Source organism: Lepagella muris (assembly GCF_004793975.1).
Classification (GTDB): Bacteria; Bacteroidota; Bacteroidia; order Bacteroidales; family Muribaculaceae; genus Lepagella; species Lepagella muris.
The window spans coordinates 1-57,671 of record NZ_SRYB01000029.1 but is presented as its reverse complement, the minus strand read 5'-3'; the positions used below and the strand labels follow the sequence as shown (position 1 = coordinate 57,671).

36 protein-coding genes and 1 tRNA gene (1 of these 37 running past the window's edge) are annotated in these 57,671 nt (G+C 48.3%); 15 read left to right on the top strand and 22 right to left on the bottom strand.

The window, feature by feature from the left end; translation table 11 throughout:
• Together E5331_RS15855 and E5331_RS15850 are read right to left on the bottom strand one after the other, a co-directional pair.
• Window positions 1-50 carry the beginning of a hypothetical protein gene (locus tag E5331_RS15855; protein WP_123484357.1) on the bottom strand. It extends 421 nt beyond the left edge of the window, so the window shows 50 of its 471 coding nt (coding positions 1-50); it begins with the start codon at window positions 48-50; its stop codon lies off the left edge, out of view.
• 35 nt (window positions 51-85) lie between these two features.
• A complete protein-coding gene (locus E5331_RS15850) occupies window positions 86-394 on the bottom strand; it encodes a hypothetical protein (RefSeq protein WP_123484358.1) in 309 nt (102 codons plus the stop codon).
• Window positions 395-838: 444 nt separating this feature from the next.
• On the opposite strand from E5331_RS15850, the gene E5331_RS15845 reads away from it, so the two are divergent.
• From E5331_RS15845 to E5331_RS15805, 9 genes are all read left to right on the top strand, one after another.
• Complete coding sequence (locus E5331_RS15845; RefSeq protein ID WP_123484359.1) at window positions 839-1,345, top strand: RNA polymerase sigma factor; 507 nt, start codon at window positions 839-841, stop codon at window positions 1,343-1,345.
• A 325-nt stretch (window positions 1,346-1,670) separates the two neighbouring features.
• A complete protein-coding gene (locus tag E5331_RS15840; protein WP_135985892.1) occupies window positions 1,671-2,969 on the top strand; it encodes a 3-deoxy-D-manno-octulosonic acid transferase in 1,299 nt (432 codons plus the stop codon).
• Window positions 2,966-3,868, top strand: a complete 903-nt coding sequence (locus E5331_RS15835) for a lysophospholipid acyltransferase family protein (protein WP_123484361.1) — start codon at window positions 2,966-2,968, stop codon at window positions 3,866-3,868. Before E5331_RS15840 ends, E5331_RS15835 begins: the two co-directional genes overlap by 4 nt.
• A 35-nt stretch (window positions 3,869-3,903) precedes the next feature.
• Window positions 3,904-4,632, top strand: a complete 729-nt coding sequence (locus E5331_RS15830; RefSeq protein WP_123484362.1) for a 3-deoxy-manno-octulosonate cytidylyltransferase — start codon at window positions 3,904-3,906, stop codon at window positions 4,630-4,632.
• Window positions 4,633-4,645: 13 nt separating this feature from the next.
• Window positions 4,646-5,674 carry a glycosyltransferase family 9 protein gene (locus tag E5331_RS15825; RefSeq protein WP_123484363.1) on the top strand — a complete coding sequence of 343 codons (1,029 nt, stop codon included), beginning with the start codon at window positions 4,646-4,648 and terminating at the stop codon, window positions 5,672-5,674.
• Window positions 5,671-7,515 (top strand): LTA synthase family protein, encoded by a 1,845-nt coding sequence (locus E5331_RS15820; protein ID WP_135985894.1) that lies wholly within the window; start codon window positions 5,671-5,673, stop codon window positions 7,513-7,515. The genes E5331_RS15825 and E5331_RS15820 overlap by 4 nt, the downstream gene beginning before the upstream one ends.
• A 7-nt stretch (window positions 7,516-7,522) precedes the next feature.
• The gene (locus E5331_RS15815; RefSeq protein WP_168355270.1) at window positions 7,523-9,493 is read left to right on the top strand and encodes an LTA synthase family protein; all 1,971 of its coding nucleotides are present in this window, start codon (window positions 7,523-7,525) and stop codon (window positions 9,491-9,493) included.
• A 3-nt stretch (window positions 9,494-9,496) separates the two neighbouring features.
• Window positions 9,497-10,678 carry a glycosyltransferase family 4 protein gene (locus tag E5331_RS15810; protein ID WP_123484366.1) on the top strand — a complete coding sequence of 394 codons (1,182 nt, stop codon included), beginning with the start codon at window positions 9,497-9,499 and terminating at the stop codon, window positions 10,676-10,678.
• 29 nt (window positions 10,679-10,707) lie between these two features.
• Complete coding sequence (locus E5331_RS15805; protein ID WP_135985898.1) at window positions 10,708-11,610, top strand: glycosyltransferase family 2 protein; 903 nt, start codon at window positions 10,708-10,710, stop codon at window positions 11,608-11,610.
• A 48-nt stretch (window positions 11,611-11,658) separates the two neighbouring features.
• On the opposite strand, the gene E5331_RS15800 is transcribed toward E5331_RS15805, so the two are convergent.
• Genes E5331_RS15800 through trmD form a run of 3 tightly spaced genes read right to left on the bottom strand, consistent with a single transcriptional unit; the run spans window position 11,659 to window position 14,511 of the window.
• Window positions 11,659-12,759 carry a glycosyltransferase family 4 protein gene (locus E5331_RS15800; RefSeq protein ID WP_123484368.1) on the bottom strand — a complete coding sequence of 367 codons (1,101 nt, stop codon included), beginning with the start codon at window positions 12,757-12,759 and terminating at the stop codon, window positions 11,659-11,661.
• Window positions 12,756-13,805, bottom strand: coding sequence for a glycosyltransferase (locus E5331_RS15795; RefSeq protein ID WP_123484369.1), 1,050 nt, complete (start codon window positions 13,803-13,805; stop codon window positions 12,756-12,758). The genes E5331_RS15800 and E5331_RS15795 overlap by 4 nt, the downstream gene beginning before the upstream one ends.
• Before the next feature lie 28 nt (window positions 13,806-13,833).
• On the bottom strand, window positions 13,834-14,511 hold the full coding sequence (gene trmD, locus E5331_RS15790) for a tRNA (guanosine(37)-N1)-methyltransferase TrmD (protein WP_123484370.1): 678 nt from the start codon (window positions 14,509-14,511) through the stop codon (window positions 13,834-13,836).
• Between the two features lie 1,017 nt (window positions 14,512-15,528).
• Here trmD and E5331_RS15785 point away from each other — a divergent pair.
• The 3 genes from E5331_RS15785 (at window position 15,529) to E5331_RS15775 (ending at window position 20,811) form a co-directional block, all read left to right on the top strand.
• Window positions 15,529-17,298, top strand: a complete 1,770-nt coding sequence (locus E5331_RS15785) for an alpha-L-arabinofuranosidase C-terminal domain-containing protein (protein ID WP_275441264.1) — start codon at window positions 15,529-15,531, stop codon at window positions 17,296-17,298.
• 2 nt (window positions 17,299-17,300) lie between these two features.
• On the top strand, window positions 17,301-19,766 hold the full coding sequence (locus E5331_RS15780) for a family 43 glycosylhydrolase (RefSeq protein WP_123484372.1): 2,466 nt from the start codon (window positions 17,301-17,303) through the stop codon (window positions 19,764-19,766).
• 163 nt (window positions 19,767-19,929) lie between these two features.
• Window positions 19,930-20,811: an Rpn family recombination-promoting nuclease/putative transposase gene (locus tag E5331_RS15775; protein ID WP_123484373.1), complete on the top strand. Its 882-nt coding sequence runs from the start codon at window positions 19,930-19,932 to the stop codon at window positions 20,809-20,811.
• A gap of 152 nt (window positions 20,812-20,963) precedes the next feature.
• On the opposite strand, the gene E5331_RS15770 is transcribed toward E5331_RS15775, so the two are convergent.
• From E5331_RS15770 to E5331_RS15725, 10 genes are all read right to left on the bottom strand, one after another.
• Complete coding sequence (locus E5331_RS15770; RefSeq protein WP_123484374.1) at window positions 20,964-22,292, bottom strand: inositol-3-phosphate synthase; 1,329 nt, start codon at window positions 22,290-22,292, stop codon at window positions 20,964-20,966.
• Window positions 22,293-22,706: 414 nt separating this feature from the next.
• On the bottom strand, window positions 22,707-23,432 hold the full coding sequence (locus E5331_RS15765; protein ID WP_275441263.1) for an HAD family hydrolase: 726 nt from the start codon (window positions 23,430-23,432) through the stop codon (window positions 22,707-22,709).
• 31 nt (window positions 23,433-23,463) lie between these two features.
• On the bottom strand, window positions 23,464-24,417 hold the full coding sequence (locus tag E5331_RS15760) for a CDP-alcohol phosphatidyltransferase family protein (protein WP_135985900.1): 954 nt from the start codon (window positions 24,415-24,417) through the stop codon (window positions 23,464-23,466).
• Window positions 24,414-25,283 (bottom strand): hypothetical protein, encoded by an 870-nt coding sequence (locus E5331_RS15755; RefSeq protein ID WP_123484376.1) that lies wholly within the window; start codon window positions 25,281-25,283, stop codon window positions 24,414-24,416. Before E5331_RS15755 ends, E5331_RS15760 begins: the two co-directional genes overlap by 4 nt.
• A gap of 11 nt (window positions 25,284-25,294) precedes the next feature.
• Entirely contained in the window at window positions 25,295-26,008 is a 714-nt protein-coding gene (locus tag E5331_RS15750) for an NTP transferase domain-containing protein (protein ID WP_135985902.1), read from the bottom strand.
• Window positions 26,005-27,171, bottom strand: a complete 1,167-nt coding sequence (gene pdxA, locus E5331_RS15745) for a 4-hydroxythreonine-4-phosphate dehydrogenase PdxA (RefSeq protein ID WP_135985904.1) — start codon at window positions 27,169-27,171, stop codon at window positions 26,005-26,007. Before pdxA ends, E5331_RS15750 begins: the two co-directional genes overlap by 4 nt.
• Window positions 27,172-27,177: 6 nt before the next feature.
• A complete protein-coding gene (rlmN, locus tag E5331_RS15740; protein WP_169477690.1) occupies window positions 27,178-28,230 on the bottom strand; it encodes a dual-specificity RNA methyltransferase RlmN in 1,053 nt (350 codons plus the stop codon).
• Between the two features lie 106 nt (window positions 28,231-28,336).
• The gene (locus tag E5331_RS15735) at window positions 28,337-30,466 is read right to left on the bottom strand and encodes a SurA N-terminal domain-containing protein (protein ID WP_135985905.1); all 2,130 of its coding nucleotides are present in this window, start codon (window positions 30,464-30,466) and stop codon (window positions 28,337-28,339) included.
• A 222-nt stretch (window positions 30,467-30,688) separates the two neighbouring features.
• Window positions 30,689-32,011, bottom strand: coding sequence for a methionine adenosyltransferase (gene metK / locus E5331_RS15730; RefSeq protein ID WP_135985906.1), 1,323 nt, complete (start codon window positions 32,009-32,011; stop codon window positions 30,689-30,691).
• 352 nt (window positions 32,012-32,363) lie between these two features.
• Window positions 32,364-32,437, bottom strand: a tRNA-Pro gene (locus E5331_RS15725).
• 269 nt (window positions 32,438-32,706) lie between these two features.
• Here E5331_RS15725 and E5331_RS15720 point away from each other — a divergent pair.
• Window positions 32,707-33,402: an Abi family protein gene (locus E5331_RS15720; protein WP_135985907.1), complete on the top strand. Its 696-nt coding sequence runs from the start codon at window positions 32,707-32,709 to the stop codon at window positions 33,400-33,402.
• 339 nt (window positions 33,403-33,741) lie between these two features.
• Here the strand turns inward: E5331_RS15720 and E5331_RS15715 are convergent, their stop codons facing one another.
• The 5 genes from E5331_RS15715 to E5331_RS15695 form a co-directional block, all read right to left on the bottom strand.
• Window positions 33,742-34,800 carry a DUF4973 domain-containing protein gene (locus tag E5331_RS15715; RefSeq protein WP_275441262.1) on the bottom strand — a complete coding sequence of 353 codons (1,059 nt, stop codon included), beginning with the start codon at window positions 34,798-34,800 and terminating at the stop codon, window positions 33,742-33,744.
• A 91-nt stretch (window positions 34,801-34,891) separates the two neighbouring features.
• Complete coding sequence (locus tag E5331_RS15710; RefSeq protein WP_123484382.1) at window positions 34,892-37,060, bottom strand: RagB/SusD family nutrient uptake outer membrane protein; 2,169 nt, start codon at window positions 37,058-37,060, stop codon at window positions 34,892-34,894.
• Window positions 37,061-37,071: 11 nt separating this feature from the next.
• Window positions 37,072-40,206 carry a SusC/RagA family TonB-linked outer membrane protein gene (locus E5331_RS15705; RefSeq protein ID WP_135985909.1) on the bottom strand — a complete coding sequence of 1,045 codons (3,135 nt, stop codon included), beginning with the start codon at window positions 40,204-40,206 and terminating at the stop codon, window positions 37,072-37,074.
• Window positions 40,207-40,239: 33 nt separating this feature from the next.
• Entirely contained in the window at window positions 40,240-41,811 is a 1,572-nt protein-coding gene (locus tag E5331_RS15700; RefSeq protein ID WP_275441261.1) for an IPT/TIG domain-containing protein, read from the bottom strand.
• Between the two features lie 94 nt (window positions 41,812-41,905).
• Window positions 41,906-44,422 (bottom strand): glutaminase family protein, encoded by a 2,517-nt coding sequence (locus tag E5331_RS15695; protein ID WP_123484385.1) that lies wholly within the window; start codon window positions 44,420-44,422, stop codon window positions 41,906-41,908.
• A gap of 272 nt (window positions 44,423-44,694) precedes the next feature.
• Here E5331_RS15695 and E5331_RS15690 point away from each other — a divergent pair, with 272 nt between their 5' ends.
• Window positions 44,695-45,711: a glycoside hydrolase family 43 protein gene (locus E5331_RS15690; RefSeq protein ID WP_123484386.1), complete on the top strand. Its 1,017-nt coding sequence runs from the start codon at window positions 44,695-44,697 to the stop codon at window positions 45,709-45,711.
• A gap of 118 nt (window positions 45,712-45,829) precedes the next feature.
• On the opposite strand, the gene E5331_RS15685 is transcribed toward E5331_RS15690, so the two are convergent.
• Window positions 45,830-49,768, bottom strand: a complete 3,939-nt coding sequence (locus E5331_RS15685; RefSeq protein WP_123484387.1) for a hybrid sensor histidine kinase/response regulator transcription factor — start codon at window positions 49,766-49,768, stop codon at window positions 45,830-45,832.
• Window positions 49,769-50,079: 311 nt separating this feature from the next.
• Window positions 50,080-52,779 (bottom strand): hypothetical protein, encoded by a 2,700-nt coding sequence (locus E5331_RS15680; RefSeq protein ID WP_135986351.1) that lies wholly within the window; start codon window positions 52,777-52,779, stop codon window positions 50,080-50,082.
• A 258-nt stretch (window positions 52,780-53,037) separates the two neighbouring features.
• On the opposite strand from E5331_RS15680, the gene E5331_RS20790 reads away from it, so the two are divergent.
• Window positions 53,038-57,543 (top strand): glutaminase domain-containing protein, encoded by a 4,506-nt coding sequence (locus E5331_RS20790; RefSeq protein WP_275441260.1) that lies wholly within the window; start codon window positions 53,038-53,040, stop codon window positions 57,541-57,543.
• The last annotated feature ends 128 nt before the right edge of the window (window positions 57,544-57,671 follow it).

Below are 57,671 nucleotides of genomic sequence, written 5' to 3'. Positions count from 1 at the left end.
GAATCCCGTCTTCCGGGATTTTCTTTACCGGAATTTTGTCTTAATGTCATTTCTTAAGTCTTTTTATAAAAGTGTATCGACCGTATCACTTCAGGATAAACACGTCTTCCGTTGGACGCTGCATGTGGAATTTCTCCCGGGCGATGTGCTCAAGCTTATCGGCACCCCTTATCAATGCCTCACGTTGCATACGATAGTAGGCAGCTGAATCACGACAACTCTCAATCTCTGCCGTAAGGGCATTTATCTCTCGGTCATACTCCATATTAAGAGTAAGCGACGTGTCGTCATTCAAAAGCAACATCATCACGATCAACGTGCATATCACCGCCAATGGGATATGCGAACGACGGCGAAACCAAAAATTTGCTCTTTTTATTTTCTTTTTCACCATTTATGAAGTTTTCGGGTTGAATCACTTTTTCATCAAACTCCGCAAAATTAATGATAATATATCATTCATGCACAATCATAGCCACTATTTTTATAATTTTAACGTCTTTTTCTCCCTCTTTAATCATGATAGATTTCACATTTGCCATAAAAAAGGCATTATTTTCCATAGCAAGAATGTTAAAATAGAATTTTCAAAAAAACGATACAAAATCCACATACTTCCATCCTTCAACGCACTCAGATCAACTCATCCAATAGCAATCTACCACATATTTCAAGGCTCTTGTAAAAATACGCAAAAGCGCAACCACATTTTTAACAAAATCCGCAAAAAAATTTAACACTTTTATCTTATCCTTTTTTTCATTTCCCGTGTTATACTATCAAAATCATAAAACAATAGCGCCTCACGGCGCTGACCACCACTTAAAACTATACGACGATGGCAGATTCAGGATCATTCAAAGAAAGGCTTCTCGGATTGCAAGGCAATCTTCTTAATTTCGCCTACCAGCTGACAACCAGCAGAGAAACAGCTCAGGACCTCGTGCAGGACACAACTCTCAAGGTTCTTGACAACGAATCTAAATATGTTGACAACGTAAACTTCAAGGGATGGGTTTTCACCATCATGCGCAACATATTCATCAACAATTACCGCCGCCAGGTAAGAAGCGCGACAGTGGTCGACACTACTGAAGACCTTTATCATCTCAACCTCTCCCAGGAGTCAGGTCTTTCCACTCCGGAAGGAAGTTTCGCAGCCAAGGAGATTTCCGAAGCCATAAAGAACTTCACGGATGAGTATCGCGTACCGTTCTCAATGTATATCGCCGGCTATAAATATAATGAGATAGCCGACAAGATGGGACTCCCTCTCGGCACTGTAAAAAGCCGTATCTTCTTTGCACGCAAACGTCTGCAAGCTCTTCTTAAAGACTACAGATAATAACGGGAGAACCACGTGCCGGTATCTTGCAAAGGATTAGGTTTTGTACTGCCATCAAGACACCCCAAAAACATCACCGGCATGATATAAAATCTGCTAAGAAATACTCAAACAACCCAAGATTCAGTATACAATCGCCGCCGGAATAATAACCGGCGGCTTCTTTTTTCAGGCAATTCCCTGCCCTATCTCCTCTTTTGTTGCAGAAATGGATTAATTTGGTTAACTTTGCATGTGGATATGCTCCTGCTGAACTTGTCTGAACATCTCAACCCGCAGACTTAATTTTTCAAACGGAGCGTGGAACATAACATCACAACATTCGATGCAGTTAGCATACACCATATACAGTTGGTCGGTAAAGGGAATTTTCAATACAATAAGACATTGTCGTGCAATTGTAAAGAAAATATCAGCGCAGCAACATTCTCAGACAAAACTTGATCGTTTTATCCGGCTTCAGTCGACGTGGCAATCAAAACTTGCCTCGTCAAAATGCGCGTTACCCTCGCAGAAGACAATCTGGTTTCATGCCAGTTCGCTCGGTGAATACCAGATTGCACGCCCGATCATCGCCCGTCTGAAGCTGGAGGGGACATACCATATCGTATTCACCTTCTTCTCCGCCACAGCAATCGATGCGCTGAAAGGGAGAGAAGGCACACCGTCAACCCCCGACGTGATCCTCCCACTCCCACTCGACACCCGTAAGAATGCCGACAGCTTCATAGAGAAAGTAAGACCTGACATCGCAATATTCATGGTGTCGGAATTCTGGCCCAACTTTCTGGAGTCGCTACGTAGGCACAACATACCCACCCTTCTCTATTCCGGACTGTTCCGTCCGAAATACCATGGATTCATCCGCTCGAAATTCAGGGATTCCATGGTGAAGAAGTTCAACCAGATCACGGTGCATGATGAGACATCACTGAAATATCTGCAATCCACCGGACATTCAAATGCGGACCTCGTGCCCGACCCCCTTTTCGATAATGCCATCTCAAAGCGTGAAGAACCCTACGACAAGACCACACTCAATGCCTTCTGCCGGAATGCGGCACGTGTGCTCGTGGCAGGAAGCCTGCATCTTGACAAGGATCTCGACCTGATCGCATCAATCGCAGAGAAATATCCCGACACGAAAATAATCATCGTGCCTCACGAGATCTCCCCAAAAGGGATGCACCGAATCATCGGGACAATGCCACGCAAGACGGTGCTATACTCCGAAAGCAAGCAAATAAAGAATTGGGACAATATACAATGTCTGGTAGTAGACTTCATCGGGGCTCTCGCCAAAATCTACCGCTATGGCAATGCCGCCTACGTAGGCGGCGGGTTCACTCCCCTGCTGCACAGCGTCATAGAGCCGCTTGTCTACGGCATACCGGTAGCATTCGGACCAAAGACCGGAAGGAAATACATCACGTCGGTCATGCAGACGCGCGGGATAGGCACAATCGTGGATGATTCCTCATCCATCTGCGCATGGTGGGATAGGATCATCTCCGGAAACGTAGATATGAAAAAGATAAAAAGGGAATCGGAAGACCTCTGCTCACATAATCAGGGGGGAGCCGATCACGCTCTGAATATAATAACCAAAATGATAGAAAAGTGAGTTCACTCTCTTTCAAATATAAACTTGCCGACAAGGGGCTGTCGCTATTGGCATCACTGCCGTTGCCGGCATTATATGCCCTCGTGGCTCCGGTCAGATTTGTGATGCACCGCATAGTCGGATACCGCAAGAAGGTGATACGCCAGAATCTCATCAACTCGTTCCCGGAGAAAAATGAGGAGGAGATACGGCAGATCACTGACCGGTTCTATCATCATCTCTGCGACAACATCGTGGAGACAATCAAGCTGCGCCATATCTCCGACAAGGAGCTTGCCCGGCGTATGCGTATCGAGAATCCGGAAGTGGTAAACGATATTCTCTCGTCAGGCACTCCCGTAGTGCTCCTGTTAGGGCATATCGGGAATTGGGAATGGGTGCCGCAGCTCACGATGTCGGTGAGTGTCCGCACGCCATTCGGAGAGATCTACCGCCCTATGCACGACAAGCAATGGGGCGAAATAATCCATAACCTCCGCGACCGTTGGGACAACGTGACCCAGATTCCGCAGGATGATGCCATCAAGACCATTTTCCGTTGGAACCGCGAAGGGGCATGGATCGTAGGCTTTCTCGCCGACCAACGACCCAACAACCGCAATCTAAACCATTGGGCGACGTTCCTGCATCAGGACACCCCTGTAGTGGTCGGTCCCGAACAGATCGGACGGCACACCAATGCCCGATTCGTATATGCCGACATCTCCAAGACCTCACGAGGACATTATTCCATCCACTATCATGAGATCACATTGCCGGAGAGATCGGATTCCCCCTTCCCAGTCATGAGAGAATATCTCAATCTGCTCGAAATGACCATAAGGCGAGATCCCGCGCTATGGCTATGGTCGCACAAACGATGGAAGTACCCGCGTCCTGAGAAATGTCAGGACATCTGAAATTAATATTACATTCAATAAAACCTATATACGAAATGAATATTATCTGCGTGATTCCGGCGCGTGCCGAATCTACACGGTTCTTTGAGAAACCGCTTGCCAAAATACTTGGCAAACCCATGATCCAGTGGGTTTGGGAACATTGCATGGAGGTGACTGAGTTTTCAGAGGTATATGTCGCCACCGACAGCGATAAAATCAAGGACACAGTGGAGGCTTTCGGTGGGAAAGTCATCATGACCTCCTCCGACCATGACACAGCCACAGAGCGTCTTTGGGAAGTGTCGCACAAAGTGGAGGCAGACCTCTACGTTATGGTGAACGGCGACGAACCGCTTCTCACCCGTGAGGCAATAATACAGTGTATCCCCTCCTCTATAGAAGAGGGTGCGCTCTACGTGTCGAACCTCATGACCGATTTCTCCAATCCGGTGGAGGTGGTCGATGCCACCAACCTGAAGATCGTGACCGACGCCAACGACCGCTGTCTCTTCATCTCCCGCAGCCCGATACCATATCCCAAAGGGAACATGGATTACGTCTACCATAAATTCGTGGGCGTCGGTGCATTCAACCGCAAGGCTCTCGAATTTTATCACAACACCCCACGCGGACCGATCGAGAAGATCGAGGAGAACGACTCATTCCGCTTCATCGAGAACGGAGTGCCCATCTACTACTACAACTGCCATTGCAAGAGTCTCAGCGTAGACAACCGCAAGGACATTGCAGGCGTGGAGAGCTATCTTACGTCAAACAAGTGATACCCTCACCGGGATGAACAAAAACAGACATACAGACCATGCGAAGAAGCGCATCCTTGTGGTGCGCTTCTCGGCATTGGGGGATGTGGCGATGACTCTCCCGGTGGTATATTCCCTCGCCCGGCAATATCCGGACGTGGAGATTGATTTCGTGACCACCCCATTCTTCGCCCGGCTATTTCTCAATCCTCCGGCGAATCTCACGCTGCGCCCTGTCGATCTGAAGAAGGATTACCACGGAGTGAAGGGCACACTACGCCTGCTACGCTATCTGTCGTCGCTAAGACCGGACTATGTCGCCGACCTTCACAACGTGTTCCGCAGTTGGATAATCGACAGATGGTTCCAATTGAAGGGTTTGAAGGTGGTCATGGTCGATAAGATGCGCGGCGAACGCAAGGCGGCAATCTCGCAGAAGGCTCCGCAGCCATCATTCTTCTCACGTTATGCCGACGTGTTCGCGAAATTGGGATTCCCTGTTGACGTCACCTTCACCACCCTCTTCTCCGACGGACTGCCCACCACGACCATTGAGCCGGAACATCCCGCCGTAGGCATCGCTCCCTTCGCAAGATATGCCAACAAGACTTATCCTCTGCATCTTGTGAAGCGTGTGGCGGAAATGCTGACCGCCAACGGCATCCACGTCTATCTTTTCGGCGGACGGGGTAAAGAGGCTGAGGAATTGCAGCGTCTTGCCGACTCCACACCCGGATGCACGTCGCTCGCCGGACGCTTCCCGATAGAGGAGGAGCTTCCCCTTATGGGAAAGATGGACGTGATGGTAAGCATGGACTCCGCCAATCAGCACATGGCGTCGCTATGCGCCACACCGGTGGTGAGCATCTGGGGTAGCACAACGCCGGAATGTGGATTCATGCCCTACCGACAGGATCCAGACAATGCGCTCTGTCTGCGCCTCGATTGCCAACCATGCTCAATAGCCGGCAAACCGGAATGTCCGCTCGCCACTCTCGCTTGCATGAACAATCTGCTCCCCGAAACAGTGGCAAATAAAATATTATCATTAATCAAGCAATGAACATCCTGAATTATCTCATCCTCATACTGGCGATGTGGAGTTGGTGTGTGCTTTTTTTCTGGCTCATACAGAAACCGGTGTTCGGATTTCTAAATAAAAAGTCATGCACTGCGACAATCACTCCGCAAGCTATCTCCCGCGTGTATCTGAAAGGGGCGGTCAGCGATTTCATAATAGCATCCTATCTTACCGCCATACCCATATTGACAGGACTTGTCCATACCCTATACCCCTCATTTGATCTCCGTTGGGTGCTCACTCCCTACTCCATAATTATCGGCATAGCCGTAGGACTGATCTGCATCGGCGATACCGGACTCTATGCCTTCTGGCAATCGAAAATCGACGCATCCGTATTCTCTTATCTGCGTCATCCGAAAGGGGCATTCGCCAGCGTGTCATATTCATATCTTGCGATAGCCATTCTGTCGGCGTGCATCGTAGCTGCGATATTCGCATGCGGCTGGATTCTTATCATCTCTGAAGCCCAACGCCACACACTCCTCGCTCCTCTACCGACCTGGCAACTTGCCGCAGCACCGATATTATGTATCCTTCTGCTTGGATGCGGCTTCCTCATCATACGGGGATTGAAGATTCGCCCCAACAATCCAAGCGTGGTCTATTTCAGCCCCATACCCTTCTTCAACCATTGGGCACTGAACCCCATCTACAATATGATATACTCTCTCGGTACCCGCAACGAGTTTAAGGGACGCTTCGTGGCATTCGACGACAAGGAATGTTCCGACCTCTTCACCCCACTCTTCCCTACCGACGGCTCTCCGCAGACAAAGCTGCTGAACACCGACCGTCCCAACATACTGACAATAGTATGGGAGAGCTTCGGAGGTAAATTCTGCGGGGCTATCGGGGGTAAGGCAGACGTCACCCCGGAGTTCAACCGACTGGCGGAGGATGGAATCCTTTTCACCAACTGCCGCGCAAGCTCCTTCCGCACCGACCGCGCCCTGCCGGCTATCTTCTGTGGACTCCCGGCTCAACCCACTACAAGCATAATCCGTTATACCCGTAAACTTGCAAATCTCCCGGCTTTACCCGCCGACTTGCGCGACAAGGGGTATGACACGGTGGCTGTACATGGAGGCGACCTCACCATCATGCACAAATCAGACTTTTACCTCTCTTCCGGACACACCCGTATAGTGGCTCAGAAAGATCTGCCTAAGAATCTTGATGAGGATAAATGGGGCATACATGATGCTCCTGTGGCAGACTGGGTATATGACGAGGTGATGCGTCTGTCGGAGAAGAGGAATCCTTGGCTCCTGTCGCTACAGACATTAAGTTCGCACGAGCCTTTCACCGTGCCCTACAACCGTCTACCTGATCCCGCCGAAAATTCAATGGCATATACCGATTCCGCTGTAGGGTCGCTCATAGACCGACTGAAACAGACCCCGGCATGGAAGAACCTGCTTATTGTAGTGGTGGCAGACCATGGTCTGAATCTCGGAGAGGTGTCGTCCATACGCGACAGTTTCTCCCACATACCGATGCTCTGGACCGGCGGAGCGGTGAAAGAACCGATGAAAATCGACACGATAATGTCGCAGACCGACCTTGCCGCCACACTGCTCGGTCAGTTGGGACTTCCACATTCCCACTACCCTTTCAGTCGCGACATACTCGCCGACACCTACACCGTGCCCTCCTCGTTCCATACGTATCCCAACGGATTCCTATTTACCGACTCATCCGGATTCACCGACTTCGACAACGACTCCGGAATGGCCCTATACGGGTCAGCCGACGCCAATCGCGAAAGACGCGGCAAGGCTATTCTCCAGACTCTTTTCAGGTATCTCGACAAGCTCTGACATGACAATGAAACCTAAAATCACGTTCATCCCTCTCCGGCTACTCATAAATCTGCTGTGGGTCTATCTGACGTATATCATCTGCCAGATAGCCTTCGTGCTTGAAAACCTCAGCACATTCTCCTCCTCACTGACACCGGCATCCTGCCTTGACTTCTTCATAGGTGGACTCCATTTCAGCACCTCGGCAATATGCTATACCAACATACCCTTCATGCTGCTGTTCCTCACGGCGGCATTCCTCCCGAAGCTGAAACCCGTCTATCTCGCAATCGTTAAATGGCTCTTTGTTATAGTCAACGGATTGTGTGCCATCATCAACCTTGCTGACGCCACCTTCTTCTCCTTCCGCCTGCAACGCACCACAGCTGCCTTCTTCTCTGAATTTCAAGGGGAAGGGAATCTGATGAAGATCGGGGGCATGGAAATGGTGTCGCACTGGTATTTCATAATACTTGCCGTCGCGATATTCTATCTTCTCGCCCGATTATACATGCGTCCGGTTCATCCCTACCACCGTTCGCCGGCATACTACATCGCCAACGGTCTGTCGGTGGTCATCATAGGGATGCTGTACGTCTCCGGCATGAGAGGATCAAGCATATTCGCAAAAGCCACACGTCCCATCTCCGTGAACGATGCGTTCCGCTACACCACCTCACCAACAGAAGCCGGGATAGTGCTCAACACCCCCTTCACCATACTGCGCACCATGAGCCGCCGTTCACTCCCCACTCCCGAATATTTCCAATCGGATGAGGAATTAGCTGCCATATATACACCGCTACACACTCCTGCCAGCACTCCCGACTCCGTTGGCACACCGAAAAAGAAGAATGTGGTCATACTGATTATGGAGAGCTTTGCGAAAGAGTTTATGGGCTACTACAACCGAGGACTTGACAGCGGCACCTACAAAGGCTACACACCCTATCTTGATGCCATGGTCGACAGCTGCATGTGGTTTGACGAAACTATCGCCAACACATTCTACAGCATCGACGCACCTCCGGCAGTGCTTGCCTCAATACCACGCGCGGAGTCGCCATTCGTGGTGTCGACACATTCCGTCAACTCAATCAACTCCCTTGCCTCTGAATTGAAGAATATAGGCTACTCTTCTGCCTTCTTCCATGGTGCCCCCGATGGCTCACTGGGTATAGAATCCTTCACCAAACAAGCAGGATTTGACAGCTATTTCGGTCAGGAGCAGTTCTATGAGGATAGCCGTTTCGGTGGTAAGGAGGAGTTTGACGGCACATGGGGTATATGGGACGAACCGTTCCTGCAATATTTCTGCGCCAAGCTTGGGGAGATGAAGCAACCGTTCATCGGGTCGGTCTTCACACTCTCATCCCACCATCCCTTCAAGGTGCCGGAGAAATATAAGGATGTCTTCACTGACGAGGGTGAGTTTGAGCTTCACAAGGCTATCAAATATTCCGACTATGCCCTCCACCGTTTCTTCGAGACGGCACGCAAACAGGCGTGGTTCGGTAATACAATATTCGTAATCTGTGCCGACCATACGAGCAGCAAGCGCACTCATGTCGAGTATAAGAATGAGATGGGTAATTTCCGTATTCCGATCCTTATCTATGACCCCTCCGGAGATCTGCCACGCGGACGTCAACCCGGTATCATGCAGCAGATCGACATAATGCCCACATTGCTCAATCATATAGGTTATGACCGTCCATATATCGCTTTCGGCAAGGATGTACTGCACACCGCCCCTGAGGATACATGGGCTGTCAACTGGAACGACCTCCCGACGTATATCAAAGGGGATTACCTTATGATTCTCGACGGAGATAAGGTGAAAGGGATGTACAACTACAAGACCGACCCCGACAGTAAGCTCAACCTCTACGGCAAAGGTCTACCGGAAGAGAAGGATATGGAGACCCATCTGAAAGCCTTCGTACAATCCTACCTCTCCCGAATGAACACCGATAACGTCACCGTAAAAAAGTAAATCATGGATAATGCCAACCATACACTTTCCGAATTACCGACTCTGAATATCAACTCTATCGGCTTCGACGCTAAACGCGCTGTGCTCAACTATTCCGGATTGGGCAACTATTCCCGTCTGGTGCTGGAACTTATAGCCAACCGTTTTCCGACAGCTGAGATGCGTCTCTTCACACCGAAAGTGAAGGAAAACCGATTGTTACAACCGATTCTCCAACGACCAAACGTATCGATAGAGACTCCCGACACCATATTCGGACGAATGTTTGGCAGCCTTTGGAGGTCGCGCGGCATGACATCGCAGATCAAACGCTTCAATCCTGACCTGTTTCACGGACTCTCCAACCAACTTCCCGTAGGCATTGACAAGACCGGCATCCCAAGTCTCGTCACTATCCATGACGTGATATTCATACCTCATCCTGAGTTTTACCATCGTCCCGATGTGGAGATTTACAAACGACATTTCCATCGTTCGGCAAATCTTGCCACCCGAGTAATGGCTATCAGTGAATGCACAAAACGTGACCTTATCCATTATTTCAATATACCGGAAGAGAAAATCGACATAGTGTATCAGGGGTGCGACAACTCCTTCTATATGCCTGTCACTAAAGAGAGACTTGACGATGTGCGTAAGCGTTATGCCCTTCCGGAACGTTACATCGTCGGGGTCGGCACCATCGAACGACGTAAGAACCAGTTGCTCGCAGTCAAGGCACTCCCCTCCCTCCCATCCGACATATCACTCGTGCTTGTTGGGCGTCCTACCGATTACGTCAAGGAGATTCAGAAGGAGGCAACTCGTCTTGGTGTATCCGATAGACTAAAACTGATACATGGAGCTGATTTCAAGGATTTTCCGGCATTCTATTCCGGTGCAATACTCTCCTCCTATCCATCGCATTATGAAGGGTTTGGCATCCCTGTGATTGAATCTATTGCATCAGGCACTCCCGTTGTGGCAGCTACCGGTTCATGTCTTGAAGAGGCAGGCGGTCCGGGTGCGCTCTACGTCACACCACAATCCACCGATGAATTTATAGATGCAGCCCGTGCGATAATATCCGACACATCGCTGCGCGATTCTCTCGTGGCAAACGGACAGAAATATATCAAACGTTTCTCTGCTGAAAATTTCACGAAAGGGCTGCTCGACTCTTACGCCCGTACCCTCGGCAGCTAAACACACATATATACCCTTAACCCATCATTATGAAAGAAACCGTTCAGACTCCATATTCTATATTCATTCCAACCTGGAATAATCTTGAAATGCTTAAGCTTTGCATCAAAAGCATTGAGCAAAATTCCGCTGCCAAGCACGAAATACTAATCCACGTCAACGACGGCTCCGACGGCACTCTGGAGTGGGTAACGGAAAAAGGCTATAAACATACCCACAGTAAGGAGAATATCGGAGTGTGCTGGGCTATGAACTCCCTCCGTTCGTTAATGACAACCGATTATGTGGTCTATATAAACGACGACATGTATATGTGTCCCGGCTGGGACACTGCTATTGATGAAGAGATACGCAAGCAGCCGAATGATTTCTGGTATCTTACCTCAACCATGATTCAACCCCGTCCTCATTATACAAGAAAATTAAGTGTGCAAGTTGGTGATTACGGAACGTCAGTAACCACTTTTGATGAAAAACGACTGTTGGAAGAGTTTACAAAATATAAAACCATCGATTGGCAAGGAGCAATGCTTCCTCCGACTATCGTACACCGCAAGGTATGGGATCTTGTCGGCGGCTACAGCATTGAATACTATCCCGGGATGGCATCAGATCCTGATTTTAATGCAAAACTTTGGTTGGCAGGAGTGAGGACATTCAAAGGGATTGGCAACAGTCTTTGCTATCATTTCATGAGTGTATCCGTAAACCGGATTACACAAAACCGGGGATACTTGCAATTTCTAAGGAAGTGGGGTGTGACATTAAGAGCATTCTATAAATATTTCCTACATGCCGACTTGCCTTGGGGTGAAGAGACTGAAACTTCTGAATCCGTCATAAGGAGGGAGAAACTAAGATGTAAGTTTAAAAGATTCATCACATCATTCAAAAACTTCAGAGGATTGGATCTTTGGAATAATTTTGGATAAAATCATCTTATAAGTCATCAAATTGATGTTGTCTTAACTTCAGTTAACTCACAACTTAGATTTCTGACTTATTACTGATTGATATATCGCCTGCATCTCCGCAAAGAACTTAGGATAAGAGAATTTTGATTCAAACGTCAACCTGGCATTTCTCCCCATCCTACTTCTCAACTTCTCATCCATCAGCAATTTCCGTATGGCAGCAGCCAACTGCTCCGGGGATGAGGGGGACACAAGCATTCCATCCTCTCCATTTGTGATTATTTCCGGCTGTGCCCCATTGTCAGACGCAACCACCGGTACACCCTGCGACATAAATTCAATTATAGTGAGACCAAAAGCCTCTATGCAAATAGATGGAGCCACCCCGACGTAGGCATCAGCAATCGAGGGGTAGACATCCCTCTTATGCCCTTCCCATACAATCTTATCCGCCACTCCATATCTTTCACTCATCTCGCCAAGATATGACATATAGTCGGCATCACCGGTGCCTACCACATGCAACATGAACGGTATATCCTTAAGCAAAGAAATGCTATTTATCAACACCTCAATCCCCTTATCCTCACAAACCCTACCGGTATAAACAATTTTAGGCAAACATCCATCCTGTACATGCATGTCTGCATCTACCTTTTTCGGAACAATCACACTGTTGTAGACCACGGCAGTCTGCAACATCTTTATCTTTGGTGTCGGTTCAAGGAATATCTTCTTTATTATTTCCGAGACAAATATTATCTTATCAATCCTGCCATAAATAAACGACCAGAATGCCGAGGTGTGGGCTTTCTTACGGAAATGGAGTGTAGTAACCACTTTCACGTTCTTGTTGCGGCACAGGCTCTTGGTTCTGACCGCAGTAATCGCATTCTTGAAATTATGCGCATGTATTATCACGTCATCCTCCGAATGTCTGCCTATATAATTTGCAAGTTTCACAGGACTGATGAAATCCAACACACCATTTAATCTCAATCTTCCCACCTCAAATCCGTTTTGTATAAATGGAGAGTCGGTAAGAGGATGACCTTTCGTGAAAATAGCCACATTTTCTCCAGATTTCCTTTGAGCAATAGCCAAATCAAGAATATAGCGTTCAACGCCTCCCCAAATCTTATTTGATGATAAATGGATTATTTTCATGTCTGTTTCAATAAGTATTGCTCTGCCTGCTGAAGTACATCTTCAAGATAACGGCCATTCTTCAGCCTTTCATTTACCCTCTCTACATTCCCAACCATCTCCCTATATTCATCCGCCGTAATCATCGATAGCCGGGATTCAAGGTTCCTCAAAGAATCCACGCATATACCAAGATGATTATCCTTTATAAATTTAGCTCTTCCACCCTTACTCCAGACCACAACAGGGGAATTGCAACGGAAATATAATGAGATCTTATGCGGGTTGTTATATTCCATATACTCCCCTATCTTGCCGATCCCGAAGTCAAGCGAAGTGCCATACCACGACAATCCGAAATCTCCTTTATGCGACTTCATCAGATCCGTATCTTTCGCAAAACCTTCGAAATGCAGATTCGGCAATTCAGCAAGCAGATCTTCCGATGGTGAGTGTCCATACAGATAAATATCCCTTTGAGGCATAATCCTTGCGAGATCATAGATATATCCATACGTAGCAGGAGAAAGATCACCTACATAGAAAAGTGAATAATTCCGATCAACCACTTCATGAGCCTTACCGGATGCTCCATGTATATAGTCCATTATCTCATAATCAATCATCTTCACCCGGCAACCATGCGATGAGAGCCATTCCCTCATTCTGTGATTATGGGTCAGCAACACGTCACATTGGTTAAGACGACAGATTTCCTCTTCCGGTGTCAATGTCTTCTCTCTGAAAGATGACAGGTCATGAATCAGACAAACTATCTTTGCCCCCTTCTTATGCGACACCCCGCAAATCTCATCAAAACCGATCTTCATTGGATATTGCAATACAATCATATCTCCCGGACGGATTGACCGGAGAGCCTTTCTATAACTGACATAATTCTTTATGCCATGATATATCCCATTATGACAGACGGATTGCGGCAGACCGATATTGACAAAACCCAATCTATCCATGACTGTCTCTATGTCGGTGCGTGCAATACTTCCGCCACAATCCAACTTCTTATAATTTCGCGATATATATACTTTTCTCGTGATTTTAATCATGGATATGGGAATTGAGTTATGGCAATGATTATTCATCAAGGAGGTCGGGACGTAGACGACGTGTGCGTTCCAGACTCTGCTCATGACGCCATTCGGCTATCTTTGCCTCATGTCCTGACAGGAGAATATCAGGCACTTTCCAACCGTTGTAGTCTGCCGGACGTGTATAAATCGGCGGGGCAAGAAGATCATCCTGAAACGAATCGGAGAGTGCGGATTGTTCATCACCTATCGCACCGGGTATCAGACGGACTATGGCATCCGTCATAACGAGTGCAGGGAGTTCACCACCGGTCAACACATAATCGCCGATTGAGATCTCCTTCGTCACGAGATGTTCACGTATCCTGTAGTCCACACCCTTGTAATGACCACAGAGCACTATCAGATTCTCTGCCATCGACAGACCGTTTGCCATCTTCTGATTGAAAGTCTCCCCGTCGGGCGATGTGAATATCACCTCGTCATATTCGCGCTCCCTTTTCAAAGCATTTATGCAAGCCTCCACCGGCTGCACCTTCATCACCATACCGGCTTCACCTCCAAATGGATAATCATCCACCTTACGGTGCTTATCATCGGTATAATCACGAAGATTGTGCACGACAATCTCAGCCAACCCCTTATCCTGAGCCCGCTTAAGTATCGAGCAACCTAACGGAGACTCAAACATCTCCGGAAGCACTGTCAATATATCGATCCGCATTGAATTTATACCATTTTAGAATTTAATTACAAAAATAACACTATTTTTCCATATTACCACCATCCTCACCCCGCATCCCCATTTATTTACACAAAAACAGCAAGCTCACCACTTGAAATATAGATAAGTTTATTGATATTCCACCATGACATACACCATTTCAAAGGTCATTGCAGTCACAACAGGATGCCACTATTCCGTTGACTTCCACAACAACGGAAATCTGTTATCCAAAAATATTTGCACGAAAACATACTTTATCTCTGTATTATTAGTACATAAAGTACGTTTTCACGCAAGATGCCATTTATAGCCAATCAAACGTTTACCTCAAATAAAATTGATATGTGGCTTACTCTGATTTTCCATATTACCACCATCCTCACCTCGCATCCCCATTTATTTACACAAAAACAGCACGCACACCGCTTGAAATCTCTCATCAGTCATAATGAAACCCCATTACTCTATCTTCGGGTTTACATATTTCCTTTAAAATCTTAGCCATTTTATTGTATAGTTTTAATATTGCTGGTTACTTAAGTGAGTGGGACAAGACAATGTTTGCAAAATATTTGAGATAAAATTCAAACTCTTTGGAATATAATGCCCCATACCGGAGACAAATATTAAGTTTTTTATAGTCTCAAAAAATTAGTAAGAACTTAAATATCCCAAAGATATAATAATAATCATCAATCACTTACAAACAAAATCAATGCCATTTAATTAATCTGAATATTTAATTGCTAAAATTTATTTAGAATCATAATGTTAGTTAATAATTTTACGGAGGATCAAAAAAAATTTAACTACAAACCAATAATTAGAAAAAATATCATGGAATTAAGCAATTCACTGACAAAACGGTTGTCTACAATATTGGCAACCATGTCACTTGTTGTTTTCATGTCAGCAGCACAAAAACATCAAGTTGGTAAAAGTATCAGCAAAGATTTATTTGGTATCTTTATTGAAGATTTGAATTATACTGCCGATGGAGGGCTATATGCAGAAATGGTACAGAACCGTTCATTTGAGTATTCACCATCTGATGTAGATTTACATGAGTATCATAAAAAAGGACAATGGCATCCATTCACGGCTTGGGAATTTTTAAAAGTCGGGAATGCAATTGCTACGTTGTCGTTAGAAACAGAGAAACCACTTAATGCCAATAACAGGCATTATGCTTCGGTAGATATATTCACAGTTGGACAGCAAGGCGCCGGATTACGTAATAACGGTTATAATGGTATGGTAGTTCGCATAGGTGAATCGTATGATTTATCCGTTTTCCTACGAGCAAAAAATGATGGCCAAGTTTGTGTCCGTTTGGTAGAACGTGATTCTGTTCTTGCCGAGGATATTATAGATATTGACACCTCCGACTGGCGCAAATATGAAACTACTCTCACTCCAAACAAGAGCAGTGAACAGGCAGCAGTAGAAATCCTATTTTTACAAGAAGGTCGTGTAGACATTGACATGCTTTCTCTATTTCCTCAGAATACGTTCAAAAATAGGAAAAACGGACTTCGTGCCGATATAGCTCAGGTATTGGCAGACCTCAATCCAGCTTTCATGCGTTTTCCCGGAGGATGCCTCACTCATGGAGACGGACTGAATAACATCTATAAATGGAAGCACACCATCGGACCGGTGGAACAGCGAAAGGAGGACTATAATATATGGAACTACCGCCAATCCATGGGACTTGGATTTTATGAATATTTCCAGTTGTGTGAAGATATAGGAGCCAAGCCACTACCTGTATTGGCAGCCGGAGTAAGTTGCCAAAATTCAGCACGGTTACGAGGAACGGGGCAGCAGACCATTCCGATAGAAGATATGGACGAGTATGTACAGGATATGTTGGATTTGATAGAATGGGCTAATGGAGATATAAATACCACATGGGGACGCATGAGAGCAGAAGCAGGACATCCCGAACCTTTTCATCTGGAATACATAGGCATAGGCAATGAGGACCATATAACGCAAGACTTCAAAGAACGATTCTTAATGATTCAGAAGGCCATCAAACTCCACTATCCTGAAATCAAAGTAGTGGGTACAGTTGGGCCCGGTCCCGATGATTGGGATTGGAAAGAGGGTTGGGCATTTGCCCGTGAGACAGCCCCAGATCTCGTAGATGAACACTATTATCGTCAGCCACAATGGTTTCTTGACAACCTACATCGTTATGACAATTATGACCGTACTCAGTCTAAAGTTTATGTAGGCGAATATGCCAGTCAAGGTAACACCATGCTAAATGCTATTGCTGAAGCGGCTTATATGACAGCGTTGGAGCGCAACGGTGATGTGGTGTCTCTTTCATCCTATGCCCCATTGCTGGCGCGAATCGGGAATACTCAATGGAATCCTAATTTGATTTACTTTGATAAGACAAATGTTTATCCTACTGTAAATTATTATGTACAGCAACTTTTTGCCAATCATCGAGGAGATACATATATCAGCAATGTGGTGAAGGGGATTGAAACCGCCTCGTGCGTCCGCGATAGCAATACAAAGAAAGTCATGGTAAAGCTCGTGAATACCACTGACAGCATAGTGGATGTTCAGGTAAATCTCGGTTCTCAAAAAATCCGTTCATATAACGCCGAGGTTGCTGTGTTGTCAGGCAAACGTGACCATAAGAACGGTCAGGGCAAGCATTTGGAAACAGACGTAAGGCCAATCGTAGGTAAAGAGAAGCTATCTCGGAAATTCATGCGTAAATTACCACCTTATTCTTTAACAGTCATAACATTTAAATAATAATGAGAAAATTGTATTCTTTTTTTGTCTTGTTGCTATATCTGTCAACAGCTGTTGCTCAACAATGGCCCAAGTGCATCCTTGCTGGAGATTATCCTGATCCCAGTGTCATGCGCGAAGGTAATGATTTTTATATGACACACTCTCCATTCGTCTATCAGCCGGGATTCCTTATATGGCATTCCAACGACTTGATGAATTGGCGCCCTGTGGGTAGAGCTCTTGAACAATGGGATGGGTCAGCTATGGCTCCTGACTTGTTGAAATATAAAGATAAATACTATATATATTTCCCTTCCAATGGCACTAATTATGTCACATGGGCTAAAGACATACGTGGACCATGGAGTGACCCTATAGATTTAAAGGTCAACGGAATCGACCCCGGACATGTGGCTGACCAACATGGCAACCGCTACCTATTTATAAATAAAGGTGAGATGATTCGACTTGCTCCAGATGGACTGAGCACTATAGGTAAAAAAACAACGGTGTACGATGGATGGGAAATTCCGAAACAATGGGTCACTGAAGGAAAATGGCCCGAAAATTATTTGGAATCGCCTAAAATCATCTATCGGGATGGCTACTACTATCTTACTTGTGCAGAAGGTGGTACTGCCGGACCTGCCACAAGCCACATGGTGGTAAGTGCACGTAGCCGATCTTTGGAAGGAGGTTGGGAAAACTCTCCTTATAATCCCATTATCCATACTTATAGCAGTCAAGATCACTGGTGGTCAAAAGGACACGGAACGTTGATTGATGATGCAGAAGGAAGATGGTGGATGATATATCATGCTTATGGGAAAGACTACCACACTTTGGGACGCCAAACACTAATTGAACCGATAGAGTGGACTTCTGACGGATGGTTCCGGGCATCGGAAGATAAGTCAGTCAATTTTTCTGAAATTTCAGAATTGCCTGATTTGTCTGATAACTTCCGTGAAGATACGTTGGGTTGGCAATGGAGTTTCTGGAAGGAGAACGCACGAAAATTGGTGAAGGTCGGTAACGGACAAGTGAAAATTCCTGGTAAAGGAACCACTCCTACTGATGGGCGTCTTATGCTAATGACTGCTCAACATAAGAATTACGAAATTGGCGTAACGATGAAGGTCTCCAGAAAAGGGAAAGCCGGATTACTACTGTATTACAGCGAAACAGGATATACCGGTGTTGCCTTTGATGGTTCTAAGTTTTATGTTTATGACGCCGGCAAGTTGATTCGTACAGGAAAAAATCCTTGGGGAAGTAATGTGAAAATAAAGATACACAATTGTGCCAACAAGGTGACAATATATGCCGGCAGCGATGAAAAAGACTGGACTATGCTGGCTGAAAATTTAGACGTGACAGACTTAAACCACAACAAGTTGAAAAATTTCTTTGCTCTACGTCCAGCTCTATTCTCTGCTGGAAAAGGTGATGCTGTGTTCAGTGACTTTAATTATCACGATGCAGTGCCACATGAAAAGGATATGGCAGCTTATTTGATGGTGTACCATTTGGATGAAGATCATGGGTTACACATGGCAATCAGCCGAGATGGTTACTCGTTTACTGCATTGAATGATAACAATCCTGTTATCGCTGGAGACACCATTGCCGACCAGTTAGGAATCCGAGATCCACATATTTACCGTGGGCCTGACGGTGCTTTCTATATGAGCATGACCGACTTGCATGTTTTTGCGCAACGCGACGGCAAACGCAATACGGAATGGGAACGTGATGGCAAAGTCTATGGTTGGGGAAATAACCGTGGGTTGGTGTTGATGAAAAGTTTTGACCTTCTCAATTGGAAGCGCACCAATATCCGTTTTGACAAAATGTCGGCTGCTTGGCAAGAGATTGGCTGTGCGTGGGCTCCGGAAACGATTTTTGATGAAACCACAGGGCGTCTGATGATTTATCTGACAATGAGGCACAAAAATGAGCCTAATAAACTATATTATTGCTATGTCAATGATGAGTATGATACAATTGAGACGATGCCTCAGCAATTATTCCAATATGCCGACGAACGCAAGTCTGCCATTGACGGAGATATCACTAAGTTCGGAAATAGATATATCCTTTCGTATGTGGCGCACGATGTAAACGGAGGTATCAAACTGGCTTACGCCGACCGTCCATCTGGTCCATGGCATTTCGATCCTCGTTGGGTTGATTTCGAGCCTCGTGCCTGTGAAGCTCCTCATGTATTCAAGCGCATAGGAGAAGACAAGTGGGTACTAATGTATGACGTGTATAGTATCACTCCTCATAATTTTGGCTTTATTGAGACATCTGATTTCGATAGTTTTACTAATCTCGGACGATTTAATGAGGGCGTAATGCGTACTACAAACTTTACTTCACCCAAGCATGGTGCCGTAGTTCATATTACAGAACAAGAGGCTCGTTCTCTTTGCAAGAAGTGGAGAATAGATTACGATACACTTCCGTTACATTCAAAATAGAAATTGTCTCCTTTTGAATCTACAACTTAAATTCGGCAATAAATTTGATTTATTGCCGAATTTATTTACACAAAAACAGCAAGCTCACCACTTGAAATCCCGTTTTTTATATACCTTTGTGATTGGAATATAAGTGACGTATAAATCATTAAATCATACTACCATGTGTACGGAAAGATACATACATCCGTTTACAGATTTCGGGTTCAAAAAGATATTCGGTTCTCTGGAGAACAAGCATCTTCTCATAAGGATTCTTAATGACCTGCTTGAATGTAATGACCCGATTGAGGATCTGACCTACATAGATCCAAAGGAACTCGGAGTTCCCTCTATCTACTACATGTCTATATATTATATGTGCTGCCAGACAAACTCTGGTGCGCGTATAATCGTCAATATACAGAACATGTATCCAGATTTATTTAAGAACCGAAGTTTCTACTATTCAAATTTCTCAATATTGGAGTCTGTAAATAAGAGTGAGTGGAGTTATAACCCGCCGCCGATTTATACCATAATATTTATGAACCACTATATGCAGCAGTTCTGCGATGACCCGGAACCGAAACATACGGCAAGGATATGTGATGTAAGCAACGGACGGGTACTGTATGACAAACTGACATACGTCTACATCGAGATGCCAAAGGTGGTGAAGCCATTGGAGGAACTGGGAAATCCTGTGGAAAGATGGCTTTGGGCAATAAAGAACATGAACGATCTCGATGAATATCCGGAATCACTGAAGGATGAGATATTCCGTGAACTGTTCAGGGTATCAGAGATATATGCATTCACCAAGGAGGAGCGTATGGCTTATGAGGAGAGTCTCAAGAATATGCGCGACTGGAACAACATACTCAACACCGCCGTCAAGAAAAGTCATGAAGAAGGGAAAGAGAAAGGACGGGAAGAAGGACTACAAGAAGGACGGGAAGAGGAACGGAGAATACTTGCCAAACAGATGATTGCAGCAGGTCTGTCAATAAGCAAGGTTGCTGAAATCACCGGACTCTCTACTGAAACAATCGAGAATCTATAATTTCCACATATAGATTCAAAAGATTTAAAAGATTTTTTCAAATGATATAATGAAGTTGTCTAAACTTCAATCTTTTAAATCTATATGCAAAAAGGGACGGCAGGCTTCGCGCCTGTCGCCCCTGTCTATTTCAGGTAAGCATTATTTTCGGATCAATCGATCTCCTCGTCTGCCTCGTAGCCACCCATCTCACGGATAGCATTCTTAAGCATCACATACTGCTGGAAGAGGTGGTTTACAGGCACCTCACCCTTAGTGTAGTCATGCATCGGGCTCTTGAGGAAGAAGCTGAGGAAACGCTGTGTGCCATAACGGCCAGCACGCATGGCGAGGTCGCTCAGAAGCACGAGGTCAAGACACAACGGAGCTGCGAGGATTGAATCGCGGCAGAGGAAGTTGATCTTGATCTGCATCGGATAGCCCATCCAGCCGAAGATGTCAATGTTGTCCCAACCCTCTTTATTGTCATTGCGCGGAGGATAGTAGTTGATACGCACCTTGTGGTAGTACTGTGTATCCTCGTCATTGCCATGACCATAGAGATCGGGCTGCTCCTCAGGCACGAGAATAGACTCGAGAGTAGAGAGCTTGCTGACCTCTTTTGTGCGGAAGTTAGCCGGCTCGTCAAGCACGAGACCGTCGCGGTTGCCAAGGATGTTGGTTGAGAACCATCCGTTCAGACCGAGGCAGCGAGTGCCGATGATCGGAGCGAAACCGGATTTCACGAGAGTCTGACCGGTCTTGAAGTCCTTGCCGGCGATAGGCATCTTTGTCTTCTCTGCGAGCTCCCACATAGCCGGGATATCTACAGTAGTGTTGGGAGCACCCATGATGAAAGGGCAACCCTCCTGAAGAGCGGCGTATGCATAGCACATTGAAGGAGCAATATTCTCCTTGTCGTCAGCCTTCATTGCAGCCTCAAGAGCCTCAAGAGTGCCATGAACCTCATCGTTAACCGGAACGTACACCTCAGTTGAAGCCGCCCAGAGCACAACCACGCGGTCAACGCCAGTCTCCTTCTTGAAGTTGCGGATATCTTCACGAAGCTGCTCAGCCATATCCCAACGATCCTTGCAATCCTTCACGTTATTGCCGTCAAGACGCTTTGCATAATTCTTATCGAAAGCAGCCTTCATAGGCTTGATAGCCTCCAATTCAGCCTGAAGAGGAAGGATATCCTTAGCCTTCAGCACCTCTGCATTGACAGCAGACTCAAATGCGTTCTCAGGATAAACGTCCCATGCGCCAAACACGATGTCGTTGAGATCTGCGATAGGAACTATGTCTTTATAATGGAGATATTTCTTGTCTTCGCCACGACCGATACGGATCTTGTCGTACTGGGTCATTGAGCCGACAGGCTTTGCAAGCCCTTTACGTGCTGCGAGCACACCTGCCATGAAAGTTGTGGAAACGGCGCCGAGGCCTACTACAAGCACACCAAGTTTTCCTTTAGGTGCTTCAGCTTTTTGTGTTGCCATAATTATCTTTAATTGTGTTTTTGTTCTGATTCAATTTAGGGAATCCTCATTCCATCACGGACCATCCGTGACAGACGATTCTCCAGAGGGCAAAAAAAGATGCTCCGCTTTTAGAGAAGCACCCTCTTCCAAATCGCGCCGTAAAATTACAGGCAATTTTACATTCCACAAAACTATTTATCTAAAAATATACTACCCTAATTCTTAAAGTTTCTAAACAAGTAGTCAATTTATATAATTTGTGTTAATTTTATATCAATTCAAACAAATTTAGTTAAAATAAATCAATTAGGCATAAGGCAATTTCTCACCTAAAAAATCAAAAAAACGGGAATCGGCAAAGACCGACTCCCGTCTATATTTTCGCAAGAAATAGTATGATTTAGATTCCGGCTCATCGGAATCCGGATCATATCAGGCATCCAATAAGACACCGAGTCCCTCATCAAGACTACGGATTATATTCGGATGGAAGGTGTCGTCCTCCTCTTTAGTCCAGCCCTTCCCCTTGATCCACATCACCTGGCAACCTGCCTTCTCAGCAGGGATGATATCCTTGGAATAGCTGTCGCCAAACACGAGCACCTCTTCCGGCTTAAACCCAAGAGCCTCCACACCGAGGGTGAATATCTTCGGGTCAGGCTTCCTGACGCCGACAACGGCACTCTCTATAATCTTCTTGAAATAGCCATCTATGCCGAAATCCTTCAGCACAGTCTCCACATTACCGTAGAAATTGGAGACGAGCACCATCGGATACCTCTTCGCAAGCACATCAAGCACACTCTTCGCACGCTCCACACTCGCCTTAGCCGAGGCATAGCATATCTCCGCCACTCTCTTCGCCGTAGGCTCCACCTGTTCGGGCGGGAACTGACCAAGCTCTGCAAGACGCTGAAGCTCTATCTGCATCTTTATATCCAGAAGGTCGTGGAAATTGTGATGCGGAAGGATATGAAGGGTGCGGGCAAGCTCCCTCTCGGCATACACATACACCTCGCGGAACACCTCTTTATCCACCTTCACTCCCGCCTGCTGCCAGGCTGCCCATATCACCTCACTCCAATGGTCGCCACCGGTGTCGATGGTGCCGCCATAATCAAAGATAATACCCTTAATTTTCTTGACGTCAATATTCATGATACTTTCATGTTGTGTATTTAAGCAGGCATCATTTCTTGGAAAGTTCCGTCACGAAATTCCTGCATATTCTTTCATGACGGCACATCATATATATTAAAACGCCGTTGAGCACCGTGAGTTCGAAAGCGAAGTAAAGCCACGGCATACGGAATATCAGAATAGCTGCAAAAAGGGCGAAACTGCGGGTGTTGAACGACAATATATTCGTGTATTTCATCAGCGGCTTGCTCTTGGCGCGGAACGCATCGCGGAACGACTGAGGCACCTCGTTGCCATACTTCTCCTTTAGCACGGCACGCAATCTCTGCATCCATGGGGTGCGCTTCTCCTGACCCACCGTATAGTTGGTATAGAACGCGAGAGTCAGTTTCTGCCAGAAATCATGCTTCCATGAGAGGGAATGGAATTTCTTCCACAGTTCCGACGCACTGTCAAGTTCGCTACCCTCCTTCCCCTTCAGGAAATAGAGATGGAACTGACGGTAATAGTCAGCCATGGCAGCCTGCGTGGCATGGAAAAGACCGGTCACCACTGCCATTACCCATATTACCCAATGGTGTGCGCTGAAAAACTCGCTCGTCACATTCTCACGAAGGCATATCGCAACGTATATGGCGGCAAACCACAGGTCGCCGCTCACGCCGTCGAGTATACGCCCTATGCGGGAATATTGCTTCGTCATACGTGCCAGCTGACCGTCGGCACTGTCGAACGAGTCCGCCCACACGAGAAGAAGCACGCCGAGAAGGTTTATCCATATATTATTGTAATAGAATGCCACTCCGGCACCCACTCCGAGAAATATGGAGGCTATCGTTATGGCGTTGGGCGTGATGCCAAGTCTCTTAGCCAAGAGAGCCCAGGCATATCCTATAGGACGATAGAATATGAGGTCGAACGTCTCCTCCGTGTCCATCGACTTGAGGGAGTCCTTGAAACTCGGTTTCTTCTGCTCCCCTGCCGCATTATTATTTACGCTCATCTCTTCCTCCACTTTTTAATTGCGTTAAGCACACACTTCGCGATATAAGGCGCAGCCTCCTGACGACAGGGTGCGAAACTGGGCCAGTCATTGAAGTCGATTATCCTTATCGTGCCATCGGGATCAACGATGCAGTCGCCGCCATATATCTTTACGTCGAGGATATCCGATGCACGCTGGCACATCATCTTCAGCTCTTCCTCATCAAATTTCAATCCGCGGCTCTTGCCGTTGACAGCCTCATAGCCATACTTGCTGTGCCCCTCGTCAAAGGGATAGAACCAATAGAAGAAGGGCTGACCGCTGACTCCATAGAATTTTATAAGGTCTCCCACAAGATGACGGTTGATGACCGCACGCTTTATGCCACGGTAGAAATATTCATGCACCACCTCCTGGGCCTCCTCCGGATGGCGGCAATAGCTGACGTCCTCCTTATGCATGGCATGAAAGTCGCCGCGTTTTATCCAGCATGATGAGAACCCCGCCTCCTTCAGATCATCAATGACATTCTCATTAGTGTTGACAATCAGACTGTCGGGATAAGGTACCTTATTCCCAAGCAATATGCGCGTCATACGCTCACGCGTACAGTTCTCGATGCCGTAGCCCGAATTAATCACGAGTCTGCCCTCATCCTCCAATGATTGCAGCTTCGCAATCGACGACTGCTCACGGCACATGTTGAGCACAATCTGCTCCGTGATATCCTGCTCGCGGAATTGCTCCTCATTATAAATATTGACCACGCATCCGCGCTTGCGCAAATGTTCGGCAGCGGCATTGAATATTGCCGCGTCATTCCCTATATGATTGGGAGAATAGGCACCTGCCCTCATCACTCCCGCTATTTTAATCTCTGCCATATCTATATCAATTACTCACCCTCAAGAAACGCTTCAGCCGAAGCTATATCCGAAGCATGATCCACGTCAACAATCTTATTCATGTCATACGCACGCAGATCAAGCCCCGCAGCCACAAGACTTCTCTGATAGTTGCGCATTCGCCCGACACCATCGGCAAGACACTTTCTCAACACCGGTATCGCGCTCCCGGAGAGTCCGTAGATACCGCCGCTGACGTATTTCACCCCAGCCTGCGGCGCATCGAGGAATGCCGTGATACGGTTGTCATCATCAGTGGCTACATAGAGGGGTTTCTCATCATCAATAAAACCGGTGACTGCCATCATGCCGTCCACCTCCTGCGGGGCAGCAGCATACGCATTGACGTATCGTGCGAAATCCTCCTCTCGGAAAATGGTGTCGACAGTCGTGATTATAAACCGTCCCTTCCCCTCCATCAGGCTCGACAATTCATAAAAACTGTGCATTGAGGTCGGCGTGGTCTTCACCACAAGATTCAACGGACACGGGAGCGACGGAGCAAGCGAACGGAGATATTCAGCCACCTCAGTCATCTCCTCATTGACTATCACGCTCACCGATTCTGCCCCACACTTCACGAATATATCTATCAGACGCCCGATCATCGGTCTGCCACACATCCTGACGAGAGGCTTAGGCAATCCCACCCCCTCCTGTACAAGCCGCGAACCCTGTCCGGCGGCTATGATACCATAATTCATTCTTCTGACGTTTGTTGGTTATCTTTTTCCGACGATTCCAGCTCTTCCTGGCCGGAGTCTGTCGCATTCTTTCCTTTATTTCCGTTACGCATCGGGGCACGCTCTCCCTTCTCCGGACGGTCGGTGCTATACTTCTTCAGCGGGTTGGCAGCCGCCTCATCAAATCTCTTCCGACGACGGAATATGTCGATTGCGGCATATATCGCCTCACGCATGGAAGTGGCATCCGCCTCCCCCTTCCAGGCAATGCCGAAGGCAGTGCCGTGATCGGGCGACGTCCTGACGAATGGCAATCCGGCAGTGAAATTCACCCCCTTCTCTCCAGCAAGGGTCTTGAACGGAGCCAGTCCCTGGTCATGATACATCGACACGATGCCATCGAAGCTAAGATAGTCGCCCATACCGAAGAAACCGTCGGCGGCAAACGGACCGAATGCCATTATCCCATCTTCGAAACAGGCGGCAATCGCCGGGGCAATGATCTCCTGTTCCTCGCTTCCGAGCACCCCGCCATCGCCGGCATGAGGATTGAGAGAAAGCACTGCTAAGCGCGGGCGTGTCAGTCCGAAATCACGTTTCAGAGAATCGGAAAGCGACTCGATCGCCTCTTTCACGCTTTCCACCGTGACGGCAGACGCCACCTTGGCTATCGGCAGATGCGTGCTCACCAACGCCACCCTGAGATCATCGGCAAAGAGAATCATCCTCGCCTTCGCGCCACCACCTATGCGGCTTTCCAGATATTCCGTATGACCGGGGAAGTGGAACGAATCCCCCTGCACAGCCTCCTTTGAGATCGGAGCAGTCACAAGCACATCGATATGTCCCTTCTCAAGAGCCTCCGCAGCAGCCTCCAGTGCTGCCACAGCCGCCTTGCCCGACTCCTCGGTAGGTTCGCCGGGCGTCAGCTGCGGCGGCGTGCCGCACACGTCAACAACACTGATCCTGCCATCCTGGGCATTGGCGGCAGACGCCACCTTTGTCAGCCTGACATCCTCCTGACAGAATTGGCGGCGTGCCTTCTCCGCAATCTGAGGGGAGCCGAAAATCACCGGGGTACACAATTCCCTCATCATCTCATCGGCAAGCGACTTGAGGATCACCTCATAGCCGATGCCGTTTATATCTCCGTGGGTTATACCCACCCTTATCGGTCTTGCCATAATAAATCAACTTTTTTTACCTGCCAACATGCCGCATGCCGCCATTATATCCTCGCCACGTGAGCTGCGGATAGTGGCAGTGACGCCCTTGGAGTTAAGGTAATTCCTGAACATTATCATCCTCTCATCGCTGCTCGGGTGGAGTTCAACGCCGGGTATCGCATGAAACCTGATAAGATTCACCCGGCAGTCAAGACCCTTCAGCAAGCGCAGAAGGAGATCGGCATGAGCGATATCATCATTCACCCCACGCCACATTATATATTCAAGCGACAGCCTGCGCTGATGACTGAAATCGTATGCTGCCAGCACCCTCATGACGCTCAGTATCGGGAAAGCCTTCTGAGCAGGCATAAGCTGCTCACGCTGCAAGGGATCGGCGGTATGCACACTGACCGCCACGTGCACCTGGGTCTTGTCGAGCAGATCCTTCAGCTGCGGAAGTTTCCCCACGGTCGACACCGTGATACGCTTCGGGCTCCATGCCATTCCCCATTCCGCCGTCATTATCTCTATGACGGGGAGAACGGCATCAAGATTATCAAGCGGCTCACCCATGCCCATGAACACCACATTCGTCAGTTCCTGTGCTGCGGTCTCCCCCTTCGCAGGAGCGGGGGGTATGCTCAATATCTGATTTATGATCTGCGCGGCTGTCAGATTCGCCTTGAATCCGAGACGCCCCGTGGCGCAGAAATAGCAATTCATCTTGCATCCTGCCTGTGAGGAGACACACAATGTGGCTCTGTCGCGATCCGGGATATACACGCTCTCTATGTTCTTGCCACCGCCGACGTTGAAAAGATACTTCACGGTTCCGTCTGCCGACTTCATACGCGACACGGGAGCCTCACGGCCTACGGTATAGTTCTCTGAAAGCCATTGGCGGTTTTTCTTCGAGATATTCACCATCTCATCGAAATCCTTCACTTTCTTCTTATATAGCCATTCGGCAAGCTGCTTGCCGACGAATTTCGGCATACCTCCCGACAACACCACTTTCGTGAGCTGGTCGAGCGTCATGCCTATCAACGGGGTCTGCTGGATTGTCTGTTCCATAATTAGGGTTCTTTTGTTGATGAAAAACCATTTTCAAAAGAAAGGGTCATCCCCGGAAACGGCGACGACCCTTCGCAATGTCTCTTCAATCCGAAGGCACCGGCGATCAGTCGCCTGCCTCGAATTTATAGATGTTGTTCTCAAATTCCTTAGTACCCTGAAGCATGTCAGCCATATTGGGGTTGACGAGCTGATAGTACTGCTGTTCATACTGAGCCTCGCTGAAGGGGAAATCCTCCTTTGCATTAGCCTTGATACGGTAAGCGTAGACGCCGTTCTCTCCGGCTACCAACACTACCTTGCCAGGCTTGCTTCCGGCAATCTTACCCATCACCTCAGCATCACGCACCTGCATGTTGCGTCCGAAACGGAAGTTAGGCACGTTCTGCTGCTCCACGCCCATGGCATTTGCCGCAGACTCGATTGTGCCGGCTTTCGGCTGATAAAGCTTTACAAGCTCCTCGCCTGCCTTTGCACGACGTGCCTTATCGGTGGCATAATTCTTGACCTCGCTGTTTGCCAACGGTGCATAGTCATCATATTCGTTGACTACGGCTACCGCATACAGAGCCGGGGTAAGAGCGTCTTTCGACTCATAGATATGGCTCACCTCACCCGGATTGCCATCGATCATCACCCAACGCACCACCTGGCGGCTGTCGGGGTAATAGCTCTGAAGACCTGCCATGCGCGGAACTGCCACTGAAGAGGAAGAAAGGCTGAGATCCTGCACTGAGTAGCCGGCTTTGGCTGCATTCTCTGCGAATGCCTTTGCTGATGTATTCCCCTCAAGGAACTTCTCAAGTTTAGCACGCTCGCCGTTGATTGTCTTGGTGCTCGGTTTGAGTTCATAATTCACCTCATCATAAGAATAAACCTCTACAGGAGCGTTTTTCTTAGTGATCTTCGCGAGTACGGAACCCTGCGGAGAGGTCATGAGGGAGATATATTTGCCGTTGGCATTTACGAGCGAATCAACCTGAGCTGACTCGAGAGCGTTTGTGCGTCCCTGAGCTGTGAAGAGCGGAATCCACTGTTCTTTCTGTGCAGCCACGCTGTCGCCGAACGTGCCGGCGAGAGAGTCGATGGGCAGACCGGCGTTAAGCTTTGCAAGCACCTTTGCCGGAAGGGTTGCGCCAACCACCTGCACGAGATTAAGCTGTATTGAGTCAGTGACCTGCGAACGCTTACCCATTTTCACGAGGCTGAAGCCCTTGATATTGTCAGAAATCAGTTTTACGGAATTAGCCTCACCGGAAGTGACGAAATCACGCACCGCACCTACCGGGATATCCTTAGCGCGAAGCTCCTTATGAGTGACGATGATGCCCTCCTTCTTAAGCTCCTTGCTTATCTGCCCCAAGCTGTCGCGGAGTTCCATTGCAGTCTTCTCAGCCAACTTGCGTGCAGCGTCGCGGTCTTCGGCAGAGGGGGAGATATTGACAGCGATGAAAGCTACGTCCTTGGTCATCTCGTCTACCTTGAAACGCGATTTATCCTTGTCGTATGCAGCTTTCACGGCAGCCTCATCGACAGCATATTTCTTCGGGTCGAGCTGACCGAAAGGATGATAAGCCACATCGACGTCGCTGGTCATGATATAGTCGTTATAAAGAGCCTTCTTGTCAAGATCGTTAGCCTTCACCAATCCGTAAAGGAGTTTCTGATAGGTCTGACGCTTCACCATCTCCATAGTCTCCTGCTCCATTGCAATCCAAGCTCTCTGGAACGGAGCCATCTGAGAATCGGTAAGACCATTACGCTTGGGATTGAAAATCACCTCGTATGCCTGCTGGGGAGTCGACACGCTCAGACCGGAAGCATTAAGCTGCTGCACGATTGTCTGCATTGTCGGGTTGACCGGATTCTCGAGCACGTAGAAGCGGAGCTGCTCGGGCGATGTGCTGATGCCTGCTTTCTCCACGGCATCGTCAAGGAGTTTCTCGCTGACGAGTTCGTCAAGAGCCATCTGAGAGAGCATCTGGCTGTCGAAGTTAGCGAGTTGCGCCGGATTCTGACGACGGGCCTGCTCATAACGGTTATTGACTTCTTCACGTTTACGGATATATTCCGTGTAGTCGATTTTCTCTTTACCAATCTTTGCCACGGTAGTGTGGTTGCCGAAGAGATTACGGCTGTTGGTGATCGCATCACCAATGATGAAGGCAAGCAATGCCAAACCTATCACTACGATAAGCAGTCCTGACTTGCTTCGGATTCTTTCTAATGTTGCCATTCTATGCTATAGCTGTTGTTTGTGTTGGTTAATTCGCTTGGAAATGGCCATGACCGGCAGTGTCTTCTGGAAAGACACCGCCGGACTGACGGTTTTGAGCACGCAAAGATAACACTTTTGGCTCAATTCCCCAATTTTAACGCAGATTTATTAATTATTTTTCATTCAAACTGCGTCGCGACCACATTCAAATCAAGCCTTATATTCCAAAACTTATAGATTTCAGGCAATTCCGAATGCTTTCTTCACCTCATCGACACGATCGGTCTTTTCCCACGTGAAAAGCTCCACTTCCCTCTCCAGGGGAACGGAATCATAGCGTGATTCAAACTTCTTGACCACGGTTCTCGGCTCCCTGCCCATGTGTCCGTAGGCGGCTGTCTCACGATAGATCGGATTACGGAGTTTCAGCATCTCCTCTATAGCACCCGGACGCAGGTCGAACATCTCCTTTATCTTATCGGCAATCATAGCATCGGAAACACCCTCACGTGCCGTGCCGTATGTGTCGACAAAGATATTCACCGGTTCCGCCACGCCAATGGCATAGCTCACCTGCACGAGCATCTCGCGTGCCACGCCGGCAGCCACCATATTCTTGGCGATATATCGGCAGGCGTAGGCAGCCGAACGGTCAACCTTCGAGGGATCCTTGCCGGAGAATGCACCGCCGCCATGTGCGCCACGTCCGCCGTAGGTGTCAACGATGATCTTTCTCCCGGTGAGACCGGTGTCGGCATGAGGACCGCCGAGCACGAATTTACCGGTGGGATTGACATGTAAGATCAATTTGTCGTCAAAGAGGGCACGCACCTTCTCAGGCAGCTTCGCGATGACACGCGGAAGCAACACATTCTCCACATCCTCACGGATAACCTTCAGCATCTCCTCATCGGCACGCTTCTGTGCCTGTTCCGTCTCATCAAGCGGAAGAATAAACTCATCGTGCGACGTTGACACCACGATTGTATTCACACGCACGGGGATACGGTTGTCGTCATACTCGACAGTCACCTGGCTCTTCGCATCCGGACGGAGATAAGTCTTCAGCTTACCCTTACGGTAATACGACATCTCCTTCCCCTCCCTTCTGATCTCGGCAAGTTCGCGGAGAATCAGGTGAGAGAGATCGAGAGTGAGCGGCATATAATTATCGGTCTCGTCAACAGCATAACCGAACATCATTCCCTGGTCACCGGCACCCTGCTCCAGACGCTCGCCACGGCTAACGCCACGGTCAATATCGCTGCTCTGCTCATGTATTGCCGAGAGAATACCAAGGGAATCACCATCAAAACGGTATGCACCACGGTTATACCCTATTTTCTTTATAAGGTCGCGCACACTGGTGTGGATGTCCACGTAAGCACGGCTGCTGACCTCGCCTGCAACAACCACCTGTCCGGTGGTGCACAGCGTCTCAACAGCCACATGGCTTTCCGAGTCACGTGCCAAGAACTCATCGAGCAAGGTGTCGCTGATCTGGTCTGCCACCTTATCGGGATGGCCTTCTGAAACTGATTCAGATGTGAAAAGGTAACTCATATTATATTCAAATTTAATTAGTTTAATGTTGAAGGTTTATAGTTTAGGGTTGAGAGTTGAGGATTATTGCCGTTTATATTTTATAGGATAAAAAGACCCGGTGAATCCTAATACCTTAAGCCTTAACCCATAAACCACAAAAAATAGAGCCTTCGGAACAGCTTGCGCTCGCTTCCAAATGCTCTGCCATACTCTTCATGCTGTCGCGTCATGAAAAGATTTTGATCCAAAATGTGCAGTTTTAGCATTTTTTCAAGTGGTTGCAAGCAGCCAAATTTTTCCACTTTTGTTTAGCAATCTCCGGGAGATTACTTGAAAAAAATCCGCCAGCGGAGTTGCCGACGGATTTTTGTCGGGGTGAGGCGACTCGAACGCCCGACCTCTACGTCCCGAACGTAGCGCGCTAGCCAACTGTGCTACACCCCGATTGCCTAAGCGACTGCAAAATTACAATCTTTTTCCGAAATCACCAAATATTTCCGACATAAAAATCTAAAATAATTTATAAATCCAAACCAACACCCTGTATTCCAATCACTTAAGCCCTCCGCATTCTCTGCGTGCTCCGTGGCGTTTTAACCACTAAGATCACGGAGAACACAGAGTAAATGTCGTAAACATCTGCGATATATTATAGCTGACAATTCAAGAATTATCACTAAATTTGCATTCATATTCTATTAAATGGCATAACAATGAAATTCTCAGAATTTGAAAAGATAATATCTCCAAAACGTATGCGTAAGTATGTTATTGCTTGCGGTGGCAATACTCGCAAGGCCATGACATTATACCGTTTAAATCTTCGACTATCGCAGGAGATTTTCACAGTAATAAGCTGTTTTGAAGTTGCTCTTCGTAATGCCATTGATAGAGAATTGACTAATCATTGGGGAGACAACTGGCTAAGAGATTTCATCCATCCTAATGGAATATTCTATAATAATAATCGCGTTGAGAGGTCGCGTCGTAATATAGATAAGTCATACCGAGATTTAATGCACAGTGGTCTTTATTCACATTCTAAATTGTTGGCAGAAATGGAATTTGGATTTTGGAAATACATGTTTTCAAATCTCCAATACCGGTTATCAGGTCGTTTATTACTTCGTGCATTTATAAACAAGCCACGTTCCACACCCCAGCACAACTACGATAACACTTATATTTTCAAAGAATTGGACTATATCAATAACCTACGTAATCGCATCGCTCACCACGAACCTGTGTGTTTTGATGCTAATGACAATATTGACACTTTCTATGTAATGAGCCGATACAATAAGATGATTAAACTTTTCTCTTGGCTTGGTATAGATAGTAAAGACTTGCTTTATGGTCTCGACCATGTAAAGCAAGTCTGCGCTGAAATAGACCTTTTTAAGGCTTGATTTATTAAAAAAATATAACGCCTTTAATTTTTCAGCCTATTTATTTGGTTATTCGATTGCGAAGTACTACCTTTGTATCGTATTCCCGGTAGCCCCTGAATTTTTCAAGCTATCGGGTTTGTTTTTTAATACCAATATTCACATATCCATTTATTTCTTCATCCCTTTCAATTCCAATTCATTAATAATCTCCGCATTCTCTGCGTGCTCCGTGGTGTTTTAACCGAAGAAATCACGGAGAACACAGAGATTTTTTTAATCTCTATGTTCTCCGTGATCTTAGTGGTTGATATCAATCTGATCTTGGCAGTTGATACAAATTTGCGTCTTGGTGATTGTTTAGAAGATGATCTGATCCTCCTCCGGCATCTGGGTGTTGAGTTTGCGCTCCATTGCCATGTTGCCCTGAACGCTATACGTGATCGATGTGCCGGGAGCCGACATATAGTCGTCAAACATATAGTCGATGTCGTTTACAATCACAGTGCGGCGCATGATATAGGTCTGCACCTCATCATCCTGCTCCAGGATAGTGAACGTAGCAAGTTTATTCTGCACGAAGTTCATCTTCGGATTGTCGCACCACATCTTCACTGTGCCACGTGTGCCACCCTCCTCGTATGGGATAAACTGGGCATACACCTTGAAGTTCTTGCGGAGAAGACTCTGCTCGTCAAAAGTGCCGGCATAGAAGAACACCGTGTTCTCATCAACCGTATAAGTGTCTACCGTGCCCATAGCACCCGGCTCATTATCCACGACGCCACCGGATACGATATAAAACTTCACATTGGTTGCCTGGTACTGACCGGAGTAAGTGGTGTATGGCAACACCCTGAGCATCGCGGTGGCATAATTCTTACGCGGATTGCGGAGATAACCGTAAGCCCCGTTATTATCAACCACTGTGATAGGCAACACGTAACGGTCAGAAAGATCGAGATTGCGGAAGTCGAAACGTATGTCGAGCAACGCGATATCCTTACCCGACGGTATATCGAGAGTCTCCGGATAGTTTGCATACGATGTCATATCCTTATACCACAACTCCTCACGCGTGCTGAAACGCTCCACGTTAAGAATCGGCAGAGTGTCGGAAGGAGCCACATGCACCGTAAGATTCTTATCATTATTGGTAGATCCGCTCACAATGACAGGGAGCTGATAGCTTGAAAGACCCTCCTCACCATATCTCGGATTCTTATTCTCATCATATCTCGTGTAAGGCACGTAGAGAGTAGTGACGCCCACGCTATTGCCATCAGTGTCGAGGGGTGCCTTAAAGCTTATATAGTGTGCATACTGCTCCTCGGTCCAGTCATCATTACAGGAAGTCATCCCTGCCATCGCTGACACTGCGAGCACACCTAAAGCAAATATATTTGATTTACGAATCATATCTGTTTTATTTTTTAATATTGATTGTTGATTGTTTATGGTTTATGGTTAAAGGATTAGGTCTTAAACCTTAAACCATAAACTTTAAACCTTAATCAAAATACTTCCAACCCGGATTCTGCACCAAGTTCTGGTTACGTTTCAACTCACCGGTAGAGATCGGCCAGAAATACATCTTGTCGGAGAATACGGTCGGCAGGCTGTAGATCGGCACGATACGCTGGAAATCGTCCTGCTGCTTGTTGGTCATAAGCACGTTGCAACCATACACCGGCTTCGACTCCTCAATAGCGGCATCCATCCAACGGCGGAGATCGTAGTAGCGTTTACCCTCACCCATAAGCTCAATCATACGTTCACGCTTGATCTTTGCTCGGAGTGTCTGCTGGTCGCTATACTCTGCCATTGTATAGTCGGGCACACCGGCACGGCAACGCACCGGACGTATGCCACGCTTCATCTCATTGATGTCGCGGCTTACGCTGTAGCTCTTTGTGCCATCCCACGATGGAACCGTGTAAGAGCCGGAAAGCTCGTTGACAGCCTCCGCATACATAAGGAGGATATCGGCATAACGGATTGCAGGCTCCCATTTGCGAACGATATGTCCATAGTCGTCGGCACTTCTCACCGTGCGCCAGTCAGCCGGATTGACCCATTTCTTGATACCGATGCCCGTGCGCAGGTAATAGCCCGTGTTGTCATAGCCGTTGGTCTCGGTTGTGGTTGAGCCATCGGGAGAAGTCACCGTATTGGTTCCGCGCCAGTAGAACACCTGCATATACTTGTTGGTCTTCTCCGGATTGGCATTCCACCAGTAGGAGCCGTTGAACGACACGCTCGCATAGAAACGCGGCTCACGCTCCGCATACTGCATAGATACACCCTGACCCAACGGAGGATATTTCGTGTAGGCATTGTCACCACGGCTCGTGGTCCATCCCTGACGACGCTCCGAGCCGTCGCCGCCACCCATCTCGCTATCCTTGCCCGGGCAGTCAGTGCCGTCATTCATATAGTATGCGTCAACCATCTTCTGGGTAAGACCGTGGCAGTTGTAGCCGAACAGCGTGTTGGGCAATGCGTGCACCACAAGACCCTCCATACCGCTGTGACCACCCACGTTGTAACCACGTGAGAAGATAATCTCAGTGTTGTCAAGACCCACCGCACCGTTGAAGAAGTCGCGGTAAGAGAGATACGGGTCGATATCTGCCCAACCCTCGGGCCAATTCTTCTGAGAGAAGTCATTGTCGTCGGGAGGAGTTATGGTCTTGGGATAACCCGTGGTCTTATTGTCGTTGAGCTGTAGGCCTGCATGGTAAAGCTCATAGCCTGCCTGACACTCCATGACGTCGCGGCAAGCTGCTGCCGCACGTGCCCACTTCGACTCATCGTAGGTGAGGCTCAGAAGCGGTGTGCCATCCTTGTTGACAAAAGTCTTTGCAAAACCGTCGCTCACGCCGCCGGGATGACTACCGTTGGCAAGTTGACCATTGGCGAGCGGACTGGCTGCATAGATATATGCAAGCGCACGGGTTGCGAGTGCGGCACCCTTCGTCGGACGTATCATCGACTCCTGATCGGTGTTCCCCTGGAAACGGCTCCATGACTGAAGCTCCTTTGCTGCCTGCACCATCTCTGATGCAATATACTCGGCACACTCCTCGTAGGTGCTGCGCGGAATGGAAAGTTCGGCATACGACAGTGTGTAGTCGGCACCCTCATCCGGCATGATGGGCACCGGACCATACTTGCGGAGAAGCAGCCAGTAATAATATGCTCTCACGAAGCGTGCCTGACCCTTCATATCAAGACGCTCCTCCTCGGTCAGCTTATTATTGAGATGGATATTCTTGATGAATATCGAAGCCTGATATATGCCCTTGTAAGCCTGGGTCCAATAGCCGCTGCCAAAATTCTCATCATAGTCACCCCTCTTAAATGCAGAGTAGGAATCCGACTTGCCCCAGTCGCCTGAGATAGATGAGTCACGGTCGCCGAAATACATATCGTCGGCGAAGCAATGGAGACCGGCACCGTTGATCTCTTTTGTGGTCACGTCGGCAAGCTCACCCTTCAGGAAGGAGAATGCCTGTGTAAGCCAGTTGTTGGTCTGGTTAATGTCTGTGAAGACCGACTCAATGGTGCGGCGGTCATCAAAATATTTATCTGAATCGAGCGAATCGGCACATCCTGTCAGCACCGACATACCGCCCAACATTACGAACAATGATAATGCTATATTATATCTTTTCATGATATTTCAAATTAGAAGCTTACTGTCAAACCGGCTGTGAAGGCTTTCGTCAGAGGATATTTCTCACCATCGCTGCTGCCCATTTCCGGATCCCAGATTTTGAAGTTGGAGAATGTGAAGAGATTGGTTGCCTGTACGAAGAAACGTGCATTCTCGATATGGAGATTTGCAAGGAAATCTTTCGGAAGAGAATAACCGATCTCAAGGTTTTTCAGACGCAAGTAGCTGCAATCGCGAGTCCAGAATGTGGAACTGCGGTAGTTGTTGTGAGTGGCATTACTCTCAAGAAGCACCATACGCGGATAAGAGGCGTTGGGATTCTCATTTGCGGGGATACCAAGTATTGCGGCTGTCTCTCTGTCAACCCAACGGTCTTTCACGAGATCATCAAATATCTGACCGTAACGGTCCTGGCTGAATGCCCACACTGCCTTGCCTTCCATGCTGACTGTGGCTTTGCCCGCACCCTGGAAGAGAACGTTGAAATCGAACCCTCTCCACATTGCCGACAAACCGACGCCATATATAAGGTTAGGACGATTGGTTGCACCGATTGCAACGATATCTCCATCATCCACGACACCGTCGCCGTTCACATCCTTATACTTGATATCACCGGGCTGCACATCGCCATACATCTGCTTGGGATGGTTGCGGATATCCTCATAGTCTGCAAAAAGACCCTCTGCAATAAGACCGCGCACCTGATCCACACGATAGCCTGTCTGATATTGATAGGGATAGACGTTGTTCTCCACGTCATAGTCCTCAATTGTGTTCTTACTGTAGGTGATGTTGCCACGCACTGTAAGATCCACCTCACCAAACTTGTTATGATAGGCAAAGTTACCATCAAAACCCTCCTGCTTCACAGAGCCTACATTCGCCATAGGAGCAGACTCCAGACCAAGAGAACCGGGGAGGAAGTTACGCACCATATAGATGCCGGAACGACGCTCGCGGAAATAGTCAACAGTCATGGTAAATGAGTTGTTGAACAGAGCTATATCCACGCCGATATCCTGCTTTTTCGCTACCTCCCAAGTCACGTTGTTGGAGGCAAGTCCGGTGTAGTGTATACCCTGTGTATAGTCGAAACGTGTCGGAGAACCCGTTGTACCAAAATTATATATACCATTAACTATCATGCCATTTTTATCCCGAATATAATCAAGCGTGTAGAGATACGGGAAACGGACGTCGCCACAATTGTCGTTGCCGACCTTACCCCATGAATAGCGGATCTTAAACATATCAAGCCATGTGAGGTTCTGCATAAACTTCTCGCGGTCTAATGCCCAACCCACGGAGAATGCGGGGAAGAAACCGAAACGGTGTCCGTCAGCAAAGTTTTCCGAGCCATTGTAGCCAAAGTTGAAGTCTACGAAATAGCGGTAATCATAATTGTAAGCCACCTGACCGGCAAACGCAAGATTCTTGCGGCTCACACTATTCTTGATGTCGTTACCGATATTCTGGGTCTGGATATTGTCATCCCATGTGTATTTGAGGTTGCCGGTCACATTGTGTCCGTTGAACTCACGGTTATAAGTGAGGAGGAGGTCAAGGAATGTGCGGCGCGAACCCTCATTATAGGAAGACTGTGTCATATCCCATTTATTTCCGATCTTATCAAAGATAATCTCACCCGTATCCTTGTCGCGACCATTAGCATACCATCTCTCAGGCATCTGGATATGATCAATAGAGTTACTGTTATAAGTATCATAACCGAAGCGACCTGTAAATTTAAGACCCTGTGTGATGAAATTAAGATCCTGTTCCAGCGAGACATTGTTCTGTAGATTGTTATTCCACATTGTCTTGTAACCGGTCTGAGTGGTCATAACCCACGGGTTGGAACGGGCATCGTCTCGGTTCATGTTGATCATCGGGACGTAGCCGTTGCTATACATCACGGGAGTAAGTATGGCATTATAGCCGAAGAGGGATTCCCATACATGGTCATCACCGTAGCCCGGAGCATTCTGCGTGGAGAGGTCGCCTGCTGTACCTATTCTGATAAGCGTTGTCGGGGTGGCATTGATATCGAGGTTCACGCGATAGTTCCATCGTCCGTAATTGGCATTCGTGTTATACTTATCCTTCAGTGTGGAGTCAGTCTTATACATACCGCCATCGTTGACGTATGACACTGATGCGAAGTAACGTGCAGTCTTACCACCGCCGCTGATGTTGACGTTGGCACGATAGCTCATTGAACCATCCTTCAGAAGAAGGTCTTTCCAATCCACGTTAGGATAAAGGTCGGGGTCAAGACCGTTTGCGAAAAGCTCCATCTCCGCCGGAGTGAAGTAGATGCCCTGGCTTCTTGTCACGCGAGCCTCATTCAACAGACCGGCGTAGGTGAGACCATCCACAAATTCCGGAGTCTTCGTGCGACTGTTGTAGGCAGTCTCGAATTTAGCATTCACGTTGATTTTACCCTCCTTACCATGCTTGGTGGTGATAAGTACAACGCCGTTCGCACCCTTTGAACCGTAGATTGCAGTGGCGGAAGCATCCTTCAGCACTGTAAAAGTCTCGATATCCTCGATATTTAGGTCGTCGATATTCTCACGCTCAAAGCCGTCCACAAGTATATAAGCCGATTTCTTGGCTCCGAAAGTAGAGATACCGCGAATCCAGAACTCTGACTTGTTCTTGCCCGGCTGACCGGAAGTCTGCATTGCCAACACACCCGGCACATTACCTGCCAATGCATTTGAGAGGTTTGATGTGCTGAAATGCTTCATGTCATCTACATTTACATTCGTCACTGCACCGGTCACAGTAATCTTCTTACGATTACCCATACCTGTCACCACCACCTCATCAAGTGCACCCTGCATCGGGTCAAGATAGATCTGATTACCCTTCTCACGCAGTTTGCCGATCTGAAGCTCCTTAGGCTCCATGCCCACGTAGGATATCACAAGGAATTTCGACTTCTCCGGTATATCAATTGAGAAGTTACCATCAATGTCAGTGGTCACACCTACAGATGTGCCTTTCACCATCACCGTAGCACCGATCAGCGGTTCATCATCTCCGACCGCCCATACGGTACCGGTGTATATTTTTGCCATTGCCAAGCCCGACGTCAGCGACAGTGCTGTGGCAAGTGTTATTATTCGTTGTTTCATGTATTAAATGGATAGTTTTGTTTCAGTTCCGTATCAATTCTCTTCAGGAGTGTCATCTCCGTTCTCGTTATCATCGGGGTCCGGCACAACAATGCTGTTTTCCATCTCTTTACCAATGTAGCGGATACGACGGTTGTTATGGTCGAGCACGTAAAACATATCACGCTTCTCGTCATACGCTATACCGGTGACATCACGGAAACGTGCTGCCTGACGGAGGTCGCCATCCTCTGTGCCCCAGATGTTGCCGTTGGTAGAGGGGGCGCGACCGGCGTATGTGCGGACAAGACCGTCGGGAGTGATATAGCGGATGCAGAAATTAGTGCAGTCGGCGAAATAGAAATCGTAGACATCCTCTCTGCCCTCTGCCTCATATTCCGGATTCTTCACAAACACACCCTGATAAGGTCTGCTAAGACGGGCGTTTGTACCTACTGCGTCAACCCAACCTCCATGACTGAGATCACTGTTAAAGCCAACTACAGTATAAGGTGTGGTGAACTCCTTCTTAACCTCGTCATAGTCCGTGCGGAGAATATAGTTGCGGTTGATGACTGTCAGATAGGCATACTTGCCGGAGGGATGGATTGTAGTCTGGAACTCGTAGGAGGGATCCTGAATCTTGAATAGCTCACGGAATGCTCCGTCATCAAGATAACCGGTCCATTCCTTAGGTTCCTCACCCTCTTCTGTCGGCTCGAATGATTTGAAATAATCATCAAGATTCATACGGAAGAGCTGACCACCCTCATAGCTGTTGAAATAAACCTCACCATTGACAGGATGGACTGCCACACCGTTACACTGCTTGTATGCCACAAGCGACTGGCAAGACGACTTGTCGGAGAATGTGCCGTCGGCATTTCTTGTCACGATCCATACGCTCGTCGATTTTGTGCCGTTGTCAGCACGGTCGGTCGACACAAGCATATACTTGCCGTCGTTGGAGAATGCGATGTTACGCAGACGCTGGTTCTGGAATTTGTTGGAGCTCATCAGGCGGCTGCTCTCGCGTTTCTCGAGATCAAGCTGAGCTAAGAATCCCTCACCACGGTCGTATGCGATATAGACACGGTCGGGATAGAGAGGGTCGATAGCCATACATCCCTCGGAATTGAAACCGGAGCAGATATCAAAAGAACCCCACACCTCTCCCTGGCTGTCATTCTCATTCTGATAGCCGCATAAGGTGCCCACCACGGATTTACGCTCGTAATTGAATTTCTTGTCGGAGACAACGGAATGTACCTTGCCATCCTTATCGATGATCGTGACCTCCACCTCGCCGGAGAAAGCTCCCGACGGCACGAAGCCATACATTTTGTCAGACATCACGCTGACGAGCACTGCCTGCTTGCCACCGATTTTAAGCGACACCATACTCTTGTCGGTGCCGAAATTACTACCTTTCACAATAATCTGATCCTGGTAACCGCCACTCTCGGGAGTGAACCCGGTCACTGTCACCGGTCTGGTAGGATCGAACGGAACAGTCGTATCGACTTTCTCATCGCTCTTACATGAAACCGCAGCTATGGCAAGAAGTCCTATAAAAGCCCCCTTCATGCAGTTTCCAAGAGTTTTTCCAATGGTTGAAATATTCATAAATGTAGGTTTAAATAAGTAGTATTTTCAATTTCAGATAGTGTCTGAGTCGCGCCTCTGCCGGCACACGGTCAGAAAGCGCGACCCAACAACCTTATTTTCCAAGTTTCTCAGCCAATACAGGCATCCAGTGTCCGCCGATCACCGAGCGCGCCATGAATCCGGTCTTACGTCCGGTCACCGTGTCATACCAGTCGCTGATAGGCACGCGGGTCTCAGTCTCGTTGACGTAATCATATAGCGGCTCGATAAATTTGCCGAGAGTCTTCTTGTCGGGCGACATTGCGGCAGTCCACATGATCCAGTCGCTCTTTGTGTAGTCCTTGCGGCAGTCGAGCGGCAGACCATACTGATTCTGCTTCTTCAGATAGTAAGCCACCTCGGCAGGCATCACGTGAGCAGGGAATATACCGGTGCTCCAGAGCTTATCCCACACCATGTTGTATTTCTGGCTCCAGGTGTTCTCCCTGTCGAAAGCAAGACGGTAGTGAAGATCACCCTTCTTACCTTCGGCTGCGGATGCCTCCCATTTTGCAGCCATATCCTTTGCAATCTTGTTGTATTTCTCGTATGTAGCCTTGTCGCCGCGAAGAAGAGCGAGTTCAGCATATCCGGCGATACCCATGATAGCCTTTATGGAGAGGTTGGCATTGTGTGCCCAGTGTCCGGCGAAGTCGTCAGTACAGAGCTGGTTCTCCGGATCCTGTCCGTTCTCCACGAGATAGTCTGTCCATGTGGTGAGGATATCCCAGTAAGGCTCGGCATAGTTGGCATTGCCGTCGAGCTTGCAGCACATCGCTATAAGGGTAAGCATATTTCCGGCCTCCTCCAAAGGCATGTCGCCACCATATACCTGACCGTTAGCCTTGGGATACTGACCGAGGTCGTGAGCCGCGAAAGGCTTGGTCCAACGACCCGAACGGCTATAATCAAGGATAGAAGTCATCATCGCCTTCTGAAGGTCGGGATTGTAGACAAGGAAGAGGGGTGCCTCGGGATAAGTGAGGTCTACTGTGTTGACGCAACCGTTGGAGTCATTCTCCTTGGAGAAGAAGAGAAGAGTGCCGTTGTCATCAGTGAAGAGCTTGTGGGCTGCGATGACGTGGCGGTAAGAGCCGGAAAGAAGCTCGGCATATTTCTGACCACCTACGTTGAAGGCATCGTCATATATCCTGCGGTCAAGGTCGCGGCAACGGTTCATGATCTGGGCATACGAACCGTTGAGACGGTTGAACATGTCGAAGATGCTTACGCTTCCGTTGTGTGCCCAATATCCTTTGTAGCGTTTGAAGAAATATTCGATGTCGAAAATCTCATCATAACCCACCAAAGCATAGCTTGCTCCACGTTTTGTTCTGCCAAAATCATGCACATAACCAAGCAGAGGATTCTCCGACGCATTCTTGGCTACGATCTCCTTCTTGCTTGCGGGGAGTTTGCCTGTACGCAGGAAGCTATCCTTTATTGCGGCATCCGTATTCAGCGACACGGTGCCGTTGATAGCCGGCATATAGAAATAGCCCCAGTCGATGCAGATATGGTCGCCGGTCTTGGCAAGGATAGGCTGCTCGATAGTGCCTGTCTTCATATAAGCGACGCCGTTGTGCTCTTCAAGCGTGGAGATTGTAGACTGAGCCTGCTTGTTCTGCGCGATTTTGGGAGAGGCGGTGAGAAGAATCTGCACGTCGTGCTCCTGACCATCGGTAGAAGTCACCTGATATGAGATATAGTTGATCGGGGAAGAGAGAAGGTCATAATCATCAATCAGCATGGGGGCGGTGAACACGAGGTCAAGTTCCACCGGACCGCACTCAAACGTATAGTAAGAGGAAGTTGCAGTGACGTCCACGTCTTTCTGCACAGCCTTCGGAGTGCTGCTGTCTTCAACGCCGACATTGCGGTAGATACCGAAATCGGTAAGTGCGCCACCACCGTTGTTATGGCAATGAGATGCAATCACGTTCTTGCCGGGACGAAGGAGCTTGCGGATATCATCTGTAAGCTCAAGTTTCACCTCCTCCTTATGTTCGGCGGGACCTTGAGCCACCCTTGTGCCGTTGATGTAGATTTCGAAATTATCATCATGGGAATATACGAGGAACAGATCCCCCTGCAGGTCGGCGGGCTTCAGGTCAAACTCTCTTCTTACGTAGAGGTCGCTGTTCTCCTCAGTCCACGGAGTGCGGATAAACTGATTCTCGTTCGAACCGAACGCACCCTTCCCCTCCTTCCATGAGTAATCGTTGTAGTCAGGGTTCATCCATTTCCCCTCGGGAGCCTTGCGTGAATATTTACCGTTCCAAGCCATTTCATCGCCCATCGGCACCACGCTTTGGAACACAGTATTCTTCGCACCAAGGAAACGGTAGTTCTTTCCGTCAACGCGAAGGATGCCTTCGAGAGGCTTCTCATCGGAAGTCCAATGAGTCGGGCAGCCATCAGTAAGTTTGTCGTAGGGCGACCATATAGAGAAATATGGGTCGGACACCACGAGCGGAACAGAGGGGAGACGGAGCTGCGTATCCTTGTAAGGTTGGAAAATCTCCGGTGTCTGGGCTGCCATCGGCATAACTGCAAATGCAGCCAGAGCACATTTCAAAAAGGTTTTCATTTGGTAAGCTCGAATTTATTATTACGTTTTTTATTTTCCTGATTAAGTAATCTACTGAATATCCCGATGAGTTTTTCAAAAGAGTTTTCCATCGGAAATCGGATGCAAATTAACCGAATTATTAACCATATTAATGAAAATCCCTATTCATATTACTATAAAATCTGTTCAAACGCACCACAACTCAACCATGTAGACATTTTTGGCATTATCCGATACAAATTTGCACAAGTCAATATGAATTACTATTTTTGCCACAAATTAATAAGCTGATGAATAAACTCGCATTTGCCTTTATCGCCATGTTTACTCTTCTCGGTTGCACTTCCGGGAAAACGGATGGAGACCGGATGATTCTTTTCAAATCGAAAGCCAATCCATTCATCACTCTTATCGACAGCACCTACTATCTGACCATGCAGAACGAATCTGTCGACTCAATTCTTCTCTATTCTGCAAATTCGGTAGAGAAATTGCCGGAATCGACACCCTCCCTGGTGTGGACCTCCACAGGGAAGGAGATGAGCAACATCTATTCTCCGGAGATACACCGCATAGATGGGAAATGGTATATATATTTTGAGGCTGATAATTCCTTGAATACCGACACACATCAGATATACGTGTTGGAGAATAGCTCACCCGACCCCATGACGGGGGAATGGATCCCTCGCGGACCACTGGTCACCGACCCGGAATGGAATTTCGGACTTCACCCCTCCACCTTCGTTGTCGGCGGACGCCGCTATCTTCTCTGGTCAGGCTGGCAGAAACAACGCGCGGAGACCGAGACGCAGTGCATATATATAGCGGAGATGGAGAACCCTTGGACACTGAAATCCCAACGAGTCATGATCTCCTCACCTAAGTATGAGTGGGAACGCCAATGGATAAATCCCGACGGGAGCCGCACCGCGTATCCAATCTACGTGAATGAAAATCCTTTGGCAATGATTTCGCCGGATGGTAAGACTGTCGTGGTAGGATATTCGGCAAGCGGGATATGGACGGTATATAATGTGCTCGGACTGCTGCATGCCGATGCCGACAGCAATCTCCTTGACCCCGATTCATGGAGAAAAGAGCCGGAACCATTCTTTGTGGCTGACGAGGCAAGCGGATTGTTCGGATGCTCAAATATATCCGTAACCCCCTCCGCGACAAAGGGTGAATATGATCTTGTGTATCAGGCGAAGCACTTTGATGAACGCAACCAGCCGGTCAACGACGTGAGGTGGAAAAGAATAAAATGGGGCGACAACGGACTGCCCGACTTCGGCACCCCATAATCACCAAATCCACGAGGAAATTTAACGACCACGGAGAACGCAGAGAAAAATAAAAAAATCTCTGCGCTCTCCGTGTTCTCCGTGGTGTATATATATATATCGCCGTCTCTGTGGTGGATTAAGTGGTATGGGCGGATACGTATTCTTTGGGTATCATACCGAATTTCGCTCTGAAGCATTTTGCGAAGTAAGACGATGAGGTGAAGCCTACCATCAACGCCACTTCCGACACTCTCATGCCATCCTTCAGAAGCCGTGCGGCATGTTCCAGACGGTAGTTCTTCAGATAATCTACAGGCGACATACCCGTCACAGCCTTTATGCGACGATAGAACGTGGAACGGCTCATATCCATCTTCCCGGCTATCGCATCTATCGATATATCCTCGTCCAATATATTGTCGAGTATATGCTTATTGAGAACCGCAAGGAAATCGGCATCCATCCGATTGATCAATGGTTCATCAGCCACGCTATCAGACATCACCTCACTCCCCCTCATCTTCTTGTAGAAGAGTTCCCGCGTATTCAAGATATTAGAGATCTGAAGTCTCAACTGCTTTATCGTGAACGGCTTCTCAACAAAAGCATCAGCACCGACCCTCATCGACTCCTCCTTAGCCTCACGCCCACTCTTGGCTGTAAGCATTATGAAAGGTATGTACGACATATTGATATCATCCTTCACCCTACGACACAACTCCGCGCCATCTATGCCGGGCATCATATAGTCGCTCACTATCATATCAATCGAATCATTGCTTTCCAATTCCTTCAGAGCCGTCTCTCCATCCGGCACCGACACCACATCATAATAAGATTTCAAGGCATGAGCCACATCATTACGCAGTTCATCGTTATCCTCCACAAGCAGAATGACTGTCTTCTTCTTATCCTCGCCACCCTTCTCATCCGGCAGCGACTGTTCCTCTTCGGGAGTACACTCCTCCGGCGAAGGCAATGTCTCATCCTCCACCTCATCAGTACTGTCAGAGACAGGAAGGGTCAGGCGGAACACTGCGCCACCCGTTGCGAGATTCCCCACAGATATGTCGCCCCCATGTGCACGCGTCACAAGGCGTGCGTATGTCAGTCCGAGTCCCGTGCCAAGCGTGGCACCGACATCATCTCCCGAAATCTGGTAATACGTATCGAATATCTTATCACGCTCATTATCATTGATTCCAATGCCGTCATCAGAGATGGTAAGCACAAGAGTGCCATCATCTCCGGCAGAAAGCTTGACGCTCACCTTATGGCGACTGTATTTCATCGCATTACCGACAAGATTCATCACCACCCTGTCAAACTTCCCTCTGTCTACCCTTGCCACAATCCTCTCCTCGGGCATTACAATCTCAAGCTCCTTACCCTGCGAGAGCATGGGCTGACGGAATCTGTGGCATATCTCCGACACGGATTTGACAATATCAGTGTCACGCACGGATAGACGCACCTCACTGTCATGCTCCGCCTTACGGAAATCGAGAAGCTGATTTATGATGCCGAGGAGATAGTCGAGATTGCGCTGCATTGAGGCTATCGACTTGCGTTTCTCCTTATCCGGAAGTGGCGTGCCATCGACCGATTCAGAAAGTTTCTCAAGCGGAAGACTTATAAGGGTGAGCGGGGTGCGTATCTCATGCACGAGATTCACGAAGAACCGCATCTTCGACTCGTAGGTCTCCCTCTCCTTCTGGGTGCGCATCTCCCTTATCCTCTCTTCCGACTGACGCTGCAACCTCCTTCTGGAGATCATCATTATCGACAACACCGCCATGAGCGCGAGAATAGCATAGACCACAAATGCCACCCACGACAGATACCAGGGCGCCGGTATGTGGATAGTGAGATGATCCATAGCCGACTCCGGTCCGGAATCAGGACGCAGGGAGAATGTGTAGGTGCCAGGGCTGAGATCAGTGTACGTCACTTCTGACCCGGAAGCCGGAATCCACGTCTTGTCAACCCCTTCCAACATATAAAGATACCTTACTTCCGGACTGCCGCTCTTGCGTGCCCCGGCAAAATGGATGGTAAACGTATTGTCGGAATATGGGAGTGTTATCTCATCAAGCGTATAGAGCAGCCGGTCAAGGTCAAGTCTCTTCAGTTCATCACCGCTCTCCTCCAGATATGGGAACGACAGACCCAATATGTAGGCGCGTTCCGTCAGATCTTCCGAGGCGATAACCCCGGGATTCAATTCGCACAACGCCTTATATGCCCCGAAAAGTATCGACCCGTTATCCAGCCGGCACGCAGCCCCTCTCATGAGCAGCACATCCTTGTCGGTGAGATACGAATAGTCAGTCACCTTGGATACAGGGTCAAAGCGAATGACGCTCTTGTCTGTGCCGATCCATAGTTCGCCCGCTGCCCCCTCCTCTATGAACGCAATCGAGGAGGCTCCCAATATAAGCGAACCCATAAGACGGAAATCACCCGACTCCTCATCATAATAGAATATACGGTTTCCACCAGCCACCACCAGCAGACGCCCGTCGGCATCACAATGCATCAGCGAGATACCGTTCTTTCCGATAGCCTTACTCTCAATCAGGCTGAATCTTGAATCACTCTTATCACGCACGTAAATGAGATTATTGGACGATGCCCCCCATAATCGCCCGTTGCCATCCTCAGCCATTTCCACCAAAGGTATGCCGTTGCCTATCTCCGTCACCACCTCAAAGTTATCCTGACTCTTGTTGTAGCGGCACAATCCCCAGTTGGTAAGGATAAACACCTCTCCGAGATGCGTCACATACACTTTGTTTATGCTGTTGCTGATCACGGCATACGGGATATTCTCATCATATCTGTAATGGTGCATCTCTCCGGTGGTCACGTCGTATCTGAAGAGACCCTGATGGCTGCTGCCTATCCACAACTGACTACCTTGCTCCGCGATGGAGGTCACGACTATATCCATGCCGAACGGCAACGACAAAGGCTCAACCATCCCTGACGCCTCATCATATCTTGAGATTCCATGGTCAGTGCCGATCCATATCGTGCGCCTATCAGCCGAACGGCAGATCACGTTGACAGTATCATCGAAATCACCTTTACCCCTCTCCATGACACGACTGATGCCCGTCTGCCCCTCCGACAGGAAACCAATCCCCGTGCGCGACACCACGATAAACCCGTCGTCGCCATCCGGAATCAGTTTCACCACACGCGAGTCGGCAAGCGATGTGTTGTCGGGAGAATTGCCTCCGGGATAGCGGAAAATACCCTCATTCGTGCCCAGCCAGAAATCATTCTTACCTTCGGTCATGGCGTTGATGACCCCGAAGCCTGCATCCTGAAGCTCTATCCTCACGTCGCTCTCCCCCATCCTGTAGGCATATATTCTCTTGTTGGATGCAATCCTCAACACATCCCCGATTACCGCCATTGATATCGGATTCTTATCCGTGACAAAATCCGGAAGGCGCATCCTGCGACATAACGAGCCATCCGCATTAAACACAAGCAGATACCCGTCTTGTGTAGCTGCATACAATTTGCCGTCGCCACCCTTCCGCAAATCGGAATAGCTTGCGCCGTTAACACTGTCTTGAATGAGCGAACCGTCAGCCGGATTGAATATGAATAATCCCTGTCCGTGAGTGATGATCCATATCCTGCCGTCGTCACCCTCCACAATCCTCTGTACGGATGAGCTGATCTGAACGTTGTAGCGTGTCTTATAAGGGAATCGCTCCATACGGTTCTCATCACGGTGGAAAATATACAATCCTTGCGTTCCGCCGAACCATATATCATCATCCTTCTCAAAAAATGAACTCACGCTTATCCCCTCCGTCTGCGGCAACACTCCGGAATTGGATGTATACACGCTCTTGCCGTTACCGTCATAACATACCAACCCATTAAGAGTGCCTACCCATAAGAACCCGTACCTGTCGCGCATGGCGCATAATGATGTCTTATCGTGGGCAATTCCGGCATTGACAATCCTATATTCACTCTTTTCTCCCGGCTCTCCTAATGCATTCAAGAAGAGTAAGGATACTACTATAAGCAAACCTATTTTACGCAACATAATCAGTCTCACATGGTATTGAAAGTTGTCTTAAATAACCATTAATTCTAAACTCAAATGCAAATTTAGTGCATCTTTACATATCCTGCAATACACCCTGCAATTTTTCCAATCCATTAATATCCAATAAACCATATCCCATAAACTATAAACCATAAACCATATCCCTTAAACCAAGAATAAGGGGATCCCATCCATCATCAGATCGGATCCCCCTTCCTTTAGATTACGCACTGTATGAATGCGTTGCTTCTAACTAACAAACTTTATAACTGACATTCTCATTTTTTCAATTGTCATTGCATCATCAATCAGCGAACCACAAATTTCTTGCCGTTGCGGATATAGATGCCGGGAGCTGTCGGGTTAGTAACCTCGATACCCTGGAGATTATAGATACGGTTGTCGCCCTTAGCCTCATCAGAATTGTCAATCACAGGCACGACACCTGAGGAGAGCATATCCTTCACCTCATCTTTGGTAGTGCTTTTGCCGTAGTAGGTCAGACGGAAGTTGTCGGCAACAACCCAGTCTTTCTCAGCACCCTGCACATCTTTGCCAACACCGAGGATAACAGGATCACCCTCTGCCACATTGATGACAGTGTATGTGCGGTAAAGACCATTCTTGAAGAAGTTGGTGGCCTGCACAATGCCATTAGGATAGTTATAGACAGTGCCGTCCTCAGCTACTGCATCATCACCCTCGCCCGGAACCATGCCGCTCTCGGCAGTGATATTCGGGAGAAGCACGTCGTCTGCCTCATCGCTGCCGCAATAGAGATATGCATTCTGAGAGAACTCAAGATCCGGCTGATCACCATGATCACCGTTGCGGTAGAAGCCCTGTACGCTTGCCTTGTAGACGCCGGCAGGAAGACCGTTCAACTCCTGATTCATATCAAAGTCTGTTGTGTTCCATGACTCGGCTGCGAAATCATAGTGGTTGCCACCATATTCCCATATATTGCCATTTGCGAATGACCACAACATATCAGCTCCCTCACGCTGGTTGAAGTTCGGGCTTTCTATCAAGAATGACACGTCGACAGGATTATCGATAGAGGCATTCTCCATAAGAGCCATACGCTCTGCACGGCTGACGAGCTTCCACTGTGCGTTAAGGTCGTCGGCTGCAAGATTGCGGAGCTCTGTGCCCACTGTAGTCTCGTCATTGTTCTTATTGTCTGTATCGGCATACGGAGCCCAGCCTACGTGAACGTCCTGATAGTCATTCTGAACGATATTGTAGACATTCTCCTTACCATCTACCGGAATAAACTTCCAAGCACCGGCAATAGGAGCATCCATGTATCCGCGATAGTTGAGGTAATGCTTATCCTCACCGTTGAAAAGGTTGGTGTTGATATGGTATGCGTTGGAAGCAGCATCCTCCTCTTCAAGCACTACCAGACGTCCCGGCATACTCAGGGCTGCATGAGCACCCCAGTCAGAACCACCACTGAGGAACTGTTTCTGCCCTACATTGTAGAGATAGAACTCTCCGGCAGCGACGGGTGAACCTGCAAATACGTCCTCATGCTTGTCGGCGTGGGCGCGACGACGTGCATAACGGAGTTCTTTGATGGCACGATTATAGTCGTCACGGTTTGCAGCCGTCATATAGATTTCGTCGGCAGAAGTGGTGTCAACTCCCTCCTCAACACAGAATTTCTTGATCTCTGCATAAAGAGCAATCTCTGATTTTGATACCTTTATACCGGAAAGCACAGTCTGAAGCGAGAATATGGCATCGCGGAGAACAGATGCGCTTTCAGAAGCGACAGCGGCATTTGCCTCCTCAATTGCAGCTGCAAGCACCGGAGTGGAATCCAACCCGTTAGCCTCTGCAATCATAGTCTCAAGCTCAGATTTAAGACCGCTGAGGTCGGCTGCCGGAGCATCCTGGCTAACATACTGGAGCTGGAAGTTGTCATATACGAGCCAGTCACGATGATCAGCCTCACGCTTGCTTATGCCGATGATGAGAGTGCCGTCTGTGACTGTTGTTTCGATCCATTCGTTTGTGTAAGCACCGTCAGAGAATACCTCCGATGCATCATTCAGGCTATTGGGCACCCAGATGCCTGCAGGCTCAATATGATAAGAGTATTTGCCGGCAACCTCCTCAGTTGAGGCATTCTTGGAGATAGGCATAAGTTCGGCAGATGCTGCGCCTGCAAAGTAAGATGCACGGAGCACCTCTGTGCCATCTGCCATGCGCTGCTGAAGTTCTGCACTCTCCACCTCAGTGTCGCGATACCAACCCTGAACGGTGAAACGGTATGTGCCGTTGGGTATATCCTTCAATATGATATAGTCCACATAGTTTGTCGCGCGATGCCAGGCTTCCTGAACGGAATTGAAGTCAGCACCCCCCAGACCTATGCCCGAGCCGTCGGCTGTCCATTTGTGGGTCCACTGGCTACGGCGCTCATCATTGCGTCCGAGATCCTGTGCAGGTATCAGCCAAGTGGCATCTACCGGACCATCTGCAACAGCATTCTTCATCCATTCGATACGATCCGCACAGCTCACGAGCTGCCACGTCAGATTCTCTGCATTGTCTGACAACTCATCATCCTTCTCGCCCAGATAATACGGCTCATTGAGTTCGTCCCACACGAGTGCCTGGATCTTGAATGCGTTGCTCACTTCCGACATCTCAACCGGCTCAAACGACCAGGGCGACACGCCATGATTGGTATCCATATAGAAGCGGTCACCACCTGAGTTTATACTGTGGTTCGAGCCCAATTTGGGATTCAACTGCCAGCCCCCATCAATAGCGATGACCTCTACATCGAAGCCATTCTTGTCAAGCTGCGCGTGTGTGGTCCACTGCCCGCGTACACGCTGATTATTCTGTAGCCATTTGCCGCTCTCCACCTGATAGAGATAGTAGTCGCCACTACCCTCCGTGGGAGGAAGACTACCGACAAACGGAGACTGGGCCATCATACCCAAAGCTCCGAATAAACCGAAGCCAAACATCAAGTCTCTTTGTTTCATAAATCGGTTAATTTGATTGTTTAAGGTTGTGTTATTGAGTTTTATCGGGCACAAAAGTAGACCTTTATCAAAAGTATTGACAAAAACCACCGTTCAAAAAAGGAAATTTTCATGTCACATACAAATTTGGCACGGCTACATACATCCCTGATAATGAATTGAACATATTTTTCTATTCTTTGAACTACCACCGCAATTCTTTACTATTCTTTATATATAATTTTGCAACCGAGAAAAAACAATCAAATTTATCATATCATGAAACTAACAGGATTTATCTCCTGCACGCTCGCATTGACGGCTCTTGCATCTCCCGCAATTGCCCAGACGGCAGAAGACTTCAAGCCCTATCAGGAGACGGAACTGCGACTTCCCTCGGTGCCGCTGCTGACCAACGACCCTTTCTTTTCAATATGGTCGAACTATGACAATCTCAACGACGGTCCCACCCGCCACTGGTGTGAACAGGAGAAGGCTATCGACGGTATCCTCCGCGTGGATGGCGTCTCATACCGCTTCATGGGATCCGAGAAGGAGAATCTGCTGAAGCCTATCGCGCCGATGACTGTGGACGGCGACGGCTGGAGCGGAAAGGTAAGCTACAAACGCCAGCGCAACAACGACTGGAGAAATGAATCTTTCGATGATTCCTCATGGGCAACCGAACAGGCTGCCTGGGGTAAGAAAGGTGAGTATCCTAACGTCAACAACGACTGGGTTGGCGACAATAAGGATATATACGTGCGCCGCGTGGTAAACCTCTCAAACAAGGATCTTGAGAAAGACCTTTGGGTGAAGTTCTCACACGACGACGTGTTTGAGCTTTACATCAACGGCGAAAAGATCGTCGCCACCGGCGAGACTTGGCGTCAGGGTGAGAACGTGCAGCTCACACCCGAGCAGAAGAAAGCCCTGAAGGCAGGCGACAATATCATCGCCGCACATTGCCACAACACTACAGGCGGCTCCTACATCGACTTCGGTCTGTATGAGAATATCCTCGACCCGTCGACCGAGGTGAAACAGGCACGCCAGAACTCTGTCGACGTAATGGCTACAAGCTCTTATTATAATTTCACCTGCGGTCCGGTGAATCTTGACGTAGTGTTCACCGCCCCTATGCTGATTGATGACCTTGACCTTATCTCCACTCCGGTCAACTTCATATCTTATCAGGTGAAATCTACCGACGACAAGAAACACGACATCCAGTTCTATCTCGCCACTTCGGCTCAGATGACCGTCAACGAGATGAACCAGCCCACCCTCTCGGAGGTAATCACCGAGAACGGCATCAAATATCTGAAAGCCGGCTCCGAGGAGCAGAAGATTCTCGGCAGATCTGGCGACCTTATCTCAATCGACTGGGGCTACCTATATATTCCGGCAATCAACGGAAATGTGGCAGTCGTGCAGGGTCAGACTGCCGAGCAGAATTTCGTGAAGAGCGGCAAGCTCCCCTCTTCCGAGAAGAATCCGGTGAGGAGCACTTCGCTCAGCAACATGCCGGCTCTCGCATTCTGCAACAACCTCGGCAAGGTGAAGGAGGCTTCCGACTTCCTCATGATCGGCTATGATGAGGTCTACGACATGCAGTATATGAAGAAGAACTATAAGGCTTACTATGCACGCGACGGAAAGACCATCTTCAACGCATTCGAGGAGCTGCGCGACAACTACGCATCCATCATGAAGCGTTGCCGCGACCTCGACAAGATGATCTATGACGACGCTCTCGCTGCCGGCAATAAGAAATATGCCGAGATGCTGAGTGCAAACTATCGTCTCGTCATGGCTGCCCACAAGCTCTTCCAAGACGACAAGGGTCATATCCTATATTTCTCAAAAGAGAACAAGTCGAACGGCTGTGTCAACACCGTTGACCTCACTTATCCGGAATCTCCCCTCTATCTCCTCTACAACCCGACTCTTCAGAAGGGTATGGTGCTCTCTATTCTCGAATACGCATTGAGCGACCAGAGAAAGGGTAAGAACTGTGCCGCACACGACCTCGGTCAGTACCCCCTTGCCAACGGTCAGGTTTACGGCGACACTATGCCTCTTGAGGAATCTGCCAACATCATCCTCCTCTGTAATGCGATCTGCAAGATAACAGGCGACGGCGAATGGCTGAAACCTTACAAATCTGTGCTCAAGACATGGGCAGACTATTGCCGCGCCGAGGGTCAGAATCCGGGCAACCAGCTCTGCACCGACGACTTCAAGGGTCCGAGTGAGCAGAACACCAACCTCTCCATCAAGGCTATCATGGCTGTCGCAGCGTATGCCGACCTTATCCCCTATATCGGCGGCAACACCCGCGACATCGAGAAATTCCGGAACTATGCCAAGAATATGGCTCTTCTCTGGGAGGCTGATGCCCGCGACGGCGACCACTACCGCATGGAGTTCCACAAAGGTGGCACTTGGAGCCAGAAATATAACCTCGTATGGGATCTGATGTGGGGTTGGAACTACTTCCCTGCAGAAGTGGTGGATCGCGAGATCAATTTCTACCTCACCAAGCAGCACAAATATGGTCTCCCTCTCGACAGCCGCGACCTTCAGACAAAGAGCGACTGGATTCTCTGGACAGCCTCAATGTCGCCCGATACCGAGACATTCCTCCAATTCTCCGACAAGCACTACGACTACATGAACGAGACCACATCTCGTATTCCGCTCAGCGACTTCTATATGGTAGACAGCGGCCGCTCCTGCAACTTCAGCGCACGTTCAGTGCTCGGTGGTCTCTGGATGAAGGTACTCATGGATCGTTACCGTCCGGCAAAAGTGCAGACTGCATGGGCTCCCAAAGGGAACCATATCAAAACCCGTTGGGCTGCTGAAATCGATCCCGACAACGTGCTTCCGGAATATCCGCGCCCTATCATGGAGCGCGACCAATGGGTCAACCTGAATGGTCTCTGGGATTATGCCATCACCAACCAGAATGAGACACCCAAGGCTTTCGAAGGTGAGATTCTCGTGCCCTTCGCAATCGAATCAAGTCTCTCCGGCGTGATGCGTCCTCTCGAGCCGGGGAAAGCTCTCTGGTATAAGAAGGAGATTGAGATTCCCGCTGAATGGAACGGCAAGAACGTAATCATCAATTTCGGTGCGGTGGATTATGAGACATACGTCTTTGCAAACGGCACCACCGGTCGCGATCGCGTCACTTCCCATATCGGCGGACACTCATCCTTCTCTGCCGACATCACAAAGCACATCAAGGACAACAAGGTCACTCTCTACGTTAAGGTGATCGACAACACCGATCCGGGCATGCAGCCTGTCGGCAAGCAGCGCAGATACCCTGTAGGCGGTGGCGACATCAACTATACCTCCACTTCCGGAATCTGGCAGACTGTATGGATGGAGCCGGTAGACGAGACTCACATCTCCAACATCCGCACCACTCCTAACGTAGATAAGAAGAACTTCACTTTCGATATCGCTCTCGCCGGCACTCCCAAAGGTCAGCTCACAGTGAAACTCATGGACGGCGACAATGTGGTGGCATCAAAGACTGTCAGCGCAGACGCAGCCAACACCGTGACTCTCGCTGTTGCGAAGCCGAAACTCTGGAGCCCGAAAGACCCGTTCCTCTATGACGTGGAAATCTCTCTCGCCGACAATGGCAAGACTCTTGACGAAATCGACAGCTATGCAGCTCTCCGCAAAATCTCCTATAAGAAGAATAGCGAGGGATTCTGGAGAATGCAGCTCAACAATAAGGATCTCTTCCAGTTCGGTCCGCTTGATCAGGGCTACTGGCCCGACGGTCTGCTGACAGCTCCTACTGACGAGGCTCTCCGTTATGACCTCGAGAAGACCAAAGACTGGGGCTTCAACATGGTCAGAAAGCACATGAAGGTTGAACCCGCCCGTTGGTACTACCACTGCGACCGTCTCGGTCTTCTCGTATGGCAGGATATGCCCTCCGCATTCCAGACAGACGAAGGCAACTGGATCACTGACACTTGGTATCCGACTCACAATTGCACACAGAACCCCACACTTGAAGCTAATTTCAAGAGCGAATGGGCAGAAATCATCAATCAGCTCTATTCTCACCCCTGTATCGTGGTTTGGACTCCGTTCAACGAGCGTTGGGGACAGTTCAAGACCGGTGAGATTGTAGAGTTCACTCAGAGCCTTGACAACACCCGCCTTGTCAACCCGTCAAGCGGCGGTAACCACTACAAACTCGGTGAGGGCACATTCGTCGACATGCACGACTATCGTCAGCCCGTCTACATCTTCGAAGGCGTCGTTGATCCTACCCGTCCTTTCGTACTTGGTGAGTATGGTGGTCTCGGCAGAAACATGCCCGGGCATCGTTGGTATGACCGCAATTCCCAGACCTACAACACCTTCCCCAATGAGAAGGAGATCACGGATGCTTACGTTAAGCTCATTGACCAGATTTATGACGTAGCGAAGGGATATAAGAAGAATGGCAAGAAAGTATCATTCTCATCAGCTGTCTATACTCAGACCACCGACGTCGAGACAGAGGTGAACGGCATCATGACATACGACCGCGAGATAATCAAGCTTGATGAAGACCGCATCAGAGAGGCAGCCGAACGTCTTGTCAACGTCTACGAACCTGCAACATCCGTAAAGTCCCCTTTCGTGGAGGGCACCGGTGAAGAAACCTACTACACCGTCTCAGGCATTCCCCTGAAGTCGCCGGTGCCAGGAATTAACATTGTAAAAAGAAAAGACGGAACGACAGAAAAGGTAATCGTAAAATGATCCGACAGCGGCAAATCCAGCCGCAATGATCCGATAACGAAATAGAATTTCATTTGTCATATACATTCGCAAAGAGGCTGTCTAACAAGTTTAGGCAGTCTCTTTTCGTATGTGATTGCAAAAAGACA

Excerpts from the sequence above, each read along its gene's own strand:
- E5331_RS15850 (WP_123484358.1), bottom strand. The coding sequence starts at position 394 with ATGGTGAAAAAGAAAATAAAAAGAGCAAATTTTTGGTTTCGCCGTCGT.
- E5331_RS15845 (WP_123484359.1), top strand. The coding sequence starts at position 839 with ATGGCAGATTCAGGATCATTCAAAGAAAGGCTTCTCGGATTGCAAGGC.
- E5331_RS15840 (WP_135985892.1), top strand. The coding sequence starts at position 1,671 with ATGCAGTTAGCATACACCATATACAGTTGGTCGGTAAAGGGAATTTTC.
- E5331_RS15830 (WP_123484362.1), top strand. The coding sequence starts at position 3,904 with ATGAATATTATCTGCGTGATTCCGGCGCGTGCCGAATCTACACGGTTC.
- E5331_RS15825 (WP_123484363.1), top strand. The coding sequence starts at position 4,646 with ATGAACAAAAACAGACATACAGACCATGCGAAGAAGCGCATCCTTGTG.
- E5331_RS15820 (WP_135985894.1), top strand. The coding sequence starts at position 5,671 with ATGAACATCCTGAATTATCTCATCCTCATACTGGCGATGTGGAGTTGG.
- E5331_RS15815 (WP_168355270.1), top strand. The coding sequence starts at position 7,523 with ATGAAACCTAAAATCACGTTCATCCCTCTCCGGCTACTCATAAATCTG.
- E5331_RS15810 (WP_123484366.1), top strand. The coding sequence starts at position 9,497 with ATGGATAATGCCAACCATACACTTTCCGAATTACCGACTCTGAATATC.
- E5331_RS15805 (WP_135985898.1), top strand. The coding sequence starts at position 10,708 with ATGAAAGAAACCGTTCAGACTCCATATTCTATATTCATTCCAACCTGG.
- E5331_RS15800 (WP_123484368.1), bottom strand. The coding sequence starts at position 12,759 with ATGAAAATAATCCATTTATCATCAAATAAGATTTGGGGAGGCGTTGAA.
- E5331_RS15795 (WP_123484369.1), bottom strand. The coding sequence starts at position 13,805 with ATGATTAAAATCACGAGAAAAGTATATATATCGCGAAATTATAAGAAG.
- trmD (WP_123484370.1), bottom strand. The coding sequence starts at position 14,511 with ATGCGGATCGATATATTGACAGTGCTTCCGGAGATGTTTGAGTCTCCG.
- E5331_RS15785 (WP_275441264.1), top strand. The coding sequence starts at position 15,529 with ATGGTACAGAACCGTTCATTTGAGTATTCACCATCTGATGTAGATTTA.
- E5331_RS15780 (WP_123484372.1), top strand. The coding sequence starts at position 17,301 with ATGAGAAAATTGTATTCTTTTTTTGTCTTGTTGCTATATCTGTCAACA.
- E5331_RS15775 (WP_123484373.1), top strand. The coding sequence starts at position 19,930 with ATGTGTACGGAAAGATACATACATCCGTTTACAGATTTCGGGTTCAAA.
- E5331_RS15770 (WP_123484374.1), bottom strand. The coding sequence starts at position 22,292 with ATGGCAACACAAAAAGCTGAAGCACCTAAAGGAAAACTTGGTGTGCTT.
- E5331_RS15765 (WP_275441263.1), bottom strand. The coding sequence starts at position 23,432 with ATGAATATTGACGTCAAGAAAATTAAGGGTATTATCTTTGATTATGGC.
- E5331_RS15760 (WP_135985900.1), bottom strand. The coding sequence starts at position 24,417 with ATGAGCGTAAATAATAATGCGGCAGGGGAGCAGAAGAAACCGAGTTTC.
- E5331_RS15755 (WP_123484376.1), bottom strand. The coding sequence starts at position 25,283 with ATGGCAGAGATTAAAATAGCGGGAGTGATGAGGGCAGGTGCCTATTCT.
- E5331_RS15750 (WP_135985902.1), bottom strand. The coding sequence starts at position 26,008 with ATGAATTATGGTATCATAGCCGCCGGACAGGGTTCGCGGCTTGTACAG.
- pdxA (WP_135985904.1), bottom strand. The coding sequence starts at position 27,171 with ATGGCAAGACCGATAAGGGTGGGTATAACCCACGGAGATATAAACGGC.
- rlmN (WP_169477690.1), bottom strand. The coding sequence starts at position 28,230 with ATGGAACAGACAATCCAGCAGACCCCGTTGATAGGCATGACGCTCGAC.
- E5331_RS15735 (WP_135985905.1), bottom strand. The coding sequence starts at position 30,466 with ATGGCAACATTAGAAAGAATCCGAAGCAAGTCAGGACTGCTTATCGTA.
- metK (WP_135985906.1), bottom strand. The coding sequence starts at position 32,011 with ATGAGTTACCTTTTCACATCTGAATCAGTTTCAGAAGGCCATCCCGAT.
- E5331_RS15720 (WP_135985907.1), top strand. The coding sequence starts at position 32,707 with ATGAAATTCTCAGAATTTGAAAAGATAATATCTCCAAAACGTATGCGT.
- E5331_RS15715 (WP_275441262.1), bottom strand. The coding sequence starts at position 34,800 with ATGATTCGTAAATCAAATATATTTGCTTTAGGTGTGCTCGCAGTGTCA.
- E5331_RS15710 (WP_123484382.1), bottom strand. The coding sequence starts at position 37,060 with ATGAAAAGATATAATATAGCATTATCATTGTTCGTAATGTTGGGCGGT.
- E5331_RS15705 (WP_135985909.1), bottom strand. The coding sequence starts at position 40,206 with ATGAAACAACGAATAATAACACTTGCCACAGCACTGTCGCTGACGTCG.
- E5331_RS15700 (WP_275441261.1), bottom strand. The coding sequence starts at position 41,811 with ATGAATATTTCAACCATTGGAAAAACTCTTGGAAACTGCATGAAGGGG.
- E5331_RS15695 (WP_123484385.1), bottom strand. The coding sequence starts at position 44,422 with ATGAAAACCTTTTTGAAATGTGCTCTGGCTGCATTTGCAGTTATGCCG.
- E5331_RS15690 (WP_123484386.1), top strand. The coding sequence starts at position 44,695 with ATGAATAAACTCGCATTTGCCTTTATCGCCATGTTTACTCTTCTCGGT.
- E5331_RS15685 (WP_123484387.1), bottom strand. The coding sequence starts at position 49,768 with ATGTTGCGTAAAATAGGTTTGCTTATAGTAGTATCCTTACTCTTCTTG.
- E5331_RS15680 (WP_135986351.1), bottom strand. The coding sequence starts at position 52,779 with ATGAAACAAAGAGACTTGATGTTTGGCTTCGGTTTATTCGGAGCTTTG.
- E5331_RS20790 (WP_275441260.1), top strand. The coding sequence starts at position 53,038 with ATGAAACTAACAGGATTTATCTCCTGCACGCTCGCATTGACGGCTCTT.